The following is a 57,671-nucleotide window of genomic DNA, read 5'->3' as shown; positions in this document are numbered from 1 at the left end:
GCCTGTTTCAGGTTGGCCGGTGAGAGTACGGCTTCCATCAAGTCCTTCCCCATACAAACTTCCTTCGGGGCGTCGTGCAAGGCTGGCTGGGCAAGATCACGCCGATCCCCGGCTCCCCCGGTCGGGTTCGTTGTCGGGTTCGAGTAACTCACGGCTCCTCCTTTGCTGTTCATGTTCGGCCCTTCGCGTGACCTTTCGGTGCAGCTACTATGGCCTCTGCTGACTCCTGATCAGTCACGCCGGCGATTGCTCGCCGTCGCGCTATGGCCTTCGCTTCGCTCACTGCCTGTTCGCTCGTCTGCGGCCGGCAGCCTGCCGCAACGCCCGGATCATTCTGTTGAGCAGCGATCCCCACTGCTTTTGCGAAACGTCGGCAATCGCTTGCCGATCAGGTCTCCCCAGGTAAGAACGCGATGTTTCCGTGCACAAGCGCTGCATTTACCTTGTCCGCCGTATCCGATGGGCTTCGTCATGGGGTGCCAACTCGCCCGCAGACCAGGCCTTCTATGCAGTTTCTGTCCGTCGCCTCGCACTTTTGCGCTCCGGCTGGCAGCCGCTCACAGCGCTCGCGTCGTTCAAGCGGGCAGGCGCGTGCGCCTGCAAACCCCGCTTTCACCCTCCAGACAAGTCCTCACGACCTTGCCCTTGCCTTCGGCTAGTGGTTATCATGGCTTCATCATGAAGTCACGTCGGTACTCCCACAGGGGACTTCCACCCCATCACATCGCGCCCATGCTGGGCGCACACCCAAAATTCAACCCGGACTCCGCAAAAGCGCGGAGCCGGTTAGGGATCAAAGGGGCCACCCATTAGCCGGCCCGTGTCAAGTGTGCAAACAAAACTCTCGCGCCAATAGCGCGATTGGTATTGGAATGTCCGTCGCACGGTCGGCAGCCGATTGTCTCGGAGCGGGGTCAAGGGCGGGCTGCGTTTTTGCAGCCCGGCGAAGCGCACCCTTGACGCCGCGTAGAGACCGTACGCTGGATCATGGCTGCGGGCGAAGCAGTTCCGCCCGCAGCCATGATGACCCATGCGATGGTCGATTATCCCAATGTCTCAAGCTCTCCCATTGCAGCATCTGAACCGCGCCCGTTTCTTCAGATAATGGCTGCGACGAATCGCGCCAGTCACCCATCAGGATCAAGCGATCAGCGGTGCTCTGCCTTCGCCCTGGCGGCCACGCCGCCCCAGAAGAACCTTGGTGCCGTTTCGTGTCCACTGGATTGCACAGACTCGTGGCTGCCGGTTTCCCGGCGCCAACCCCTTGCTGGCTCACGTTACGGGCGATCCGCGTTGCTGCCCGGGTGACGGACAGCGGCATCCCATTCAGGCTCATGGCTCGTCGTCCAGGCCCCTTACCGGGCTTGCCGCCGCCGTCGTGACTCATGCGAAGCAGCGCCTCGTGTCGAAGGGTGCGCGCTCCTTCAGGATGTGGAAGCAGGCCCGTGCCAATTTGTGCGCCAGCGCCTTGGTCGCCACCACGTTATTGGTTCTGGCCTTCTTTCGTTCGTAGAAGCGTTTGGCTTCGGCATTGAAGCGCAAGGCGAAGTTGGCGGCTTCGACAAAAGCCCAGACCAGGTACTTGTTGCCATTCTTGGCGTTGCCCTCGCCTTTCTTCTTGCCGTTGGACAGGCGCTGACTATCGACACAGCGCGCGTAGGACGCGTAATTGCCCACCGCATCGAAGCGTTCGATCGGTCCGGTCTCCAGCAGGATGATCGCGGCCAGAATGCGGCCGATGCCGGGAACGCTGGTCAGCAAGGCGTATTCGGGTCGTTCCCCGAGCTTCTCTTGCAGACGCTTTTCCAGCAGTTCGATTTGCGCACCGAGCGTGGTCACCACCGCGAGATTGCTTTGAACGGCCAGTGCGACATCCGCCGACAGTCCCATCTGATCCACGTCGACCGCCGTCAGGCGCTTGATCTGGTTGCTGGTGATCTTGACCGCCCGTTCGCGCGCCAAGATGTTCTCGATGGCCAGGATGTGACTGGTGCGGCTGCGTACGAGTTGCATGCGCTTTCTGGCCAGATCACGTGTCGCTCTGTGTTCCGGCGGCAGAATCGTACCCGTGGGCAGGATCCCCAAGCGCAGCAGGTGCGCCAATTGTCGGGCGTCCGCCTCGTCGCCACTGTGTTTGAGACCGTCGTATTTCTTGATCGCGCCAGTGTTGGCCAGTTTCACCTCGAACCCCGCTTCCTGCAAACCATCGACCAGCCAGTACCAGTTGTAGGTGGATTCAACGACCACGCCCGCCAGTTCATCGCGCCAGGGCAGCAAGAATGCGACAATCTTCGATAGGTCATTCGGCAGCCGCTTCTCCGCCACCACCCGATCTCTTTCGTCCGTCACCGTCACCACGCTGTTGTTTGAATGCAGGTCAATTCCGCTATATTTCATGTCCGGCCTCCTGTGGTTAATGCAAGTTCGCAAACTCACTTTAACCCCACCGTCTCACCTGGTGGGAGGCCGGCTAGATGATTTTCAGGGTCAATTAAAGGCCCAAGTTTTCATTCAACTTTGGCTGGCGCGATAAAACCGCGCCAGCCGGTTAATTCAGGCGTTAGCCGCGGGGAGACACCATGGCCCCTACAGTTGTCCGCGACGGTTCGTATAGGCTCTTCTTCTTTTCGCGCGAAGAGCAGGAATCCACATCCATGTGGCCCACCCACATGGGGAGGCCAAGTTCTGGTTGCAACCGAGTCTGACGCTGGCCAACCACACCGGCCTGTCCAAGCACGAACCGGCCGACGCTGAGCGCGTCGTCGCTCGCCACCTTCAGGAGATCATCGATGCCTGGCACGAACATTTCGGCGGCTGAAGTCACCCACGTCTCAATACACGGTTTCTGGCTGCTTCTTGGCGATGAAGAGCTTCTCTTGCCGTTCTCTGAATTTCCTTGGTTCCGGCAGGCCACCATCGAGCAACTGACCACCATCGAATGGCCAAGCCCGGATCATCTGTATTGGCCGTTGCTGGATGTGGACTTGTCCGTTGCATCCGTCCGACGGCCGGAAGATTTCTCGCTCGTCTCGGCAGTATCGGCTAACCCTGCGCTCCAACCGGCCGCGCCGCAAGCGGCGCGCTGCTGAGCTTCGACGTTAGGCGGCTGAACACACTCATGAACTACCTCCTTCGAACCCCCAAGTTTCCCGTGATCGTGGATACAGGAGACCAGCTGATCGCGGCAAGGACCAAGGCTCAGTTTGAGAAGCGGATCAGGAAAATTTCCTTCAATGGGAAGGACACGGTACCGATCATTGATCGCACGGCCGAAGCCTTTGCTCTGTACCCAGAGAAGGAGTTCGTCGCACCCCAGGTGGCAATCCGTCGATGGACGAAGGCAAGCATCATAGACCTGTACAACGAACGCAGGCCAGCCAACGTTCCTGAGATGGAGAAGCGCTCCCTTGGAAATCGGAGCCTTGAACAGATTGTCAGTGAAACGGTAGACCTGCTCGCTTGATTTGAGACAATCGGATTGTTCCTCCCGATCACATGTACTCCCGAGGAGCTTCTTGGAGAAAGTGACGATGACTGACGAAATCATGATGGAAGTTCATGCGATCAAGGACGCGATTGGCGTCAAGTATGGCAACAATCTGGATGCACTGTTCAAAGAGATACAGCTTGGCGAAGCCAGACTTAAGGCGGCTGGCGTCCAGGTTTTGGCCCCCCCGGTCAATCCAGCAAATTTGCCTAATACTGCATTGCAACGGACTCGCTTCGCTCGACGCTGAATTTGCACGTTAGCCTTTCAATGCATGAGGTCTAGACATGAACGCCAGTATTACAAAGCGCGAGGCAATGTCGGCAATAAACCGAACGTTCCAACTTGCGTTAGCCAACAGCTCGACACATTTTGTGAATGTGAATGCAAGCAAATCGGTCTGGTGGTTAGACATACCGGTCCAGAAGTTCACCTCTGGCCGCAATGAAACGCTGGATCTCTTGCTGGTAAGTGACGACGCCAAAACCCTTCATCATCTCCAGGTTCCAACCGCGTACGTTCGGGAAAGCCTATCAATGTTTCATGTCCGAGAGGACAAGGGTTGTGTCAGCCTAGAGCTTTCATCGCTCCCCAACCAACTTTTTCAAGACGTGCGCCCAAGAAGCGAGAGACTCCCGTTTGCCAGCTTCCTATTGAACTCATTGCCACTATCACCAAAGCGCGTAGCAACCCATGGGTAATATCACGGTCAAAGCCGTTCCCTTCGGTCGCTCGACCCTGCGCGATATACCGCCGCGCAGCGCCCCTAACCTGCAACGTTATGTTCTATTCGGAGTTGAAGCGTGAGAGGTAATGTCATCTCCTACATTGACATGTGCCAGAAAGAAGGCACGAGCCTCCAGCGGGGCATGAATTTCCGACTGAAAGGGCACCACTCTGTAATCCTTATGTCTGTCCGCCCTAACTCGCCCTATCGCGATGAAGTGCTTGACGATGGAGCCGTGCTTATCTACGAGGGCCACGACGAACCGAGGCGCAAAGGAATATCTGATCCGAAAGCACTCGACCAACCGGAACGGCAACCTGGTGGCACACGCACCGAGAACGGAAAATTTCATCTGGCTGCGCAGCGGTTCAAGGCAGGTGAAAAAGGTCCTGACATTGTTCAGGTTTACGAAAAGATCAAAGCCGGTATTTGGACCGACAACGGATTCTTTCACTTGGTTGATTCTTGGGTCGAGAACGACGGCGTCAGGAATGTTTTCAAGTTCAAACTGGTGGCAGTTGAAAGCGTGTCAGATGAATCAGCAGCGGAAGAAATTCCCAGCCGATTTGTTGAGCGCAGTCGCATTATTCCAACCAGTGTCAAGCTCGAAGTGTGGGCGCGCGATGGTGGTAAGTGCGCAACGTGCGGCGCTTCAGACGAGCTTCACTTCGATCACATTCTTCCCTTCTCTAGAGGCGGCACATCGCTGAAAGCGGAGAACGTGCAATTGCTCTGCGCACGCCACAACCTTAGCAAGAGCGCAAAGATTCAATGAACGCAAAGAACATAACCCGGCAGTACCCACGGCCGCTGAGCGATAAAGCCGCGCAGCGCCAGTTATGTCGAACGTTAGACAGCAACGGAACCTTCCCATGAATCTGGGCTACCGATTTTTCGTAGTGGCTGACGACAACTCGATCATCCAAATCTCGCAACGATCATTCAACGACTTCTATCTGAAACATGAGCCGTCGTTGCAGCGGTTTTCAGGATCCACAATCAACGTCGCGACAGTCATCTACACTTTGGAAAACAGAAAGCCAGAACAGATCGTTCGAATCGACTATATGCGCGTAAAGGTCGATAGCGAAGGCGCACTCGATCAAGCGCAAATTGACGACACTTTTCGTCTGGTAGCGAATCGCGTCGGGAAATTTCTCGGAGAGGGTCCGCCTGGCAGCGATTCGGACAAAGTAGTCAACGCGATCGAGAAATTCGACGAACGGCGCTGGTCTCAACTTCATCCGCAATTGCCCGGCCCTGCGCTCAAGCGGATACTCCAAACGCTTTTTGGCGCCAGGCATGCCGTCTGACCCTGCGGTCAAACGGACGCCAGACTTGCCGGATGACCGCAGCCTCTGCTTTGCGTCGAAGCCATACCGCCAGCGCCACGATTTGCCGCGGACCGGGGTGACGGTCACGAGCAGCCCGCGCTCGTCAGGCATCTTGCCGAGCGTCGCGCCCAGCTTCCCGCCGGGCCCGGCTGTGCCTAGTTCGACGCGAGAGCGAGAGACACAGGGGCCGCCATGGTCTAAACTCGCTGCCTCGCGTCAGAGTCCGGTTCGGGCATCGGCTGGCATAAGCTTACCCGAAAGCAAGTGGACAGGCCCCGGACACTGGCCCTGCTTTACACCGGATGCCACTGCACCATGCCAAACCGCACAGGACAAGAAGCCAACAAAAAACCCGCACCTGGCGGGTTCTTCGGACGGCTATGGACTACTCTGGAGTGCCTGTTGGTGCCGAGAGGGGGAATCGAACCCCCACGATGTTTCCACCGGCGGATTTTGAGTCCGCTGCGTCTACCGATTCCGCCATCTCGGCTTTGGCTCGCTGCTGCCGAGCCGGAAGAGGCGCTGATTATCGCTGATTCTCCGGTAGCGAACAAGCAGACCGGAGCACATTCCGCCGCCAGATCGCCCTCGACACCGCTTCATCAACCCGCTCACGCATGCTCACGCTCGACGATTTTGACTTCGACCTGCCCGGCGAACTGATCGCCCAGCACCCGACCGCTGAGCGCACCGCCAGCCGGCTGCTGCAACTCGCCGACGGAATGCTTGCCGACCACTGCTTCGGCGAGCTTCCGCAATTGCTGCAACCTGGCGATCTGCTGGTATTCAACGATACGCGAGTGATCCGGGCGCGCCTCTTCGGCCACAAGGAGAGCGGTGGCCGGATCGAAGTTCTGATCGAGCGCATCGTTGATCCGCAGCACGCGGTAGCTCAGCTGCGGGCCAGCAAGTCGCCGCAGCCGGGCAGCCGGATCCTGCTTGAAGACAGCATCGAGCTGGTGGTCCGCGGCCGCAGTGGCGAGCAGGACGAGTTCTTCGCACTGGAACTGGTTGGCGAGGGAGACCTGTGGAGCCTGATCGAGCTACACGGCCGGTTGCCACTGCCACCTTACATCCAGCACGCTGCCAGCGCCGCCGATGAAGCGCGTTATCAGACCGTCTTTGCCCGGTGCCCTGGCGCCGTGGCGGCACCCACCGCCGGACTGCATTTCGATGCGGCACTGCTCGCCCGACTCGCTGAATGCGGTATCGAAGTCGCCTGGCTGACGCTGCACGTCGGTGCTGGCACCTTTCAGCCCGTGCGCGTGCACCGGCTCAGCGAGCACCGCATGCACGCCGAGCGCTTCGAGATTCCGCCTGCCACCGTCGCCGCCATTGCCCGCACGCGTGTGCGTGGCGGCAAGGTCATCGCGGTCGGTACGACCAGCCTGCGCGCCCTCGAAGCAGCGGCACAGGGTGGCGAGTTACGTTCCGGGGCTGCCGAAACCGACATCTTCATCACCCCGGGCTACGACTTCCGCGTCGTCGACCGGCTGATCACCAACTTCCACCTGCCGAAATCGACGCTGCTGATGCTTGTCTCGGCGTTCGCCGGCCTCGAGACCGTCCGTGGCGCGTATGATCACGCGATCCGCCAGCGCTACCGTTTTTTCAGCTATGGCGACGCCATGCTGCTGACTCGGCACTGAGCCGCACGCCCTCCCCGTCCGTTCACTCCTCACTCCGTATATGCTCAGGGACCCTCTCGACACCGCCGCGGTCGACTCACTCGACAAGCTCGGCCTGACCCCCGACACGCATAAGGTCGCGCTGGCCTGCGCGCTGCTATGGACCTATCGCTCGCCAACCGAAATCCATCGCCTGCTCGGCCTTTGCGGCCTGAAAACCAGCGCCGGCAAGGCCTTCACCGTCGGCGACGTCAAGCAAGCGGTGCAGGACCTCGCCCGGAGGCAACTGCTGCTCGACGACCCGGCCCGCCCCGCCGCCATCCAGTTGCCCGACGCCTTGCGCGCACCGCTCTACCGGCAGTTGCTGGAAACCAGCCGGGGCAACCAGCTCGTACAACTGATCTGCGAGCTCGACCATTTTGATCCGTCGCGATCAAGGTACTACTGGGGCACCAGCAGCATTCCGACGACAATTGCCTACGTGCGCGCCAAGTTCTTCCTGGGCGCGCCGGCCGCAGAGCTGGCGAACATCAGGAACCAGGTTTCGCAGTACATCGGCTGGGACAGCATTCTCATCAACGGCATCCTGCTCGGTTTCGATGGCCCGAGTTTCGAACGTATCGACGCCGTCGAACGCTGGCAGCTTGCCAGCCAGGCCACCGCCAGCATCTGCCTGCACTGGGCAAAGCACTACCTGCCGGTTGCCGACTGGGCCTTCGCGCAGCTCGCACAGCGCCCCGCCGAGTTATCCGAGAGCCTGCGCATGGCGCTCGCCGACCTCGCCATGGAGCGTGCTGACGCCGGCTTGCTGGCCGCGGCGCTGGCCGGCCTCGACGGTGGCGTGGCCGCCGGCATGCGGGCCGCGATGCTGGTGCTCGACGGCCAATGGGCGGCCGGACAGGCGGCTTTCGAAGCGGCGTTCAAGCAGCGCAAGAGCGAGATCGGCGGCACCAAGCGCTTCCTTGCCGACAGCGTCGCCTGGTTCTACCCGCTGTCACTGCTTGCCCAGGCAACGCCCGGCCACCTCCAGCTGGCGCGCAAGTTCTGCGCCGGCGAGGCCGGTCAGCGCGTGCCAAACCCTTACAGTGGCTGGGGGCGCTGGGTGCATGCGCTCGACGTGCGTCTCGGCAAGGCGCCGGTCGTACGCGGCGCCTTCAAGCCGTCATCTGACGTGCGGCAACGTCCGGGGCTCGACTCGCTGTGGGCGATCCTGCTCGCGGCCTGGCTGGGTAGCGAGATGATTGCCGAGCGGGACGCCCCGAGTCCGGCGAAGCAATGGAGCGACACCATCGCCTTCCTGCGCCAGAAGTTGCTCGCCTGTCAGATGCAGTCGCTGGTGCGTCTGCTCGATGGCGGCGCAGCGGTGCTCGACGGGCGCGATCCGCCAGCTGGCTTTTTCATCGCCGGCGCCGGCGAACAGTGGCGGGAAATCCTCGCCGCGCTGCAATCGCTGGGCGGCGGGCAAACTGGCGATACCGGCGGCGAAGCCACGCGCCTGCTATGGGAAATCGAACTCGGCAAGCAGGGCCGGCTGCTCGACATCAAGCCGCTCGAGCAGAAGCGCACGCAGCGCGGCTGGGGCCGCCCGCGCGCTATCAGCCTGACGAGGATCGCTGGCAGCGAGCAACTCCCCACGTGGGATACCAAGGTCGCCCGTGCCATACGCGCCGAGCGTGGCTACAGCAACCGCTATCGCCTCGATCTGTCAACGGCGATCGTGGCCCTCGTCGGGCACCCGTGCATCGTCCTGGCGAATGCGTCCGAGCAGTTCGTCGACCTCACCGAAAGCGCTCCCGAACTTGAACTGATCCGGCAGGGCGACCACTTCGTGATGCGCATCGAACCACCCCTGCGGCCGACCGTCGACCACGACATCTACTACGTCACCGACGCCGACGAACGCCGTGAAGCCGAAGCACTGCGCCTGATCACGCTCGTTCAGGACGGCCCGCAGCGCCTGCGGCTGGTGCGCTTCTCGGCCGAGCAACAGCAGGCGGCCCACCTCGTTGCCGGTCGCTTTGCCATTCCGGCGCACGCCCCCGGCGCCCAGGAGGAAGTCGAGAAGACCTTGCGCGCGCTCGCCGCCCGCTTCCAGGTGCACGCCGACTCGGCGCAGGCCACCCGGCAAGTGGCCAGCGACTCGCGCCTGCACGCCGAACTCTCGCCGGTGGGTGACCAGCTTTCGCTGCGCCTGGTGGTGACGCCGCTCGGCGCCGACGGACCGCGCCTGCCGGCGGGCAGCGGCCGGACCCGCCTGATGAGCGTGATCGGCAGCGAGACGGTCGGCACCGAGCGCGACCTCGCCGCCGAGCGCCGGCATCTCGAAGCTGTCCTCGACGCCCTGCCCTTCCTCGACAACAGCGAGGGCACCGCCGAATGGCTGGTCGAGGATCCGGAAGAAGCGCTCGGTGTCGTCGAGAAGCTTCCGACGCTGCCCGCGATTGCCGCGGTCGAATGGCCCAAGGGCAAGAGCGTGCGCGTCGTCACCGTCGACACGCGGCAGCTCGGCGTCCGGGTCAGTCGCGAGCGTGACTGGTTCCGCGTCTCCGGGCAGGCAACGCTCGATGAAGGGCTGGTGCTGCAGCTCGCCACCCTGCTCACCGCAGCGCGCGACAAGACGCGCTTCGTGCCGATGGGTGACGGTGTCTATGCCGCGCTGACCCGTTCGCTGAAGCAGAAGCTGAGCGATCTGGCGGCCGTTCTCGAAACCGACAAGGACGGCGGCAAGGCACCGACGATCGCCGCCGCCTGGCTCGACGAGGTGCTCGAAGGCACCGAGCTGAACGCCACGGCCGACTTCCGCCAGGCCATCGACCGCCTGCGCAAGGCGCAATCGATCGAGCCGAAACTGCCCAGCCTGCTCCAGGCCACGCTGCGGCCGTATCAGGAAGATGGTTACCAATGGGCGGTCCGCCTGGCAAGCGCCGGCATGGGCGGCTGCCTGGCCGACGACATGGGCCTCGGCAAGACGCTGCAGGCGCTCGGCGTGCTGCTCGAGCGGGCGGCCGGGGGCGCCGCGCTGGTGATCGCGCCAACCTCGGTCTGCGGCAACTGGCTGGCCGAAACACAGCGCTTCGCACCGACGCTCAACGCCCGCATCTACGGCGAGGCAAGCGACAGCGAGCGCGAGGAACTGGTCACCAGGGCCGGGCCGCAGGACCTGCTGATCGTCTCCTACACGCTGCTGCAACTGGCGCAGGAACGCTTCGCCGGCGTCACCTGGCACACGCTCATCGCCGACGAAGCGCAGGCGATCAAAAACGCCGCCGCCAAGCGCTCGCAGGCGGTCTTTGAACTCAACGCGGATTTCCGCCTGGCACTGACCGGTACGCCGGTGGAAAACCGGCTGGCCGACCTCTGGTCGATCATGCGCTTTGCCAACCCCGGTCTGCTCGGCACCACCCACCGCTTCAACGAACGCTTTGCCGGCCCGATCGAGCGCAACCGCGACCGTGAGGCGCAGCACGTGCTGAAGCGCCTGATCGGCCCCTTTGTCCTGCGCCGCACCAAGTCCGAAGTGCTGCAGGAACTGCCGCCGCGCACCGAGCTGATCCTCACCGTCGCTCCGGAAAGCGCCGAAGCCGCGCACTACGAAGCCCTGCGCCGGGAGGCTGCACGCGAAATCGACGCCACCCTGGAAAGCGCACCCGAGGCGCAGGCGCAGTTCAACATCCTGGCGCAACTGACGCGCCTGCGCCGCGCGGCCTGCGATCCGCGCCTGTGCAGCCCGGAGTTCGGCATCGCCGGTGCCAAGGTGCAGGCCTTCGCCGACCTCGCCGGCGAACTGATCGCCAACGGCCACAAGGCGCTGGTCTTCAGCCAGTTCGTTGACTTCCTGCAAATCCTGCGCGCGCCGCTCGATGAGGCGGGAGTCAGCTACCAGTACCTCGACGGCGCCACCCCGGCGGCCGAACGCAGCCGCCGCGTCGCCGCCTTCCAGGCCGGCGAAGGCGACCTCTTCCTGATCAGCCTGAAGGCCGGCGGCTTCGGTCTCAACCTGACCGCCGCCGATTACGTGGTGATCACCGACCCGTGGTGGAACCCGGCGGCCGAAGACCAGGCCATGGGGCGCGCGCACCGCATCGGCCAGCTACGGCCGGTGACCGTCTATCGGCTGGTCACCAAGGGCACGGTCGAGGAACGCATCGTGGATCTGCACCACGAAAAGCGTTCGCTCGCCGAGAGCATCCTCGCCGAAGGTGAAGCCAGTGCCCTGCCGTCGACCGAGGATCTGGTGGCGCTGATCCGGGGGGAGTGAGATTCAGAGCTCACCCGGCTGGCACGCCGCTGGCGATCGCTGCGCGGGCGCTCATCGCGGTCGTGCCGTCCGGTGCCTGCGCCTGCAGTGAAAACCCGCCCTCCTCCGGCGTACACACCAGCCGGAACGGTGCCAGATCGAAGAGCGGTGCCAGCCCGCGGAAGCTGAACTCGCTCACCGGCTGCGCCACCACCTGCTGCTGCCGCAGCACTTCCATCAGCAGCACGGCGGTCAACGGGCCGTGCACGACCAGACCCGGGTAACCTTCCTCGTCGATTGCGTAGGGACGGTCGTAATGAATCCGATGCGCGTTGAAGGTCAATGCCGAGAAGCGAAACAGCAACTTGGGATCCGGCGTGACGATGCGGGAGCAGGCGCCTGCCGGTAGCGGCGACCAGTCGAGCACGCGCGGGCTGGCCACCGCCGGTCCGGGTTCACGATAGACGATGTCCTGTTCCTCTTCGATGCACAGCCGGCCCTCCTGGTGAAAGCGGCAGAGGACGGAAACAAAGGCGAGTGCGCCGGAACGTCCGGACTTTAGCCTGACATCGCGAATGATCGCCTCACGGATCGCCGGCTGGCCGATCAGGAGCGGACGGTGGAAACGCATGCGTGCGCCGGCAAACATCCGTCGCGGATAGGGGATCGGCGGCATGAAGCCACCGCGCTGGGGGTGCCCGTCGATGCCGAGGAGAGCCTGCGGCGCCCGGGGCAGGAAGTAGAACCAGTGCCACACGGGCGGCAGCGGACTACCCGTCGCGAAATTCGTCGACGTGTCGTCGAACATCGCCGCCGCCGCCAGGGCCGGCGCCAGACACAGCTCATCGTCAGTGACCTCCTGGCGGCCAACCCATGCGGCGTAATCTTCGCTTGCATCAGTCATGAAAACGATCCTTTCGCGGATTTCCGGAAGCAATTCACCGTTACAGCATAGCACGCGGCCAGACCGGCTTCGGCGCACGAGCACGAGGCCGATACCCCGCAAGGCTCAGATCTTTGCGCCAACGGCACTCGATTGCTCGTATACTGTCGCCCTTGCGCCGGCGCCGTGCGTGATTCTGAATCAGAACGCTGGACGGTTTTCCGGCGCTGCCGTCGGGAGGGACGACCATGAAAGAGGGAGCAGGTTCGACCAGGCCCGCCTCGCTGCCGCCTGGACTTGCCACCGGTGCGGCGGAAGCGCCGGCAAGGGGTGCGTCCCCCATCCCGCAATCGCGACCGGACGACCACGACCTGGAGCGGTCGAGCGAAAACGACCAACTGCCGATGAGCGGCCTGCGCGTGATCGACGTTGGCACCTTTCTGGCCGGCCCCTATGCCGCGTCGATCCTCGGCGAGTTCGGTGCCGAAATCCTCAAGGTCGAGCACCCGATCGCCGGTGATCCGATGCGCCGTTTCGGCACCGCGTCGAAACGTCATGATGCGACGCTGGCCTGGCTCAGCGAGGGTCGCAACCGGAAATCGGTGACCCTCGACCTCCGCCAGCAGGAAGGGGTCGATCTGTTCCTCAAACTGGTCGCCAAGTCCGATGTGCTGATCGAGAACTTCCGTCCCGGTACGATGGAGGAATGGGGGCTCGGCTGGGACGCGCTGAGCAAGGCCAACCCCGGCCTGGTAATGCTGCGCGTCTCGGGCTACGGGCAGACCGGACCATATCGCCGGCGCTCGGGCTTCGCGCATATCGCGCATGGTTTCGCCGGGCTCTCCTATCTCGCCGGCTTCCCCGGCGAGACGCCGGTGGTCCCCGGCACCGCGCCGATGGGTGATTACCTGTCCAGTCTCTACGGCGCGATCGGCATCCTGCTGGCATTGCGCCACCGCGAGGCGAGCGGCGAAGGCCAGATCATCGACATCGGCATCTACGAGGCGGTGTTCCGCCAGATGGACGAAATCGCTGCCGCTTACGGGCTCTTCGGCAAAGTCCGTGAACGCGAGGGCGCCGGCAGCTTCGTCGCCGTTCCGCACGGGCATTTCCGCACCGTCGACGACAAGTGGGTGGCCATCGCGTGCACCACCGACAAGATGTTCGAACGCTTCGCCGCGGTGATGGGCAAACCGGAACTGGCTGCTGCCGATTGCTATGGCCACCAGCGGAAGCGCCTGGCGGCACGCGACGAGGTCAACCGCATGGTCATCGAATGGGTAGGCTCGTTGACCCGCAACGAGGTGATGAAGCGCTGCATCGACGGCGAAGTGCCGATTGGCAAGGTCAACAGCATCGCCGACATCTTCGAGGACGAACATTTCCAGGCCCGTGGCAATCTCGCCCGTCTGCAGGAAGAAGGCCTGGGTGAAGTGGTCATTCCGGGCGTTGTGCCGACGCTGTCCGAAACGCCGGGCAGGATTTCGAATCTCGGACCGCCGCTGGGCAATGCGACCTATGAAATCCTGCGCGAGTTGCTCGGCATCTCGGCGCAGGAAATCAAGCGGCTGCGGCAACACAAGATCATCTGAACGGACCATCGCGAGTGCTTCCATGACCACCACTGATCAGGCCGAGACCCGGCTGCCACTTGCCGGCATCCGCGTCATCGATGCCGCGACGGTCATCGCCGCGCCCTACAGCGCCACCATTCTGAGTGAATTTGGCGCCGAGGTATTGAAAGTCGAGAACCCGGTCGGCGGCGACCCGATGCGTTACTTCGGCACCCCGACCAAGCGTAAGGACACCCTGGCCTGGCTCAGCGAAGCACGCAACAAGAAATCGGTGACGATCGACCTGCACCTGCCCGAAGGCGTCGAGGTGTTCAAGCAACTGATCGAGAAGTCGGACGTGCTGTGCGAGAACTTCCGGCCGGGCACCCTTGAAAAGTGGGGACTCGGCTGGGAGGTGCTGCGCAAGATCAATCCCGGCCTGATCATGCTGCGCGTCACCGGCTACGGCCAGACCGGACCCTACCGCGACCGGCCCGGCTTTGCCCGCGTCGCGCACGCCGTCGGTGGTATCGCCTTCCTCGCCGGAATGCCAAGGGGAACGCCGGTGACGCCGGGTTCGACGACCCTCGGCGATTACCTCACCGGCCTTTACGGCTGCATCGGCATCCTGATGGCCCTGCGCCATCGCGAGCGCACCGGCCAGGGGCAGTACATCGACGCCGCGCTTTACGAGTCGGTGTTTCGCTGCACCGACGAACTGGCGCCGGCCTACGGGATGTTCGGACGGATACGCGAGCGGCACGGGCCGACGCACAACGACTTTGCCTGCCCGCATGGTCATTTCCCGACCAAGGACGACGGCAAGTGGGTGGCGATTTCGTGCGTCACCGACAAGCTCTTCGAACGTCTGGCGATTGCCATGGGCCGACCTGAACTGGCGGCGGCGCACGTCTACGGGGATCAGAAGACGCGGCTGGAAAACCGCCATGACGTGAACGAGATCGTCCGCGACTGGTGTGGTTCGCTGCATCGCGAGGAGCTTCTCAATCGCTGCTTTGCCGCAGGCGCGCCGGCCGGCCCCCTGAACAGCATAGCCGACATCTTCGGCGACCGGCAGTTTCACGCCCGGCGCAACCTGGTGGCGATCGACGAGGAGGACATTGGCGAGACGGTCATCGTGCCCGCGGTGCTGCCGCGGCTGTCGGCAACGCCGGGACGAATCAAGCACCTCGGACCGAAGCTCGGGCAGCACACCGACGAAGTGCTCGCGGACCTGCTGGGCATGGATGCCGCCGAAATCGAAGAGTTTCGCCGCAAGCGCGTGATCTGAACGCAGCCGGATTAAGGGGAAGAAAGTGGAAGGAATTCTCAAGGGTCTACGGGTGATCGAGGGCTCGGCCTTTGTCGCTGCGCCGCTGGGTGGGATGACGCTCGCCCAGCTTGGTGCCGAGGTCATCCGCTTCGACCCGATCGGCGGCGGTCTCGACTATGGCCGCTGGCCACTGACTCTCGACGGCAAGCACAGCCTGTTCTGGGCCGGCCTGAACAAGGGCAAACGCTCGATCGCCGTCGATTTCCGGCTGCCGCGCGGACAGGAACTGCTGACCCAGCTGATCTGTGCACCGGGCGAAGGCGCCGGCCTGTTCAGCACCAACTTTCCGGCCAAGGGCTGGCTCGCTTACGAAGCGCTGCAAGCGCAACGTCAGGATCTGATCATGGTCAACCTGACGGGTCGCCGCGACGGCAGCTCGGAGGTCGATTACACGCTGAACCCGCAGATGGGCCTGCCCATGATGACCGGGCCAAACACTTCACCGGAAATGGTGAACCACGTCTTTCCGGCCTGGGACTTCATCAGCGGCCAGATGATCGCGCTCGGTCTGCTCGCCGCCGAAAGGCACCGGCGGCTGACCGGCGAAGGGCAACTCGTTCGCCTGGCGCTGAAGGACGTGGCGCTGGCGATGCTCGGCAATTTCGGCATGATTGCCGAGGCGATGGTCAATGACAGCGACCGACCACGGCAGGGCAACTACCTCTACGGCGCTTTTGGCCGCGACTTCGCAACGCTTGACGGCAAGCGCCTGATGGTCGTCGGCCTGACCGGCATGCAGTGGCGCCGCCTGACCAAGGCCACCGGTCTCCGCGAGCCTGTCGCTGCGCTCGCTGCCCGGCTGGGCCTCGATTTCGAAGACGAGGGCGATCGCTATCGTGCCCGCCAGGAGATCGCCAGGCTGCTCGAACCGTGGTTCCACGCCCGTACGCTGGCCGAAGCCGGGCTGACCCTCGATGCGCACGGCGTCACCTGGGGCCCCTATCGCAGCGTGCGCGAAGAAATTGCCACTGACCCCGATTGCTCGACCGACAATCCGCTATTCACGCTCACTGAACAGCCCGGCATCGGCACCTACCTGATGCCGACGACGCCGCTCGACTTCGGCCGCCTGCCTCGCCTGCCGGCGACACCGGCGCCCAGACTGGGCGAGCACACGGATCAGATTCTCCTCGACATCCTCGGCTTGAGTGAAGCCGAAGTCGGCCGCCTGCACGACGCGCGCGTCGTCGCCGGACCCAAGTGAAACAGCCACGAGCAGAGACTCCGCTGCCGTCCAAGAATTCAACTGCTTTCTTTTGACCAGGGAAATTGCCATGAAGCTACCAGTACACTTCTACAAGCCGCTCGCCATTGGCGCCCCACAACCCCTGCGTGAACTCCCGGTCAGGCCGGAAAGAATGATCCATTTCTTTCCCCCGCACATCGACAAGATCCGCGCCAAGGCGCCCGAAACGGCGCGGCAATGCGACGTGATGTGCGGCAACCTCGAGGATGCCATCCCGATCGAGTCCAAGGACGCGGCGCGCGCCGGCTTCATCGACCTGCTGAGCAATCACGACTTTGGCGATACCGCGATGTGGGTGCGCATCAATGCCTTGAACAGTCCGTGGGTGCTCGACGACCTGGCGCAGATCATCCAGCACGTTGGCAACAAACTCGATGTAATCATGATTCCCAAGGTCGAAGGGCCGTGGGACATTCATTTCGTCGATCAATATGTCGCCCTGCTCGAAGCGAAATACGCCATCCGCAAACCGATTCTGTTGCACGCCCTGCTCGAGACGGCGCAGGGTGTGACCAACGTCGAGGCCATTTGCGGCGCCAGCCCGCGCATGCACGGCCTCAGTCTCGGCCCGGCCGACCTGGCTGCTTCGCGCGGCATGAAGACGACCCGGGTGGGGGGCGGACATCCCGGCTACGGTGTTCTTGCCGATCCGGAAGAAGGCCAGGAGCGGCGCGCGTTCTTTCAGCAGGACCTCTGGCACTACACCGTGGCGCGCATGGTCGATGCGGCCGTGGCGCATGGCCTGCGCTCCTTCTACGGTCCGTTCGGCGACCTCAAGGACGAAGCGGCCTGCGAAGCCCAGTTCCGCAACGCCTTCCTGATGGGTTGCTCGGGCGCCTGGTCGCTGGCACCAAACCAGATCGCCATCGCCAAGCGCGTTTTCAGCCCCGACGTCAAGGAAGTGCTGTTTGCCAAACGCATCCTTGAAGCCATGCCCGATGGCAGCGGCGTGGCGACGATAGACGGCAAGATGCAGGACGATGCGACCTGGAAACAGGCCAAGGTCATCGTCGACCTGGCGCGGCTGGTGGCCAGGCGAGATCCCGAACTGGCGGCAGCCTATGGCCTGTAGACTCTTTATTCAAGCGCGCGGGGAGAAAGTCAAGTGAGCGAAAAGACCAGACTGGGTAATTTCTTTGAGGACTTCCACGTTGGGCAGGCGATTGCCCACGCGACACCGCGAACCATCACCGAGGGCGACGTGGCGCTGTACACCGCGCTGACCGGCACGCGCTTTGCCACCAATTCAGCCGACACCTTCGCCCACAGCCTGGGCTTTCCGCGCGCACCGGTCGATGACCTGCTCGCCTTCAACATGGTCTTTGGCCGCACGGTCCCGGACATCTCGCTGAATGCCGTCGCCAACCTCGGCTACGCGGCCGGCCGCTTTGGCCACCCGGTCTATCCGGGTGATACGCTCAGCGCTGATTCGACGGTGATTGGCCTGAAAGAGAACAGCGATGGCAAGACTGGCATCGTTTTTGTGCGCTCCTGCGGTGTCAATCAGCGTGGGCAGATCGCCCTCGACTATTGCCGCTGGGTCATGGTTCGCAAGCGGGAGCCGGCGTCGCCGGCACCGGAAGCGGTCGTGCCAGACCTGCCCGCAGCGGTGGCGGCAAGCGATCTGATCGTTCCGACGGGAATCAGAATCGAGCAGTACGATCAGGCGCTCTCCGGGAGTCCCGACCTGTGGGACGACTATCAGGTCGGCGAACGCATCGACCACGTGGACGGCATGACCATCGAAGAAAGCGAGCACATGATGGCCACTCGCCTGTACCAGAACACCGCTCGCGTGCACTTCAACCAGCAGGCGGAAAAAGCCGGGCGCTTCGGCCGCCGGATCATCTATGGCGGTCACATCATCAGCCTGGCGCGCTCGCTTTCCTTCAACGGGCTGGCCAACGCTTTCAGCGTCGCGGCGATCAACGGCGGCCGGCACGTCGCCCCGGCCTTTGCCGGCGATACGATCTACGCCTGGTCGGAAGTCATCGACCGGGTCGACCTGCCGGGACGCAATGATCTCGGGGCGCTCCGCCTGCGCACCGTGGCGACCAAGGACCAGCCCTGCGCCGAGTTTCCCTACAAGACCATCGATGGCCGCTATGACCCGAGCGTGCTGCTCGACTTCGACTATACGGTGCTGATACCGAGAAGAGCGTAGGCTTCGACTATCCGAAGGCCACCACTTGCGGTGCGCGCACAGTCGCCGCGCCGCTGCGGGCCTTTCTGCTCCAGCGACTGGCTTTCGGCAGTCGGCATGAGGCCCTCTTCGCTACCACAAAACGTGCTCTGGAGCCACCGCCACCGCAAGAAGTTCCGCCATACGCCGCGGTATCGTTGTTTTCATCGGACTCGAACTCAGCTATGCTGCGCGAACGTCAATAGAACGATGTAAAACAATGGAGGAATTATGTTCCAGGTCCGAATACACGGTCGCGGCGGCCAAGGCGTGGTTACGGCTGCCGAGATGTTGTCGATTGCTGCGTTTGAGGAGGGCCGCCACGCTCAGGCCTTCCCGAGTTTCGGTTCGGAAAGAACCGGTGCCCCTGTCGTCGCCTTCTGCCGCATCGCCGACAAGGAGATCCGGTTGCGCGAACCGATCATGGAACCCGATGCCCTGATCATTCAGGATCCGACCCTGCTCTACCAGGTCGATGTCTTCTCTGGCCTGAAAAAGGACGGCTACATTCTGATCAACACCAGCCGCACCTTCGACGAACTGGGCCTCGGTGATTACGTCCGTGACTGGCCGAAGGAGAGGCTGTGCACGGTTCCCGCCACCGACCTCAGCCGCAAACACGTCGGTCGTCCGATGCCGAACGTGCCCTTGCTGGCGGGCTTTGCCGCCGCGTCCGGCATCATCCGACTGGAGTCGGTCATTCAGGCGATCAACGCCAAGTTCTCCGACAAGGTGGCCAGCAACAATATCGCTGCGGCCAGCGAGGCTTATCAGTTCGTCATCGACGAGATTGCCAGGGCGCGTCAGGAGGAGGTCGCACATGCTTAAACAGACTGAAGGTTCACACGCCGTTGCCGAGGCAGTCGCCCTTTGCCGGCCCGAGGTCATCTGCGCCTACCCGATTTCGCCGCAGACGCACATCGTTGAAGGCCTGGGCGAGATGGTCAAGGCCGGCGAAGTCGCCAACTGCGAGTTCATCAACGTCGAATCCGAATTCGCTGCGATGAGCGTCGCCATCGGTTCTTCGGCCACCGGTGCCCGGACCTACACGGCGACTGCCTCGCAAGGCCTGCTGTTCATGGTTGAAGCGGTGTTCAACGCTTCCGGACTCGGTCTGCCGATCGTCATGACCGTGGCCAACCGAGCCATCGGCGCTCCGATCAATATCTGGAACGACCACTCCGATTCACTCTCGCAACGCGACTGCGGCTGGATACAACTGTTCGCTGAAACCAATCAGGAGGCACTCGATCTGCACATCCAGGCCTTCAAGCTCGCCGAGGAGGTCAGCCTGCCGGTGATGGTCTGCATGGACGGCTTCATCCTGACGCACGCTTATGAGCGGGTGGACGTCCCCACACAGGAACAGGTCGACGCTTTCCTGCCGCCGTACGAACCCCGGCAGATGCTGGACCCGAAGGAGCCGGTTTCGATTGGCGCCATGGTCGGCCCCGAGGCTTTCTCGGAGGTACGTTACCTGGCGCACGCCAAGCAGATGCAGGCGCTCGAACGTATCCCGCAGCTGGCCGAGCAGTTCAAGGCGGTGTTCGGTCGCGAGTCGGGCGGCCTGACCCATTCGTACCTGACCGAGGATGCCGACACGATTGTCGTCGCGATGGGCTCGGTACTGGGAACCATCAAGGACACCGTCGACGAGATGCGCGCGACGGGCGAAAAGATCGGCGTCCTGGGAATCACCTCCTATCGTCCTTTCCCGATCGAGAATGTCCGTGCCGCGTTGCAGAACGCGCAGCGCGTGGTGGTGCTCGAGAAGAGCCTGGCCGTCGGCATCGGCGGCATCCTGTCCACCGACGTGCGGATGGCGATGTCGGGTCTGCAATTGCACGGGCACACCGTCGTTGCCGGACTCGGCGGACGGGCGATCACCCGGAAATCGCTGCGCGCACTGTTTGCCAAGGCCGCTCGCGGCGAGCTCGAGCACCTCACTTTTCTCGATCTCGACTGGAACGTGGTCAACAAGCAGCTCGAACGCGAGCGCACAACGCGCCGTTCGGGTCCGGCAGCCGAGAGCATGCTGCGCGACGTGGGCGTCATTGCCGCCCGTATTGGCTGAGGAAATCATCCATGAGCTTCCAACCCGTCCATTTTTACCAGACCGGCACCTTCACCGTCGGCAACCGCCTGCTTGCCGAAGAAGAACGCAGTGTGCAGTCCGACATGCAACGTACCAATTCGCTCAACTCGGGACACCGCGCCTGTCAGGGCTGTGGTGAGGCACTCGGCGCGCGTTACGCGATCGATGCGGCGATGAATGCCGCCCGTGGCCGCCTGATTGCGGCCAATGCCACCGGTTGCCTTGAGGTCTTTTCCACCCCCTACCCCGAAACTTCCTGGCAGATCCCGTGGATTCACTCGCTCTTCGGCAATACTGCCGCAGTTGCCACCGGCATTGCCGCGGCAATCAAAGTGAAAAGGCAGAAGGGCGAAATGGGTGATGTCCGCGTTGTCGCCCAGGGTGGCGACGGCGGCACCACCGACATCGGCTTCGGCTGCCTGTCCGGAATGTTCGAGCGCAATGACGACGTGCTCTACATTTGCTATGACAACGGCGGCTACATGAACACCGGCGTACAGCGCAGTTCGGCAACGCCGCCAGCAGCCCGCACCGCGACCACCATGCCGGTCGGTCCAGAACCCGGGAACGCGTTTGGACAGGGCAAATTCGTCCCGGCGATCGCCATGGCGCACGAGATTCCCTACGTCGCCACAGCGACCGTTGCCGACTTGCGCGATCTGGAACATAAGGTCACCAAGGCGATGGGCATACGCGGCGCACGCTATATCCACATCCTGGTGCCCTGCCCGCTCGGCTGGGGCGCAGCTTCGCAGGACACCATCCTGCTCGCGCGGCTGGCCAAGGAAACGGGCATCTTCCCGGTTTTTGAAGCGGAAAACGGCGAGGTCACCGACGTCCTGAAAATCCGCCGGCAACAGCCGGTCGAGGCGTACCTCAAATTGCAGAAACGCTACGCCCACCTGTTCGGCAAGAAGCCGGCAGTGGAAACGATCGCCCGCCTGCAGGCGGCGGCCGACAAAAACATTCGCAAGTACGGACTGCTCGACCAGGAGGCGAACTGATGGACAAGCCCTTTGCCATAACCCTAGACCCCGGCTCTTCGCTGGCCAACCACACCGGCTCGTGGCGCACGTCACGGCCGGTGTATCTTGACCGCCTGCCGCCCTGCAACAAGCAATGCCCCGCCGGCGAGGACATTCAGGGCTGGCTGTTCCACGCCGAATCCGGCGATTATGAAAGCGCCTGGCGGCATCTGACGAAAGACAACCCCTTCCCGGCGATCATGGGACGGGTCTGCTACCACACCTGCGAGGGCGCCTGCAATCGAGGCAAGCTTGATGAACCCGTCGGCATCAATTCGGTCGAGCACTTTCTCGGCGACGAAGCGCTCAAACGCGGCTGGAAACTGACACCACCGACCACCGAATCCGGCAAGCATGTCCTGGTCGTCGGTGCCGGCCCGTCGGGCATGTCGGCGGCTTACCACCTGCGCCGGCTTGGCCATCGGGTAACGGTCCATGAGGCTGGCCCGCTGCTGGGCGGCATGATGCGTTTTGGCATTCCCAAGTACCGCTTGCCGCGTGAAGTGCTCGAGGCGGAAATGCAGCGCGTCGTCGACCTCGGCGTCCATGTGGAATTGAACAGCAAGGTCGAGAACATCCTCGACACCATGCAGGCCGGCAAGTTCGACGCCGCCTTCCTGGCCGTCGGTGCGCACATCGGCAAGCGGGCGATGATCCCGGCCGGCGACGCGGCAAAAATCATCGATGCCATTTCACTGCTGCGCAGCATGGAGGGTGAAGACAAACCCCTGCTCGGCCGTCGCGTCGTCGTTTATGGCGGCGGCAATACCGCCATCGATGTGGCACGTACTGCCAAGCGGATGGGCGCCGAGCCGCTGATCGTCTATCGCCGCACACGCGAGAAGATGCCGGCGCATGACTTCGAAGTCGAGGAGGCCCTGCAGGAAGGCATCATGGTCAAGTGGCTGTCGACCATCAAGCAGGCCCACGAGTCGTCTCTGACGATTGAAAAGATGGCTCTCGACAGCAAGGGCTTTCCGCAGCCGACGGGTGAATTCGAGACCATCGAGGCCGACTCGCTGGTGCTGGCACTCGGCCAGGATGTCGACCTCGGGCTGCTCGAAGGCGTCCCCGGGCTGCAGGTCAGCGATGGCGTGGTACAGGTCGGGGCCAACATGATGACCGGCCATCCGGGAATTTTTGCCGGTGGCGACATGGTCCCGGCCGAACGCAACGTGACCGTCGGCATTGGTCACGGCAAACAGGCCGCGCGACATATCGATGCGTGGTTGCGTGGCGAGGAGCACGTACCACCGCCACAACGCGAGGTCGCCGTTTTTGAAAACCTCAACACCTGGTACTACGCCGATGCACCGAAGACCGTGCGCCCGATGCTCGACATCATTCGTCGTCAGTCAACTTTCGATGAAGTCCAGGGCGGACTCGATGAGAGTAACGCCCTGTTCGAAGCCCGGCGCTGCCTCTCGTGCGGCAACTGCTTCGAGTGCGACAACTGCTATGGTGTCTGCCCGGACAATGCGGTGATCAAGCTCGGCCCAGGCAAACGCTTCGAGTTCAACTACGACTATTGCAAGGGTTGCGGCATGTGTGTCGCCGAATGTCCTTGCGGCGCGATCAAGATGGAGGCCGAAGAGATCTGAGCGCTCGGCAAGACCAAGTCTGCCGCTCCTGACCTGTTGTACCGGCAGGAGCAAGAAACACCGTGGCCCGGTGTGGATGTCCGGACCACCAACTCTGGGGGCACTTCGAACGTGTCGTTTGAAGTGTCCTTTCCTTGTTCCCTCACCTGCGAGGTATGTGTGTATGTCAACTGAAACCAAGAACGTCTACGTATTCGGTGCTGCTCGAACTGACGGCGATGCCAAAATGAAGAATCTGTTGGGCGGCAAGGGTGCCAACCTGGCCGAAATGTGCCGCCTGGGAATCGCGGTGCCATCCGGCTTCACGATCAGCACCGAGGCCTGTACCGTCTACAGCGAGCAGGGCAAGGAAGCGGTGTTCAAGCTGATCGAAGCCAACGTCCGCGAGGGAGTGGCATTCGTCGAGCAGGAAATGGGCAAGAAGTTCGGCGACTCCTCGGATCCGCTGCTGCTATCCGTCCGCTCGGGCTCGCGCGCATCGATGCCGGGCATGATGGACACCATCCTCAACCTCGGGCTCAATGACGAGGCGGTTGCCGGGCTGGCTCGCAAGGCCAACAACGAGCGTTTCGCCTGGGACTCGTACCGCCGCTTCGTCCAGATGTACGGTGACGTCGTCATGGGCCTCAAGCCAGTATCGAAGGAAGATCATGACCCCTTCGAAGTGGTCATCGACATGGTGAAGGAGAAGAAGGGGGTCCAACTCGATACCGATCTCGAAACCGAGGACCTGAAAGAGCTTGTCCTGCGTTTCAAGGGCCTGATTCGCGCCCGGGTTGGCCGCGAGTTCCCGACCGATCCATGGGAGCAGCTCTGGGGTGCCGTGATGGCGGTCTTCCAAAGCTGGAACAACGACCGCGCCAAGGTTTATCGCGAGTTGAACGACATCCCGGATTCCTGGGGAACGGCGGTCAACGTGCAGGCCATGGTCTTCGGTAATCTTGGCGAGAACAGCGGCACCGGCGTCGCCTTCACCCGTGATGCAAGTACCGGCGAGGACTTGTTCAACGGCGAATTCCTGATCAACGCCCAGGGTGAAGACGTCGTCGCCGGCATTCGCACACCGCAACAGGTCACCCTCGAGGGTTCGCGCCGCTGGGCACAGCTGGCCCTGGTGAGCGAAGCCGATCGCCGCAGCAAGTTCCCGTCGCTGGAAGAGCTGATGCCCGAGATCTACCAGCAACTTCTGCAGGCTGAAACCAAGCTGGAAAAGCATTACGCCGACATGCAGGACGTCGAGTTCACGATCCAGGAAGGCCGCCTGTGGATGCTTCAGACGCGCAACGGCAAACGCACCGGTTCGGCGATGGTGCGTATCGCAATGGAAATGCTGCGCCAGGGCATCATCGACGAGAAGGAAGCCTTGCGCCGGGTCAACCCGGAGCGCCTCAACGAGCTCCTGCACCCGGTTTTCGACCCGGCCGCGATCAAGAAGGCACGTTCGATCGCGCATGGCCTGCCGGCTTCACCGGGTGCTGCGACCGGGCAGATCGTCTTCTTTGCCGACGAAGCCGAAGAATGGGTCAGAAAAGGCAAGACGGTGATCCTGGTGCGCCAGGAAACCTCGCCAGAGGACCTGCGCGGCATGAGCGTCGCCAACGGAATTCTCACTGCCCGCGGCGGCATGACCTCGCACGCAGCCGTAGTCGCGCGCGGCATGGGCAAGTGCTGCGTCTCCGGTGCCGGCGCGGTGCATGTCGATTACCACGCGCGCACGATGTCAGTCGGTAGCGAAACCTACAAGGAAGGAGAATGGCTTTCGCTCGACGGATCGACCGGCGAAGTCTACCTGGGCCAGGTACCGACCAAGGAAGCCGAGCTCACTGGCGACTTCGGGTCGCTGATGGACCTCGCCGACCGCTACAAGCGACTGGGCGTGCGCGCCAATGCCGACACTCCCGACGATGCCAAGGCGGCGCGTAACTTCGGCGCCAAGGGTATCGGCCTCTGCCGTACCGAACACATGTTCTTCGAGGGCGACCGCATCAAGGCGGTGCGTGAAATGATCCTCGCCGAGGATGAAACCGGTCGTCGTCGGGCACTGGCCAAGCTGCTGCCGATGCAGCGCGGTGACTTCGAGGGCTTGTTCCGCGAGATGAGCGGCCTGGCAGTCACCATCCGCCTGCTTGACCCGCCGCTGCACGAGTTCGTTCCCCATGACGAAGACAACCAGCGAATCATGGCGCATGAGATGAATGTACCGCTGGGGGTGATCAAGATGCGGGTCGACGATCTGCACGAGTTCAACCCGATGATGGGCCATCGCGGCTGCCGCCTCGGCATCACCTACCCCGAAATCACCGAGATGCAGACCCGCGCCATCCTCGAGGCGGGCCTGAACATGAAGGCCAAGGGTTATGACGTCAAGGCTGAAATCATGATCCCGCTGGTCGGAACCGTCCGTGAATTCAACGCCCAGGCGAAAATCATCCGCCAGACGGCAGCGGCAGTTTTTGCGGAACGTGGTGAGAAGCTCGACTTCCTGCTTGGCACCATGATCGAAACGCCGCGCGCGGCTCTGATCGCCGACAGTATCGGCCAGCAAGCCGAGTTCTTCTCGTTTGGCACCAACGACCTGACGCAGATGACCATGGGTTTCTCCCGCGACGACTCCGGCAAGTTCCTGCCGAGCTATCTGAAGGACGGCATGTACGAGCGTGACCCCTTCCAGTCGATCGACCAGAAGGGCGTCGGACTGCTGGTCAAGATGGCCGTCGAGAAAGGCCGGGCAGCGCGCCCGGGCATCAAGTTGGGCGTCTGTGGTGAGCACGGTGGCGACCCGGCTTCGGTCGAGTTCTTCCATCGTGTTGGCCTTGACTATGTGAGTTGCTCGCCGTTCCGGGTGCCCATTGCCCGACTGGCGGCAGCGCAAGCGGCGATCGACAACGCTTAGTAAGACACTGTAGGAACCGGCACCCCTGGTTCGCCAGGGGTGCTCGTCGCTCATCCGGCAAACGCCTGCCGACGAGGCGACGCGCTCTTGTCGCCAGTCAAGTGGTCTGACCAGCGGCCGCTTTGAACCTGTCGCTGTGGCCGGTCCGGCATGCTCGGCATGCCTCGCGCCGACGCGCCCACGGTCTTGCCCTGCCCGCCCTCCTACGACCCATGAACTTTGAACTTCTCGCCAGCGATGGCGCGGCCCGTCGAGGCCGAATCACCCTTGCCCACGGCTCTATAGAGACCCCCGCTTTCATGCCGGTCGGCACCTATGGAACGGTCAAGGCGATGACACCGCGTGACCTGATCGAAACCGGCGCGCAGATCTGCCTGGGTAACACCTTCCACCTGTGGCTGCGACCAGGTTTGGAGGTCATCGCTGCGCACGACGGGCTGCACCGCTTCATGTGCTGGAATGGGCCGATACTGACCGATTCGGGTGGATTTCAGGTGTTTTCTCTCGGTGCCCTGCGCAAGATCAGCGAGGAGGGAGTCAGGTTCCAGTCGCCGATCAACGGCGACCGCCTTTTCCTGACGCCTGAGGAGTCGATGCGCATCCAGCGCGTGCTCAACTCCGACATCGCCATGATCCTTGACGAGTGTACGCCCTACCCGGCCACCCAGGTTGAAGCGGCCGCGTCGATGCGCCTGTCGCTGCGCTGGGCTGAGCGCTCGCGCCGGCAGCACGACCAGCTGGACAATCACAACGCCTTGTTCGGGATCGTCCAGGGCGGCATGTACGAAGACCTGCGTGACGAGTCGCTGGCCGGGCTCGAAGAGATCGGCTTTGACGGCTTCGCGATCGGCGGCTTGTCGGTCGGCGAGCCAAAGATCGACATGGCGCGCATCCTCGCGCATACCGCACCGCGCCTGCCACAGCCGAAGCCACGTTATCTGATGGGCGTTGGCACACCAGAGGATCTGGTAGCTGCCGTCGAGCTCGGTATGGACATGTTCGACTGCGTGCTGCCGACGCGAAATGCGCGCAACGGTCATCTGTTTACTCGCCACGGCGACGTGCGCATCAGGAACGCGAAGCACAAGCAGGACCCGCGACCGCTTGACGAGACCTGCTCGTGCTACACCTGCCGGAACTTTTCGCGCGCCTATCTGCACCACCTCAACCGCGTCGGCGAGATTCTCGGCGCTCATCTCGGTACCCTTCACAACCTCCATTACTATCAGGCGCTGATGCAGGAGCTCCGGGAGGCCATTGCTCGCGGCTCCCTGCCGGAAATGGTGGCGAGTTTCCACCGGGAGAGGAGCAGTCGAGAGCAGTAGTGGAAGGCCCGCTTCGGCCACGAAGGGCGGCCAATGACTGGCCCGCAGGGCCATGGCGATAGAGCCAACCCGCGAACTTCTCAGCAATCGTCAGGATAGACCGAGCGGTTCTGACGCCGAGATTGACAGCGCTAGATAGGGACTCCTATACTCTACTCGGTGCCGTTGGATTTCGTATGCTTCGGCATCAAGCCGGGGCCAATAAGCCGCTGTCCGCACCCGACGCACGGGATGCGGATCAAGAGCCAAAACATTAATCGCGACGACCCTGGCCGACTGACAGAGACGGCTAATACACTCTTCGTCTAGATTTCTCGTTTTGGGTATGAACACCCCCTTTTGCCGTCCTTCTCCACGCAGCAGGCGCAAGCTGCCCTCTCCGGGCGGATTGCGGCTGGCACCGGGACGGAATGGTGTCGATGAAGAAGGCTTCGGGCAAGTACGTCTTGCTCACTTGCCACCGGCAGGTTCCGGGGGAATCGTCTTTCGCCCGCCCCTTCGCTTCAAGCGCACCTCGCCTTTTGCCCGCCTTTACTCTCGTTTGCCACGACCGGTCTTCTCTTTCAGCCAAGCCCCGTCGAATCCCAGGCAACACCGTTCGTATTACCTCAATACCAGTTGCGATTGTCGACGGTCTCCCTCCCCCCCGTTCCTGGGAAGGATCGTCAAACCAGTGGATGTCTGTGAAGTGTTAGCCAACATTACGGAGGCAATATATGAAGCTCACGCTGACCCATGATGAAGTGAATGCCTATTGCAGTGAATTGCACGATTCGAATGCGGATTTCAAGTCTCACTATCCGGCTGATTCCTTTGAAAGGCAGCCGGTACACACGGTCTATGGCGGCGCTAATCTCTTCAAGGCGGGGTTTGCCGCCAAGTTGGGTGAGGTTGCGCTCAAGACGCTCGATACCTATGCACCCAATTACCACGTATTTGCCCGTGTGCTGGGTCTGCCGGGCGCCGATGCGCTGCCGACGAACCCCATCTATATCGAGAGTCTGACGCGTGCCCTGGAAGCGAATCCCGACTACGTGCGCGAGATCAAGCCGGCCGCCTGGCTGGCGTTCACGGTCTACAACCGGGTACTGAAGAAGCTGCAAACCGAGCCCATCGAAGACAATCGCATCGACTTCGAGGATGGCTACGGCAATCGCCCGGACGACGAGGAAGACGGACATGCCGTCGCCGCTGCCGATGAGGTGGCCAAAGGGATGAGCGAAAATGTGCTCTCACCGTTTATCGGTATCCGGGTTAAGACGTTTTCGGACGAGTGCAAGGTTCGCTCGATTCGTACCCTGGATATTTTCCTGACCCGGTTGGCCGAGAAAACCGGCGGCAAACTGCCACAAAACTTCATCGTCACGCTCCCCAAGGTCACGACGCCGACACAGGTTTCCACCTGTGCGAAGGTATTGGAGAATCTGGAAGCCAGGCTTGGCTTTCCAAAGGATTCACTCAGAATGGAAATCATGATCGAAACCACCCAGTCGATCATCAACCACAAGGGCGAAAACACGGTCCCCCTGCTGGTGGCGGCGGGCGGTCACCGCTGCCGTTCAGCGATTTTCGGCACTTACGATTACACGGCGTCGTGCAACATCACGGCCGCACACCAGAGTCACACCCATCCGGCCTGCGATTTTGCCCGCCATGTGCTGCAGGTCAGCCTGGCAGGAACCGGTATCACGATCAGCGACGGGGCCACCACCAGCATGCCGATCGGACCGCACAAGGCGGCCAGGGACGCGGTGCTCTCTCCCCAGCAGATGGATGAGAATCGCGCGGTGGTGCATGGCGCCTGGAAGCTGCACTACGACAACATCATGCACTCGATGCGGCACGCCTACTATCAGGGGTGGGATCTGAATCCGGGGCAGTTACCGGTGCGCTATGCGGCGGTCGACACCTTCTTCCTCAGCGGCCTGCAGGATGCCTCGGCACGGCTGAACGCATTCCTCAACAAGGCCGCCCAGGCAACGCTGGTGGGCAATACCTTCGACGACGCGGCAACGGGTCAGGGACTGCTGAACTTCTTCCTGCGGGGAATGGCCTGCGGCGCAATCACCGAACAGGAGGTTCTGGCGACAGGGATCACCCTGGACGAATTGCGTTCCCGTTCGTTTGTTCGCATCGTCAATAATCGGACCAAGAAGTAATCGGACCAGGAAACGATACCGGCCGACCGGCTGGAAAGAAAGGGATGAGCCATGACTGAGGTCAACAGCGGGATGCAGGGAGCGTTGCAGCATCTCGAATCAGCCGATGCACTGATCAGGAAGTCACTGAACTGGATCAAGCAGCAAAGCATCGGCGGCAAGGGAGTCTCGAACGAGAAACTGGACGCACATCAGATGGCCAGTTTTGATCTGGCCTGGTGTGCCGCCGAATCGACCGGCGCACGCTTCGCGGCGGAATATGCCGGCAAGGCGGCCGCAGTTCAGACAGGCGGTGGTAGCTGCCTGGAAGAGCGGATGGCCCTGGTGTTCTGTGCCGAGGCCTTGCAGAACATTCACAATCGTCTGCGGGCGCGACCGCAGAGCTTTGGCCTGAACGATACGGACATCGCTGCCTTGTCGACTGCGGCCCTCAACCAGTTCTGCCAGACGCAGCTGGACGCGGGCAATCTCGAGGCGCTGGGCAGGCAAGTCATCGCGCTGAATGGCGCGAGCGGCGCCTACATGCTGAGTGACGATGCGACCATGATGCAGGATTCGTTCCGCAAGCTGGCTACCAACGTCGTAATGCCACTGGCGGAGGAGATTCATCGTCACGACCGGATCATTCCGAAGGAGATTCTCGATCCGTTGACGGAAATGGGATGCTTTGGTCTGTCAATTCCCGAGCGCTACGGTGGCCTGCAGAGCGATGATCATGAAGACAACATGGGGATGATCGTGGTCACCGAGGAGCTCTCGCGCGGCTCGCTCGGCGGGGCGGGTAGTCTGATCACTCGACCGGAAATCCTCAGCCGTTCCCTGCTGAAGGGTGGAACCGAAGAGCAGCGGCAGAAGTGGCTGCCGCTGGTGGCGATGGGGGACCCCTTGTGTGCGATTGCCGTGACCGAACCCGACACTGGCTCCGACGTCGCAGCGATGCGACTGAAAGCAACGAAGTGTGAGGGCGGCTGGATTCTCGACGGCGTCAAGACCTGGTGCACGATGGCCGGCAAGGCTGGCGTCCTCCTGGTTCTGGCGCGATCGAATCCCGACCGCTCGCTCGGCCACCGCGGCCTGAGCATGTTCCTGGTCGAGAAGGACTCGTACGACGGCCACGACTTCGAATACCGTCAGCCGCAGGGCGGCGTGCTGACTGGCCGCGCGATCGCGACCATCGGTTATCGCGGGATGCATTCGTACGAGGTGTTCTTCGACAACGTTTTTGTTCCGGACGAAAATCTGGTGGGTGGACCGGACGGCGAAGGCAAGGGGTTCTACTTCACCATGGCCGGATTTGCCGGCGGCCGCATTCAGACCGCTGCGCGAGCGATTGGCGTCATGCAGGCGGCTTTCGAAAAGGCGGTTTCCTATTCCCAGGAGCGCAAGGCCTTTGGCAAACCTATCGGAGATTATCAACTCACGCTCGTCAAGCTGGCGCGCATGGCAACACTGTTGACCATCTCCCGCCAATTCACCTACGCCGTGGGTCGCTTGATGGATCAGGGACAGGGGCAAATGGAAGCCAGCATGGTCAAACTGTTCACCTGCCGGACGGCCGAATGGCTCACCCGCGAAGCGATGCAGATTCATGGCGGGATGGGTTATGCCGAGGAGACAGCCGTCAGCCGCTACTTCCTCGATGCGCGGGTGCTGTCGATCTTCGAGGGGGCAGAGGAAACGCTGGCTCTGAAGGTCATCGCACGCTCGCTGATTGACGCGGTGTAGGTCCACCTTCAGTCCGATGCGCGCCGACACAGCGCGCGGGATAGCCATGCCAAAAGGAAGATGCCATGTCGCAAGCAATTCGTTTTCGAGCACAGCTTGAATTGGCCGGGAAAGTGGAGGTGGACCTAAGAAGCGTCCGCTATCCGCACTATGGCCGCTATCTGGAAGAGTTCGTGCCGGGTCAGGTTTTTGTCCACCCCCGCGGTTTCACCTTCCTTGCTGCCCAAATGGAGGCTTTCGCCCGAACCTACATGCAATGCAATCCGCTTTACCTGAATGAGCAGTATGCGAGTGCCAATGGCTTCTCTGGTCTGCTGGCGTCGCCGCAGATGGTCTTCAACGTCGTTCTGTCACTGGGTGTGCAGAACGATTCCGAGAAGGCGATGGCCAATCTCGGCTATTACGATGCACAGTACCTGCGGCCGGTTCATGCGCTGGATACGATTCGCTCGCTGACCAAGGTCATCGACCGCAAGGAACGCGGTGCCGGCAAGCCGGGTATCGTGACCATCCGGACACTGGGCATCAACCAGAACGACGAGGTCGTCCTCCAGTACGAGAGAAAGATCATGGTCGCCGGGCAGGGAGACCGCCCCTCAACCACACCCTTGCCACCATCGGCAGAGATGCCGGCCTTCCCGTGGGTCGAGGATGCCAAGGTCCTGCTGCCGGACTTCCCTGCGCAGCTCCCTTCGCGTCTCACCGGCCCCAATTCCTGGTTCGAGGATTTCAGGGTCGGCGAGGTCATCGTCCATGCCAACGGGCGGACGATCACCGAGGAACATCTGCCACTGACCTATGCGGTTGGCAACACGCATCCGCTCCATTTCGACCGTATCTTCAGTGCCGGCCTGTCGGGCAAAATGAGCGGCGACCCGATTGTTTATGGCGGTCTGGTGTTCGCCTGGCTGGAAGGCCTGGCCAGCCGCGACGTGAGCGAGAACAGCGTCTGGGAACTCGGTTTTACCGAGGGCTACCACACGCAACCATCGGTCAGCGGCGATACGGTTGCCGCCCTGTCGCGCGTGCTGGCGGCCGAGGATGCCCCGGGCGACCTCGGCGCGAAGTTCGGGCTCGTCAGTTTCCAGCTCATTGGCGTCAAGAACATCAGCGCGGCGAACGCATTGGCCAAGTATGGCGAGGACCTGTTCATCAAGGAAAACGACAAGAAGGAGATGGGCAAGGAGAAGATTGATCAGAAGATCTTTGAGATCGAGAGACGTCTCTTGATCCGGAAAAGGGGATAGTCATGGTTGCCGTCCAGAAAAAACGGGATCAGCCCTGGTTGATGCGGACCTATAGCGGTCACAGCTCGGCCAAGGCCTCCAACGCGCTTTATCGCACCAATCTCGCCAAAGGCCAGACGGGACTGTCGGTGGCCTTCGATCTGCCGACGCAGACCGGCTACGATGCCGACAGTCCGCTGGCAAGGGGGGAAGTCGGCAAGGTCGGCGTGCCGATATCATCCATCGAGGACATGGATCAGTTGTTCGATCAGATCCCGCTCGATCAGATGAACACGTCGATGACCATCAATGCGACTGCGGCATGGTTATTGTCGCTGTACATTGGCCTGGCGCAACGCCGGGGGATCGACGCGAAGAAACTGAGCGGTACCACCCAGAACGATATCATCAAGGAGTATCTCTCGCGCGGCACCTACATCTATCCGCCAGGTCCCTCGATGCGCCTGATCGCGGATACGATCAACTACACGGTCAAGCATGTGCCGAAGTGGAATCCAACCAATATCTGCAGTTACCACCTGCAGGAGGCGGGGGCCACACCGGTGCAGGAACTGGCTTATGCCCTGTGCACGGCAATGGCCGTGCTGGATCGGGTGAAGGCTTCCGGCGAGATCGAGCCGGCGGCGTTTCCCCAGGTCGTCGAACGTATCTCCTTCTTTGTCAATGCGGGCATACGTTTCGTCGAAGAGTGCTGCAAGCTCAGGGCGTTCGGAGAAATGTGGGACGAACTGGCGCTGACGCGCTACAAGGTTGAAGATCCCAGGCTGCGGCGGTTCCGCTATGGCGTGCAGGTAAACTCCCTGGGGTTGACCGAGCCGCAGCCGGAAAACAACGTGCAACGCATCGTGCTGGAGATGTTGGCGGTCGTGCTCTCGAAAGGCGCGCGAGCCCGCGCCATTCAGCTCCCCGCCTGGAACGAGGCGATGGGCTTGCCGCGCCCCTGGGATCAGCAATGGGCACTACGGATGCAGCAGGTGGTGGCCTTCGAAACCGATCTGCTTGAGTACGACGACATTCTCGATGGATCGCCGGTCATCGCCGCCAAGGTCCGGGAACTGATCGCCGGTGCGCAAAGGGAAATCGATAACGTCGAAGCGCAGGGCGGGATCATTGCCGCGATCGAATCGGGCTATATCAAGCGGGAACTCGTTGGTAGCCACATGAACCGCTTGCGCGCCATCGAGTCAGGCGATCTGAAGATCATCGGGGTCAACTGCTTCCAGGAAACGGCTGAATCGCCGCTGACCACGGGCAGCGAGGGGTCGATCATGAAAACCAACCCGGCGGCCGAGCGCGAGCAGATCGAACGGCTGCAGGCGCAGCGAAAGAACCGCAATGCCGACGACGTCCGTGCCGCCCTGCAGGGGCTTGCCGACGCCGCCAGGAGTGGCGAGAACATCATGCCCAGTTCGATTCGCTGCGCCCTGGCGGGCGTCAGCACGGGCGAATGGGGCGATTCGCTGCGCGCGGTGTTCGGCGAGTTCAGACCACCGACCGGGATCGACATTGCCATCGACAGCCGCGAAGTGCTGGGTAAGCGGGATCAGGTCACCGATCTCCGGGCAAGGGTGGCGAGCACCGGCGCTGCCCTCGGGCGGCCCCTGAAACTGCTGGTCGGCAAACCGGGGCTCGACGGACATTCCAATGGTGCGGAACAGGTCGCCGTCAAGGCCAGGGATGTCGGCTTCGAGGTCGTCTACGACGGCATTCGGCTGACGCCGCAGCAGATTGCCCAGGCGGCGCAGGAGGAAGGCGTGCATATGGTCGGTCTGTCGATCCTTTCGGGAAGCCATATGGAACTGGTGGAATCGGTTCTGCAGGAACTGCGGTTGCGGGATCTGGCAAATGTGCCGGTGATTGCCGGTGGCATCATCCCGCCGGAGGATGCGGAAAAGCTGACGTCGCTGGGCGTGCGAGCCGTCTACACACCGAAAGATTTCAATCTCAATACCATCATGGAGGATATGGTCAACGTGATCCGGGAGTGCAATGGCCTCGAACGGCTTCCGGCGATGAATTGACGGATCGACCATGACCGAGGTCAAGCTTCCGGACCCCGAGCAGTTGGCGTCAGGAATACTGCGCGGGGAGCGGGCGGCGGTTGCCAGCGGGCTGAACCTGCTCGACAACAAGCTGGCGGCGGCACGTGACCGTTCAGCGCGGCTGCTCGCGTCGCTCTCGGGCGAGCGCTGGCTGAACGACGGCCACCTCATCGGCGTCACCGGCCCGCCCGGTGCCGGCAAGTCCTCGCTCGTCGCCGCGATGATCCGGGAGTGGCGGCTCGCCGGCCGGACGGTAGGCGTACTGGCCGTTGATCCGTCGAGTCGCCCCGAACTGGGCGGTGGCGCCCTGCTCGGAGACCGCATCCGCATCAAGAACTCGTCTTACGACGAAGGCCTGTTCATTCGTTCGCTGGCCAATCGCAGTCAGCTGGGTGGGGTGGCGACCGAGGTCTGGCCGATGAGTTGGCTGATGCTGGGCTGTTTCGATATTGTGGTGATCGAAACAGTCGGCGTTGGCCAGACCGAAATCGATATTGCGGAGATCGGCGACACGGTCTGTTATGTGGCGCAGCCGGCCTCGGGCGATACGATCCAGTATCTCAAGTCGGGCATCATCGAGATTCCGGACATTTTTGCGGTCAATAAGGCCGATCTTGGCGCCGCGGCGCACAAGACTGCCAGCGAGCTTGGCCGCAGCGCTTCCCGGCCGGATCGCCGGGAGGGTTGGGACTACCCGGTATGTCTGGTGAGTGCCACCACGCATACCGGCATCAAACCATTCCTCGACCATTTCGACAGGCACCGCAGCTTTCTCACCGATGCGGGCTTGCTGGGAAAACTGCGCTCCCGCCATCAGAGTGCCTGGGTCATGCGCCTGCTGAAAGAGGAATTCGGCACCTTTGGCCTGGAGTTGGCTGGTGGTCACAGCATCATCGACCAGCGGCTGAGCGAAAATCGTTGTAATCAGTTTGCCGAGTACGAACGTATGCGAATGCACATCCTTTCCCGATTCACCTCGGGAAAATCATCGAGCAACTCAACCAGATAGGAGCATGTTTATGAGTACGCAACTCTATGCAATAGGCAACAGACCTCCGTTGGGCGAAGTTCCGGAGAAAATGAATGCCTGGCTGATCCGTCCGGAGCGCTTTGGCAAGCCAACCGAGGCGTTTCAGAAGGAAGTCGTCAATACCCCGTCTATCGCCGATGACGAAGTGTTGGTGTATGTCATGGCAGCGGGAATCAACTACAACAACGTCTGGGCGGCACTGGGTATCCCGGTGAACGTCATCGCCGCTCGCAACAAGGGTGGCGAACCCGAGGACTTCCACATCGGTGGCAGCGATGCTTCCGGCATCGTTTACGCCGTCGGCAAGGACGTTACCAACGTCAAGGTCGGTGACGAAGTGGTAATGCATTGCGGCCAATGGAACCGCAACTGCGCGTGGGTCAAGGGTGGCGGCGATCCGATGTACTCGCCGTCTTTCAAAATCTGGGGTTACGAAACCAATTTCGGCAGTTTTGCCCAATTCACAAGAGTCCAAGGCCATCAGTGCATGCCGAAGCCAAAGCACATGAACTGGGAAGAAGCGGCAGCCTACACGCTGGTCGCGGCGACTGCCTGGCGAATGCTGCATGGCTGGGGGGCCAGCTCGATCAAGAAGGGAGATGTGGCCTTGATCTGGGGCGGTGCGGGCGGTCTCGGCTCGATGGCAATTCAGATCGCCAAGGCGGTCGGCGCGACGTCGGTCGCCATGGTGTCAGGCGAAGACAAGTTTGACTACTGCATGAAACTGGGGGCCAAGGGCTGCATCAACCGTAACGACTTCGATCACTGGGGAATGTTGCCGCACTGGAAGGATAATGCCGGCTACGCCAAGTGGTTGAAGGGGGTGCGGTCGTTCGGGGCAAAGATCTGGGAAGTTCTGGGTGAGAAGCGCGCGCCGAACATCGTTTTCGAACATCCCGGTGAAAGCACCATCCCGACCTCGATCTTCGTTTGCGAAACTGGCGGTATGGTCGTCGTCTGCGCCGGCACCTCCGGCTACAATGCGACGGTCGATCTACGCTACCTATGGATGCGCCAGAAGCGCCTGCAAGGTTCGCATTTCGCCAATGCCGATCAGTGCAACGAGATGAACCAGCTGGCGCTGCGCGGCCAGCTTGACCCATGCCTGTCGCGGGCGTTCACCTACGAAGAATTGCCGCTTGCCCATCTCTTGATGCACGACAACAAACACCCACACGGCAACATGTCGGTGCTGATTGGCGCCACCGAGTTCGGCCTGGGCGCCAGCGGCAAGCCGGCCGTGGCGATGGTGCATCCAACACTGCCCAAGGGCGACGTGCATACCACACCAGCGCCTTACCCGATGTCCACGCCGCTGCCGGGCATCGCGGAGGGCGAGCCGATCACGGTCGCCGACGATGGCAGCAGGGTTCGCGATCTGATGCATCTTGGCATCATCTCGTGCACGCCGGACGATACCATCGGCAGTGTGGCCAAGATCATGGTGGAGAAGGAGATTCATGCCGTGGTGGTGATGGATGCGCAAGGAAAAGCCATCGGCGTCGTCTCGCAAACCGATATGGTTCTGGCACGGCAGGGCCGGACACCCGATCAGGCACGCGCAATGCTGGCCAGCCAGGTCATGACCCCCGGTTGCGCAACCTGCGATGCGGACATGCTGTTGAGCGATGCGGTCAGCCTCATGACGGGCCGCCGGATGCACCGCCTGGTGGTCACCGAGAAGGAGAAGCCGGTCGGCGTGATCTCGATGACCGACGTCGTGCGCAAGATCATCGGCGAGTAATCGGCGTTCGATCTGGCCAGCAGGCGCTTCGCGCCACCCCGCCCTACCCCGGGCGGGGGAACAGGCATCAAGCCCTTCTTATCCTTCGCGGCCGAGAAGGGCTTTTTTTCTTCAACGATGGAGGACTCGCTGACATGCAAGCCATCGTCTGCCAAGAACTCGTTGGTCCAGCTGGGTTGCGCCTGGCCGAGGTTGCAGAGCCGCGCCCCGGTCCCGGCCAGGTGCGCATCGGCGTCCGGGCCTGCGGAGTCAATTTCGCCGACAGCCTGATCACCCGTGGCCAATACCAGAAGCAACCGCAGCCGCCCTTCAGTCCCGGCTTTGAAGTCTCCGGTGAGGTGCTCGAACTGGGCGCCGGCGTGACCGGGATCGCGCCTGGCGATCGGGTGATCGCCATCACGCCGCACGGCGGCTATGCCGAGCAGGTTGTCGCCGACAGCAAGCGCTGCGTGCCGATGCCGGCGGCGATGTCGTGGGAACACGGCGCTGCCTTTCCCGTGGTGTTCGGCACCTCGCATGTCGCCCTGTCGCATCGAGCACGGCTGCGCGCGGGGGAAACACTGGTGGTGCACGGTGCATCTGGCGGCGTCGGATTGACCGCTGTCGCTATCGGCAAGCAACTGGGGGCGACGGTGATCGCGACGGCCAGCAGCGCTGGCAAGCTGCAGGTAGCTGGTAAACACGGAGCGGACCATCTGATTGATTCAAGCCAGGAGGACGTGCGGGCAAGGATAAAGGAGTTAACGGATGGTAGAGGGGCCGACGTGGTCTACGATCCGGTTGGCGGAGAGCTGTTCACCGCTTCGCTGCGCAGCATCGCCTTCGAAGGGCGCATCCTGGTCATCGGCTTTGCCGGTGGCAGCGTACCGCAGATCCCTGCCAATCATCTGCTGGTCAAGAATGTGGACGTGATTGGAGTGAACTGGCCGGCCTATGCCGAGTTGAATCCGGAGGTGATGACCGAGAGTTTCCAGACGCTGATTCAGTGGTATCTGGCAGGTTCGATCAAGCCGCACGTCTCTGCGACCTATCCGTTGAAGCAGGCGGTTGAGGCGCTCGATCAGGTGGTGAGCCGCAAGTCTACCGGCAAGGTCGTCATTGCTGCCAGCTGAGCTGCTACCAATGCCCCGCTACTCGATCAGTTCTCTATCGACAGCGCCTTGTCGGATAACCATGGGCGCTTGACGGAGATGTACGTGTCAAGGATACTGCAGATGGTTCGGTTCAGATGACGATCCCCGCAGCGCACCCATCTCACAGGTTCCCGAAACCTCCAACAGAATCTAGTGGCGCAGGCATTGGCAAGCGCCACTTTCCCTGGGCGCGGCCATTTCCGCGCTGATGATTACGAGAAAGGACTTTCATGAATCCCCAGAACGGTTACGACATAGAAGACTTGTCTGTCGGCATGAGCGCAGAAATCGCCAAGACCATTACTGACGCAGACCTTGTCCTGTTCGCCGGTGTGTCCACCGACGTCAATGCGGTTCATATGGATGAAGACTTTGCCAAGACCACGATGTTCGGCGGCCGTATCGCGCACGGCATGTTGTCCGCAAGCCTGATTTCAGCGGTGCTGGGCAATCGTTTGCCCGGTCCGGGCGTGATTTACATGAACCAGTCGTTGCGCTTCCGCGCCCCGGTACGTCCGGGCGACACTGTCCATGCCAGGGTGACGGTCAAGGAAGTGATCGCTGAAAAGTGCCGGGTGGTGCTCGATACCGTGTGCACCGTCGGTGACAAGGTGGTCATTGATGGCGAGGCGACATTGATGCCCACCTCGCGGCAGAAGCGCGAAGCGGCAGGCAAGTAAACCCAGGCGGGGCGCCAGCCGATCGTGCTCCGGAGTGTGACGCTCGACACTCTGCGAACGGCCGTCGATGTTGTCCCGGCCGAAGGTCATTCCGGCCGGTCTGCTGGCGTAAACAGGATTATCGGGAACTGATCCGGCTGAGTCATAAGGGAGAGAAAATTGAAGATCCTCGTTGCAGTGAAACGAGTGGTGGATTACAACGTCAAGGTTCGCGTCAAGCCTGACGCGAGCGACGTTGATCTGGCGAACGTGAAGATGTCGATGAACCCCTTTGACGAGATCGCGATTGAAGAGGCGGTGCGTCTGAAGGAAGCCGGTATTGCCACGGAAGTGATCGCCGTTTCGGCGGGCATCGCCAACTGCCAGGAGACCCTGCGCACGGCGATGGCGATTGGTGCCGACCGTGGCATCCTGATCCAGACCGATGTCGAGCTGCAACCACTGGCGGTCGCCAAGCTGCTCAAGGCGGTGTGTGAGAAGGAGCAGCCCCAGATCGTCCTGTGCGGCAAGCAGGCGATCGACGACGATGCCAACCAGACCGGACAGATGCTGGCCGGCCTGATGAACTGGCCGCAAGCGACCTTCGCCTCGAAGATCGTCACCGCCGGGCAGCTGGCGACCGTCACGCGCGAGATCGACGGCGGTCTGGAGACCGTCGAGGTGCCCTTGCCAGCCGTGCTGACGGTCGACCTGCGCCTCAACGAACCGCGCTACGCGACGCTGCCGAACATCATGAAAGCCAAGAGGAAGCCGCTCGAGACGACCCACCCGGCGACGCTGGGGGTCGATGTCTCGCCGCGCCTGAAGACACTCAAGGTCGCCGAACCGCCGAAGCGAACGGCAGGCATCAAGGTGGCCGATGCGGCCGATCTGGTGATGAAACTCAAGACTGAAGCAAAGGTAATCTGACCATGGCCATTCTCGTCATTGCTGAACACGACCATACCTCGATCAAGGCGGCGACACGCAACGCCGTCACCGCGGCGACGAAAATCGGGGGCGAGATTCACCTGCTGGTTGCCGGCAGCGCCTGTGCCGCGGCCGCCGATGCCGCGGCAGGGCTGGCCGGCGTGAGCAAGGTGCTGGTCGCTGACGCGCCGCACTACGCCGATCAGTCACCCGAGAACCTGGCGGCGCTGGTGGTAGCCAATGCGGCAAGCCATACTCACCTGCTGGCGGCGGCGACGACCTGCGGCAAGAACTTCATGCCGCGCGTGGCCGCGCTGCTCGATGTGGCGCAGATCTCCGAGATCATCGGCGTCGAATCCGCCGACACCTTCGTCCGCCCGATCTACGCCGGCAACGTCGTCGCCACCGTGCAGTCGGCCGACCCGGTCAAGGTCATCACGGTACGGGCGACGGCCTTCGAAGCCGCCGGCGACGGGGGTAGCGCGCGCATCGAGAGCCTGAGCGCCGGCCCCGATCTCGCCCAGAACAAGCTCGTTGGTCGCGAACTGAGCAAGTCGGAACGACCGGAGCTGACCGCTGCCAAGGTGATCGTGTCGGGCGGTCGCGGCATGGGCAACGGCGAGAACTTTCACCGCTTGCTCGAACCGCTGGCCGACAGACTCGGGGCCGCCCTGGGCGCCTCGCGTGCGGCGGTGGATGCCGGTTACGTATCGAATGACTACCAGGTCGGCCAGACGGGCAAGATCGTTGCGCCGCAGCTCTACATCGCGGTCGGCATTTCGGGTGCCATACAGCACCTGGCCGGGATGAAGGACAGCAAGGTGATCGTCGCGATCAACAAGGACGCCGAAGCACCGATCTTCCAGGTCGCCGATTATGGCCTGGTCGGCGACCTCTTCGAAGTCCTGCCGGCGCTGCAGGCGGAACTCGGCTGAGCAGCGCCAGGGAGGCCAGGCCGCATGAACCTGCCCAACGGCCTGATCGATGGCTACTGGACTGCTCGCGGCTGGTGCTGGTTCGCGATTGCTGCCGGCACCCTTCGGCAACAGGTCGCTTCCCTCGACAGCGTCCGTACTCAGGAGTCCAGGCGCTAGTGGTACAATCGCCGGCTTATTTCCAACCTTCTGCCTTAGGAGACCGATGTGCTGATCAGCACCGCCCACGCCCAACAAGCCGCCGCCGCTGCCGACCCGATGGGTGGCTTCATGCAGTTGCTGCCGATCATTCTGATGTTCGTTGTCCTCTACTTCCTGATGATTCGGCCGCAAATGAAGCGCGCGAAGGAACACAAAGCACTGATTGAAGCCCTCGCCAAGGGAGACGAAGTGGTCACCGGGGGCGGTGTTGCCGGTCGCATTACCCGGGTCAGCGACAACTTCATCAGCCTCGAAGTCGCCGATACCGTCGAAATCCAGGTGCAGAAGCAGGCAGTCACCGTGCTTCTTCCCAAAGGCACACTGAAAGCACTCTAACCACCTGCCGGGTGGCCTGCCTGCCAGCAGCACCCGCGCCATCTGCCCGCAAGCATCCATGAATCGTTACCCGCTCTGGAAGTACGTTATCGTCGCCCTTGCCCTGCTGTTCGGCCTGGTCTATACACTGCCGAACTTCTTTGGCGAATCGCCAGCGGTGCAGGTTTCCAGTGCCAAGGCGACGCTGAAGATCGATGAGAAGACGCGAGAACGCGTGGCCAGGGTCCTGCAGACGGCAGGGATCGAGAGCAACGGCATCTTCCTTGACAGCAACGGTGTCAAGGTTCGCCTGCAAACCACGGACAGCCAGTTGCAGGCAAAGGATCTGCTGGAAAAGCAATTCAACCCCGACGCAGGCGACCCGCAGTACGTCGTTGCACTCAACCTGCTGTCGAGCTCACCGCGATGGCTGACCAGTCTGCATGCCCTGCCGATGTATCTCGGCCTCGATCTGCGCGGCGGGGTACATTTCCTGCTCCAGGTGGACATGAAGGGGGCACTGACCAAGCGCCTGGACTCGATAAGCGGCGACCTGCGTAGTCTGTTGCGCGACAAGACGGTCCGGCACGCCGGCATTACCCGTGAAGGCGACCGGGTGGTCATTCGCTTCCGCGACAACGAGACACGTAATAAGGCCCGAGTGGTATTGGAAGACAGCCAGTCCGACCTGCTCCTGGTCGACCAGGGAGAAGGCGACGACCTCCGACTGGTCGCCACGCTCAAGCCCGAGGCGATCAAGCGCATCCAGGAGTTCGCAATCAAGCAGAACATGACGACCTTGAACAATCGGATCAACGAACTCGGCGTTGCCGAACCGGTGATTGCCCAGCAGGGCGCCGACCGCATCGTCGTCCAGTTGCCCGGTGTGCAGGACACGGCCAAGGCCAAGGACATACTCGGCCGTACCGCAACGCTGGAAATCCGCATGGTCGAGGAAACCGCCGGCGCCCTCGAAGCGGCCCAGGCCGGTCAGGTGCCTTTCGGTACCGAACTGTATGTCGAACGCGGTGGGATGCCACTGCTGGTCAAGAAGCAGGTGGTGCTGACCGGCGACCGACTGACTGACGCGCAACCGGGCTTCGACAACCAGACCAATGAACCCGCTGTGCATCTCACCCTCGATTCGGCCGGTGCGCGCATTTTCAAGGACGTCACGCGCGACAACGTCGGCAAACGCATGGCCATTGTGCTGATCGAGAAGGGCAAGGGCGAGGTGGTTACCGCGCCCGTCATACGCGCGGAGATCGGCGGCGGTCGCGTCCAGATCTCCGGCCGCATGAGCACGATGGAGGCCAACGACACGGCACTACTGCTGCGCGCTGGTTCGCTGGCCGCGCCGATGGAGATCATCGAGGAACGCACGATTGGCCCCAGTCTCGGCGCGGACAACATCCAGAAGGGATTCCAGTCGACGATGTGGGGCTTTGCCGCGATTGCCGTCTTCATGATCGCCTACTACCAGCTCTTCGGTCTGGTCTCGGTCATTGCCCTGGCGTCCAATCTGCTCTTCCTGGTTGCCCTGCTCTCCTTGCTACAGGCGACATTGACCCTGCCAGGAATCGCCGCCATCGCACTGACGCTGGGTATGGCGATCGACGCCAACGTCCTGATCAACGAGCGCATCCGCGAGGAACTGCGCAATGGCTCTTCGCCGCAGGCGGCCATCCACACCGGTTACGAGCGCGCGTTTGGCACGATTCTCGATTCCAACATCACGACGTTGATTGCCGGCATTGCCCTGCTGATTTTTGGCTCAGGCCCCGTACGTGGCTTCGCGGTCGTGCACTGTCTGGGGATTCTGACCTCCCTGTTCTCGGCCGTGGTTGTTTCGCGCGCCATGATCAACCTGATCTACGGCCGTCGCCGCAAAGTCGAGTCGCTGGCCATCGGTCAGGTCTGGAAGCCGGCTAACGTCGGCGCTGCGGAAATCAAATAGGGAAGCACGAAGATGGAATTCTTCCGCATCAGAAAAGACATCCCCTTCATGCGCCATGCCGTGGTGTTCAACGTCATCTCGCTGCTCACTTTCCTGCTGGCGGTGTTTTTCCTCTTCAGCCGCGGTTTGCACCTCTCGGTCGAGTTCACCGGCGGCACGCTGATCGAGATCAACTACGCGCAGGCAGCCAATCTGGAAAAAGTCCGCGAGAGCCTCGGCAAGGCCGGCTACAGCGACTTCTCGGTACAGAATTTCGGCTCCAGCCAGGACGTCCTGATCCGTTTGCCCCTCAAAGCCGAGCAGAACACCGCCAGGATCGGTGAGTCGGTGATGCAGGCCCTCGATGCCGAAGCTCCGGGCGCCACGCTGCGCCGGGTGGAATTCGTTGGCCCCCAGGTGGGCAGGGAACTGGCGGAGAACGGGGCCCTGGCCCTACTGCTGGTTGTCGTCGGCATCGTCGTTTACCTGGCCTTTCGCTTCGAGTGGCGCTTTTCCGTTTCGGCGATCATCGCCAACCTGCACGACGTGATCATCATCCTCGGCTTCTTCGCCTTCTTCCAGTGGGAGTTCTCGCTCTCCGTGCTGGCTGCGGTGTTGGCCGTTCTTGGTTACTCGGTCAACGAGTCGGTTGTGGTCTTCGACCGCGTGCGCGAGACGTTCCGGAAGGTCCGCGGCCTGACGACGCCACAGGTACTCGACCACGCGATCACCAGCACCATTTCGCGCACCATCATCACGCACGGATCAACGCAGATGATGGTTCTGTCGATGCTGGTCTTCGGTGGTGAAACGCTGTACTACTTTTCGCTGGCACTGACCATCGGTATCTGCTTCGGCATCTACTCCTCGGTACTGGTGGCCAGTCCGCTGGTCATGTGGCTCGGCGTTTCGCGCGAGCAGTTCATCCGCCCGAAGAAGCAGATCGAAGGTGCCAACGAGGATGGCGCGGTCGTCTAGATGAACCCGGCGAACGTCAGCCGTCAGGCTGGAATTGATCCTGCCGAAGGAAAGCCCATGAACAGGCAGCGCATTCGGCTTTGGGACCTGCCGACACGCCTTTTTCACTGGTTGTTGGTCATCCTGGTGCTTACCTCCTTCATCAGCGGCAAGATCGGGGGTAATGCGATGGACTGGCACGGGAAATTCGGCCTGGCCATTCTCGGGCTGTTGACTTTTCGCCTGGTCTGGGGGATTGTCGGCTCGACCTATGCCCGCTTTGCCAGCTTCTTCCCGACGCCGGCGTCAGTTCTTGCCTATCTGCGCGGCCAGTGGCGAGGTGTCGGGCACAATCCGCTCGGCGCCCTCTCGGTCTTTAGCCTGCTGGGCCTGCTTGCCTTCCAGGTCGCCAGTGGCCTGTTCGGCAACGACGATATCGCTTTCCGCGGTCCGCTTCACGATCTGATCGGAAAGGACTTGAGCGACCGACTGACCGGCCTGCACAAGCTGTCGGTCAATGCGCTGATCGCCCTCGTCGTTCTGCACCTGGCGGCGATCTTCTTTTACATCCGCATCAGGAAGAACAATCTTCTCAAGCCGATGCTCACCGGCTGGCAGGATGTCGAGCCGGGCCAAGGCACCTCGGCGACCGGCGGCGGCCCGATCGCCTTCGTCATCGCCTTGCTGGTTGCTCTGGCTGCGGTCTATGCCGCTTCCGGCGCCTGGCTGCCGACAGCTCCCCCGGCACCCGTCTCGGCGCCAGGGTGGTAAGCATCAACGCCTGGAGGCTGCCTGCGGGCAGCCTCGGTTCTGCGCAGGCCTACCCCGCGCAGATCGCGATCAATCCTTGCGGTACTTGTCGTGGCAGGCCTTGCAGCTCTCGCCAGTCTTGCCAAACTGCACCTTGACAGCCGCAGCGTCGCCAGTGGCGGCCACCTTCTGCAACTCGTTGGCTTCCTTGATATAAGCCATCGCCAGTTCCCTGACCTTATCCTGCTCCTTGAAGAACTCGGGCTTGACACGCGTGGCCTGACCACCGACGTCCTTTTCGGTGCCCACCGCGAAAAGCGCGCCCATGCCCGAGTTGGCCGTCGCCGCAACCACGTTTGCCGCCGCAATGACCTGCTCCTTGTTATAGGTCCCTTCAAGGTTGGCCTTGATCTTGCCCATGTTCCACGCCATGAAGCTGTAGCCGGCCTTGCGGAACTTGATCATTTCTTCGGGCTTCAAGCTCTGCTGGGCGAAAAGCCCTCCGGCAACACCGGTGAGTACCAGGGCGGCAACGACCTTCTTCATTTTTTTCTCCATTCAGGTTGACGACAAAATCGGAAAACCACTTCTCCACTTTTGGCTGCTTTCAGCCAACGGCTACCGACTGCACACAGATCGCATTTGTGCCAGATGATTGTACACCGCCAGAGGGCCCTGACTGCCGGCCTTGTTTTCGATCGTGGCCAGCACTTCGCCGTCGACGTCTAGCAGCCTGAGTGCAGCGAGGTGCGCGATTCCCGGCAGCTTCTTCAGGTTTTCGGCAAATTTCGCCCCGCCTCACCCCTTTCGACTGACGACCATCCCGACGACCATACCGACGACTGCGCAAGTGAACGTGGTGGTCATCACCGCTGTCCAGCCCGCCTGTTCGGGGCCAACGAAAGAAGACCAGGCAGCGCTCGCCAGGCCTCCCGCCAGGAACCCGAAAACCCAGCCGAACATGGCGCCGCGGCCGATGGCTCCCCGTCGCCCGTCGTCCCCACAGCAATGCGGGCAGTAAGGTGAGCCAACCGGCAACAGGCGCTCACAACTCGGACAGACCATCGTCTTCGATGACGCCGTACCAGTTGCCAGCGGCTCGTCTGCTTCGCGAACAGTTTCTGGACCACTCATCAGATTCTCCTCGCCAGCTGGCTGGCCATGCCGGTGTAGCCCGATGGCGTCAGTTCAAGCAGCTCGCTCCTCGCATTTGGGGGGATTTCAAGTGACTCGATGAAACACCGCATGTCCTCCCGCGAGACGCGCTTTCCGCGCGTCAGTTCCTTCAACTTCTCGTACGGATTCGCCACGCCATAGCGGCGCATGACTGTCTGTACCGGTTCGGCAAGCAGTTCCCAGTTGGCGTCGAGATCGGCGTGCAGGCGCTCTGCATCGGCTTCCAGCTTGTTCAGCCCGCGCAACAGTGAGTCGTAGGCAAGCAGCGTGTAGCCGAGCGCGACGCCCATATTGCGCAGCACGGTCGAATCGGTGAGGTCGCGTTGCCAGCGCGAAACCGGCAGCTTGTCGGCGAGATGGCGCAGCAAGGCATTGGCCAGCCCGAGGTTACCCTCGGAGTTCTCGAAGTCGATCGGATTGACCTTGTGCGGCATGGTCGATGAACCGATCTCGCCCGCCTTGAGCTTCTGCCTGAAAAAGCCGAGCGAGATGTAGCCCCAGAGATCGCGGTTCAGGTCGAGGAGGACCAGGTTCGCGCGCGCAAAGGCGTCGAACAACTCGCCGATCGCGTCGTGCGGCTCGATCTGAATCGTGTACGGATTGAACTCGAGCCCCAGCGATTCGACGAAGCGTCGGGCAAAGCTCTCCCAATCGTAGCCTGGATAGGCCACCAGATGGGCATTGTAGTTGCCGACCGCGCCGTTGATCTTGCCTAGCAGCCTCACCCCGGCAATCGCCGACCGGGCGCGGCGAAGACGATAAGCCACGTTGGCCATTTCCTTGCCAAGCGTCGTCGGCGTTGCCGGCTGGCCATGCGTGCGCGACATCATCGGCAGATCGGCCAATTCGTGCGCAAGCCCCCGCAACCGGGCGAGAACCTGGTCAAACTTCGGCAGCATCGTTTCATCTCGCGCCGCCTGCAGCATCAGCGCGTGCGCAAGGTTGTTGATATCCTCGGAGGTACACGCGAAATGGATGAACTCGGCGACGCGCATGACTTCGGCGTTGTTTGCCAGACGCTGCCTGATCCAGTACTCCAGAGCCTTCACATCGTGATTGGTTACCGCCTCGATCGCTTTCACCTCGGCGGCCTGAAGTGGGCCGAAGTCGGCCAGCAGGCCATCGAGCTCGCCCAGCGTGGCGGCCGAAAAAGCCGGGATCTCGACGAAATGCGGCTCCGCAGCCAGCGCCTTGAGCCATTCGATCTCGACCTGCAAGCGGCGCCTGATCAGCCCGTATTCGGAAAACTGCGGCCGCAGTGCGTCAAGCCTGGCGGCGTAGCGACCGTCCAGAGGCGAAAGGGCGGTAAGGTCAGAATCGGGCATACTCGACATCCTCAAGGCGTGTTCAGGGTAATCGCTATTCTACCTGTCTGTGAGAGATGCCCGTAAGCGGGTTTCAACCGCGATGCTATAATCTGGCGCACATGGCTAAAGACAGGAAGCGAATGAAGCTTATCGGATCATTGACCAGCCCCTACGTACGCAAGGCTCGGGTCGTTCTGGCCGAGAAGAAGATCGATTACGATTTCGAGCTCGACTCTCCATGGACACCGGAGAACCAGGTTGCCAACGTCAATCCACTGGGCAAAATCCCGGTATTGATCCTCGACGACGACACCGTTCTGTTCGATTCACGGGTAATCGTCGAGTACCTGGACAATGTTGCCCCGAATAACAAGCTGATGCCCGGCGCAAATCGTGAACGCTGCGAAGTCAAGCGTTGGGAAGCACTGGCAGACGGCGTCTGCGACGCTGCCGCACTGGTCTTCCTGGAGAGAAAGCGGCCTGCCGCCCAACAGAGTCTCGACTGGGTCGCCCGCCAGGAAGACAAGATCATCCGCAGTCTGGGGTTCATGTCGGGCGAACTTGGCGACCATAGCTGGTGCATGGGCACCCATTTCTCGCTCGCCGATGTGACCGTCGGTTGCGCCCTCGGCTATCTTGTTTTCCGTTTTCCCGAGATCGACTGGCAGGTCAAGCACCCCAACCTCGCTCGCCTTTACAACAAGGTGATGCAGCGACCGGCCTTCGTGGACACCGTGCCGCAGGGGTGATTGGCTGATTTTCGACCTGGCTGCCCGACATGGCAGCCAGGTTCCGGTCATTGGTCGTCCGGCGCCTGCCGGCATCAGGGGCCAGAGAGGTACTTCCGGTAGCCCGATCAGTTATTGTCGCTGATCAGGATCGCCAACGAACGACCAGCGACTGTAATGAGGTCGCCCGCTTCCGGGCAAGACTTCTGCCAATTCTCCGGGCGACACAGATCCTGTCCGGCCCCGAGCCAGGAACGCGCAAGGATTCTCCAGTTGCCCTGCGACCAGTCAGCCAGGTTATTCACCGTGAAGGGCTCCCAGCGCTCGTTATAGACGACCATCAGGTCAGGCTCGCCTGCCTTGCCCCACCAGACCACGGCCAGTTGCGACGGTTCGCCACTGGCGGGCCCCTCCCACGTATAGGTATAGCGGCCATCATTGATCGGACCCGAACGATCGTCAGGGGCTGCTGAAACGTAGTGCGCGAACTCACTGCGGCGGAAATGGCTCCATTGTTTGCGCAGCGTGATCAATCCGCGTGTCCATTCGAAGAGTTCGGTACCGTAGCGCGGACCCATAGGCGACGCGCTGTTGTCGCCGTCCTTGAGACGCCAGTCGACCCAGTTCACCCGGTTGACTGCCAGGTCCCCCGTGCTGGACTCATAGTTGTAACTGTTGCGCGCCCCCTCCTGTGACGATGCGCCGGCCTTGGTCTGGCCGAACTCGTCTCCCTGCAGAATGACCGGCACCCCCTGTGAGGTCAGCAGCACGCCGAGCAGCAGCTTTTGCCGCTTGCGCCGCTCTTCCTCGTCCTGGTTGCTGTCCCAGCAATTCTGCGAACCATCGGAGTCGTTGAACCAGGTACAGTCGCGCAGGGTATAGCCGTCATGAACGGCAACCAGATTGATCGAGCGCCATGGCCGGCTCGAAGCGGCAGGCCCCTCGCCATCGCTCACCGACCCGTAGCCTTCGATGAGTTGCTTGAAGGCGCCCGGGTTCTTCAGTGCGGACTGCGAGAAGCGGCGGACCTTGTCGCGGTAGCGACCCAACCATTTGGCCCAGCGATTGTTGTCGGCACCCCAGCCGCTGCTGTCCATGAAGTCCCACCACTGGCCCCCCATGTCCCAGGGCTCTGCATGAAGGTGCGCAGCCGCATAGCGCGGATCGTTGTCGACCCAGTCGGCAGCGTCGTCCGAACCCTCGGCAAGGATTCGCGCCAGGTCAAAGCGGAAACCATCGATCCCGTATACCTCATGCCACAGAGCCAGCGAATCCCTGACCAGTTGCTTGCTGAAGCGTTCGCGACCGGAGAAATCGAGGTCGTTGCCGGTACCCGTGTTGTTCAGATAATGGCGTTTATCCGGCGTCCCCCGGTACACCCGATCGGCGGCCAAGCACATCAGGTTGAAGCACTTGGCCGCCAGGCGGCCGTCGGCCACCCAGGGGCCCTGTTCACCCGTGTGGTTATAGACCACGTCCATGAAAACGGCGATACCTCTGTCATGCAAAGCGCGGACCAGCTGTTTGAACTCCACCACCTGGCGACCAGGGCGAGCGGCATAGCGTGCTTCCGGCGCAAAAAAATTTGTCGTCATGTAGCCCCAGTGGTTGAGGCGCCCGTTCTCGTTGCCGGTCTGCTCGTCGTATTCCATCACCGGCATCAGTTCCACCGCGTTCACCCCCAGTTCAACCAAGTGGTCGATTCCGGCGGCAAGGCCTCCGGGAGTCCTGAGGCCACTGCGGGTAAGGCCGAGATAGGTACCGCGCTGATTGGTAGGCAGTTTTGCGAGCGTCGCCGTGTAGTCCTGGACGTGAAGCTCGTAAACGATGAGATCCTCGGGCGCAATCTTCACGTGCCCCGGAAAGCGGTCCCGGGAATGGTCGTAAACGGCACTCTTGCCTCCGCCGGCATAGACTGAAGCCTGCCTGTCGGCAAAGGGAACGCTATTGAAAAACGCATCGTACCTGACGTTGTCGGTGCGATAAGCATAGGGGTCATTGAGCACATAGGCGGGGTTGAACAAGGGGCCGTACGGCCGTTCAGGTGAGACCACGCGCATGCCGCTGGCCTGATACATGTAGAACAGATCGTGACCGACGTTTGCCCCGCGTACCCGGACTTTCCAGTCGTCGCCCGAACGGGTCATGCGCACCCGATGCTTCGGCGCCCGTGCTCGCGGATCACTGTACAGCAGGAGGTCTACCGCCGTTGCCTCTGGTGCGTAAACGATAAAATCGACCCATTTGTCGGCACCGAAATGGGCGCCGTAGCGGGTTTCTTCGCTACTTCCAAACTCTAGCCCGGAGGCCGGGCCGGCACTCGCCACCATCACCAAAGCAGCCAACAGGCAGCTGCAAAGACCATTCTTTCTCATCTGGTTCCACCTCCCACGAGATGGGCAGGCCTCAGAAAATCCCTGCCCGGTTGCTATCCGGCCACTGCCGGGCTGCCGATGGCCACAACAAACTCTTCGCCAGACGGATGCCGGTGACTTTCTCTTCAACCGTTGCTGCCGGAACCCACCTGAGGAGCAATACTCTTGGCGTCGAGTCCCTGGCCCCCCACCTCGACCGCGTCGACCTTGCCGTCTTCCTGCAACAGGGACTCTTCCGCCCGTCTGTTCAGGACGACTATACTGATCCGGCGATTGATCGAGCTCAACGGATCGTTCTTGTCAAACAGAACCGTGGAAGCGAGTCCTACGACGCGCAGTACCTTGTGCTCATCCATCCCGCCCAAAATCAACTCGCGCCGGGAAGCGTTCGCGCGATTGGCCGATAGCTCCCAGTTCGAAAAGCCCTTGTCGCCACCGCCGAACTGGGCTGCATCGGTGTGACCCGACAGACTCAACTTGTTCGGTACGGCATTAAGCGCCTTGCCTATCTCGCGCAGAATGACGCGGGTGTACGCCTTCAGCTCGGCGCTACTGGTATCGAACATGGGGCGGTTCTGCTCATCGACGATCTGAATCCGCAAACCCTCGCTGGTGATGTCTATCAGGAGCTGGTTCTTGAACTGCTTGAGTGCGGGATTGCTTTCGATCAGCCTCTCGATACTCTGCTTGAGTTCGCCGAGCACTACCTTCTCGCGCTCCTCGAACTCCTTGCGCGCCTGTTCGGCGTTGGTCTCCTTGAGGTTCACGGTCTTGCTCTTGGCATCGATGTCGCCACCCTTGACCTGACCGGCACTGCGCGTCAGGTCCTTGCCGCCACCCTTCAGAACACTCGAGCTGTCACCGGTTCCCGAACCCCCTTGCGAGGCGATCTTGAGCGGATTCTGAAAGTAATCGGCGATCCCTTTCAGGTCACCGCTGGCGGTGGAACCCAGCAACCACATGAGCAGGAAAAAAGCCATCATCGCGGTGACGAAATCGGCATAGGCAATCTTCCAGGCGCCACCATGGTGACCGCCTGTCACCTTTTTCACGCGCTTGATGACTATTGGCCGTATATCGTCGCTCATTCAGTCCCCCATCGGTCGCAGAAGCGCTACTCACTTGCCCTTGCGGGCCTTGAGTTCTTCCTCCAGCTCACGGAAAGTCGGACGTACCCCGGCAGCCAGCGCCTTGCGCCCGAACTCGACCGCCACTTGTGGCGCATAACCAGACATCGACGCCAACAGCACAACCTTGATGACCTGGTAGATCTTGGAACCCTCCTGCGCCTTTTGCTCAAGCAGGTTGGCCACCGGCGAGACGAAACCATAGGCAATGAGAATACCCAGAAAGGTGCCCACCAGAGCCCCGCCGATCATCTTGCCCAGCACCGCCGGCGGCTCGCCGACCGAGCCCATGACGTTCACCACCCCCATGACCGCGACAATGATACCGAAAGCCGGCACCGCGTCAGCCACCTTGGAGACCACGTGGCCCGGCGTCTCAACCTCGTGGTGGTGCGTCTCGATCTCGATATCCATCAGGCTCTCGATTTCGATGGCATTGAGGTTGCCGCCAACCATCATCCGCAGATAATCAGTGATGAATTCCATCACATGATGGTCGCTGGAAAGCACCGGATACTTGGTGAATATCGGGCTCTCTTGCGGGTTCTCGACGTCGTTCTCGATCGACATCAGGCCTTCCTTGCGGACCTTGACCAGGACCTCGAAAAGCATCGCCAGCAGATCGACGTAAAGGATCCTGGTGAACTTCGATCCCTTGAATATTCCGGGTAAGGCGCCGACCGTCGACTTGATGATCTTGATGTCGTTGGAGGCCACGAAACCACCGACGGTCAGGCCGACGATGGCAATATACTCGAGTGGTACCCAGAGCGCCGCGAGGCTGCCGTGCACGGCATAGGTTCCCAATGCCGAGGCCAGAATGATCACGTAACCAACAATCAGAAACATCCACCCCCCCTTGTCATGGCGCCCTCGATGAACGCCGCCGACCGAACCTAACCATTGTCCCGCATTGTAGCCAGATTGCGAACCACTGGCTGAGGACAATCCCCGAGCCACGGCATCAGGATGCCGGTCGCGGATTCCCTGGCACCCGCGGGAGATTGCTTCCGCAAGCCGACTGACGGCCACCGATAGAGCAGCGAGAACCTTCCCCCGTCGCCAGCCGCATCTCCGACAGGCGGCAAGGCCACGATCGGGACAAAAGGCCGCTCTCGGGCGTTCCCTCTCCGGATGAATCATATAGACTTGCCGGATGATCAGGCAACGGTTGAAGGAACTCCACGGATGAATTTCTGCAGTCAATGCGGCGACACGGTGAAGCTGCTGATTCCCGACGGCGACAACCTGCCACGTCACGTGTGCCAGCGCTGCGGGACGATTCATTACGTCAACCCGAAGCTTGTGGTCGGCTGCATTGCCGAGTGGCAGGACCAGATTCTCCTCTGTCGACGTTCGATTGCACCACGTTACGGCTTATGGACCCTGCCGGCCGGCTTCATGGAAAACGGTGAATCGACGACCCAGGCCGCCATCCGGGAAACACTGGAGGAAGCCTGTGCCCGGGTCGACATCCAGCAGCTCTTTTCGCTGGTCAATGTGCCGCACATCAACCAGGTGCATCTGTTCTATCGGGCTCGGCTGCTCGATACTAGCTTCGCCGCCGGCCTCGAAACCCTGGAAACCGGGTTGTTCTCCGAACAGACCCTGCCGTGGCAGTCTCTGGCCTTCCAGAGCGTCACGCTGTGCCTGCAAGCCTATTTCGCTGACCGCAAGGCGGGGCGCTTTGTTTTTCATGAAGACGACCTACCGCGTCCGGCGGTACCGGTCAGCGATCATCGTCAAGGGTGAATTCGATTGGCAGCAGGACGCGGAAGTCCCTACCCTTCAGACTTTCAGGCAGCATCGTGGTCGCCGAAGCCTGCGCGATCATCGACAGAGCCTGCTCATCCAGTGCGGCATGCCCGCTTGAGTGGACAAGCGAAGACTGCGGGCCAGGCTGCCATGGGCTCACGCTCACCGCCACCTCGACCCTTCCCTCCCAGCCGCGCTCGCGGGCCAGTGGTGGATAGCGTTTGAAGCGACGGGCTGCCATTGCCAGCGCCAGCCGATACTGGCGCAGATCATCCGGGCTGACGCCTTCACGCACCGCCGCAGGGCCACCCCCGGGAGCAGGCGTGGCATCCGGAAGCAACGAGCGATCGGGCACGGGCTTTGCCACGGCCATCGGCGCCGGCTCGGGGACAGCTGCACGCACCACGGCCCGTCGTGCCCGCTCAACCGGCTGTCGCGACGCCTCTGGCGCGGCTGACAACCGATCATCGGCAGCGCCCGTGGTCGGCCTTTGTGCCACTGCAGCTCCGACCGGCACGCCCCTGTGCGAGACCTGAAGCACGACCTGAACTGGCGCCGCCGCCAATTCAACACGCACCGGAGAAAACCTGAAGGCGGTCGACAACAGACCCGCGTGCGCCAGCACCGATGCCGTCAGCGCGAGCAGCAGGCGGCGGGAACCCAGCCTATCTTCTGGCTTGCCTCTCGTCTTCGCGCATTTTCTTGCTGAAGAAATACGAAAACCACCCTGCCATGCCAATGACGAAGACGATCACGAACAAGCTGAACAAACCGTAATCACTCGTAAACAAAAGATCCCAAGCCATCTCCTACCTCCCGTCTGAATCTGTCTGCAAAACAGCCTCTGCCCTGGCCAATGCCGTCAAGCGCAACGTCGCCTGCGACTCCGTTAGCCAATCACCCGCCAAGCGCCACTCCTGCCTGTCGTCCTCGAGCGTCACATGCCAGCGGCCTTGCAGGGGCGCCAGAGCACCTGTATAGACCCCGCCCCCCTCGGAACGCAGAACCACCTTCTGGTCGAAACCCGGGCGCGTCGGATGCACAATGCGCAGGTTCAACACTTCCGGCAGGTGGAAGCCCTCCTTGCCGCGCAGCAGGGCGCGAACTCGGTCACCAGCGCCGCCCAGCAGCAGTTGAGCCTCGATTCCCAACTCGGCAGCCCGCTGAGCGCGCGCCGTACGCTGGTTCACCGCCAAGCCCTGCTTGTAGTAGTCGTCCTCGACCAGACCGTCATTGCTGACGACTGCCAGATAAGCGGTCACAAAACCCGCCACGATAACCACCAGCGGCCCCAGCATCAGCAGCCACGGCCAGGGCTCACGGTACCACGGCTGGGCGCCGGCATTCAGCTTGCTATTCATGGCAGGAAGAAGCTCGCCTTCTCGCGCACCGCAATCTCATCGTCACCCTCGGCCCTGATGTCGAAAAAGATCTGGTTCGAACCCTTCTTGCCCGCCCCCGGCTCGACCCGCGCCGATAGTGCGACAGTCGTCGATGAAGCCGACGGCACCTCCACCAGACGCTCGCCGACGATATCAATACCGTCGATACCGCTGACACTGATCACATAGCTATGTTTCGCTTCGTCGGTGTTCGAGATGTGCAGCCTGAAGACGTTCTCGATGCGCCCGTCGTCTGCCTCGCGCGACAAGGTCGAGCGGTCACGCAAAACGTCAACCTTCAGGGGCACGCGGTGGGTAAGACTCCACACGGCCGCAAAAATGATCGCCAGCAGAATGCTGGTGTACAACAGCGTTCTCGCCCGCAACAGGTGGGCAAACATGTCCTTTGCCGTATAGTGTTTCGCTAGGGCATTCTCGGTCGAGTAGCGAATCAGGCCACGCGGCGAGCCAACCTTGTCCATCACCTGATCGCAGGCATCGACGCATGCCGCGCAGGCAATGCATTCGAGCTGCAGGCCATTGCGGATGTCGATGCCTGTCGGGCAGACCTGAACACATATGCTGCAGTCCACACAGTCGCCGAGTGGCTGCGCCGTCGCGGCGGATCCCTTCTTGCGCAATCCCCGCGGCTCCCCCCGCTCGGGGTCGTAGCTGATGATCAGGGTATCCGGGTCGAACATCACGCCCTGGAAGCGGGCATACGGACACATGTACTTGCAGACCTGCTCGCGCAGGAAGCCCGCCATGAGGTAAAGGAACGCGGCGTAGAAAAGGATCCAGAAAGCTTCCCAGGGGCCGAGATCGAAAGCAGCGATCGCCGCCAGCAGATCCTTGATCGGCGTGAAATAGCCGACAAAGGTGATCCCTGTCCACAGAGCAATCACCAGCCACAGCGAATGCTTGATGAGCTTCAGCCGAAGCTTGCGCGGATTCATCGGCTGCGCGTCGAGTTTCATGCGGGCGGGGCGTTCACCCTCGATCTTGCGCTCGATCCACAGCAGAATCTCGGTATAGACCGTCTGCGGACAAGCATAGCCGCAGAAGAGTCGCCCGCCCACGGCGGTGACCAGGAACAGGCCATAGGCGGAAATCACCAGCAGAATCGCCAGGTAGATGACGTCCTGCGGCCAGAAGACCAGGCCAAAAATGTAGAACTTGCGTTCGACGATATGAAAGAGCACCGCCTGCCGTCCACCCCACTCCAGCCAGCACAGGCCATAGAACAGAGCCTGGGTAAAGAAGACCATCGCCCAGCGCCAGTTATTGAAGAACCCTGTGACGCTGCGGACGTAGACGGTCTTGTGCTTCTCGTACAAGGTATCGACGTTGATGGGAATTGCCTTGGCCTTGCTTCCGGCCGCCTGGTCCATGATCTCGGCTCCAATCGATTTCAGAATTACAGCAAACTATAATATTACGTTCTGGTGCGAGAGTGAACTTGATCTGAATCAGCCAAAGCCGAATTGAATTGCAACGCCGCGCGACAAATCCGGGCCGGACGTTGCGCTTACGCCGGCCAGTCGTGCCTGCTGGATGGCGTCAGGGCAGCGCCATCCTGGGCCCGTACAAGGACGGAGCGGCCACGCCGCCCCGTTGTCAAAGACAACTTACTTGCTGGCAGCGGCGTCAGGGCTCAGGCTCAGGACATAGGCAGAAAGAACATGCACCTTTTCGTCACCAAGGAACTCTTTCCAGGCCGGCATCTGGTTAGTGCGGCCCTTGGTGATGGTCTCGATGATCGTTGCCTCGGAACTACCATAGAGCCAGACCTTGTCGGTCAGGTTTGGAGCCCCCAGCGCATGCATGCCCTTGCCATCCGGCCCGTGACAGCCCGAGCAGCCGGCACTGTTGAAGGCTTCCTGCCCCTTGGCGACGCGCACCGGATCAGCCGGCAAAGCGGACAGCGAACGTACATAGGCAGCCAGATCCTTGATCGTTTCGGCACCGAGCTGAGCGTGCGGCGGCATCACCCCCATGCGGCCGGCGCTGATCGTCTCGACAATCTGGGCCGGTTCGCCACCCCACTGCCAGTCGTTATCGGCAAGATTCGGGAAGCCCTTCGAGCCGCGTGCATCAGCACCATGGCACTGCATGCAGTAGGTCAGGTACAGGCGCTTGCCGGTCTCGTTGGCCTCCTTGTCGGCAGCCAGCGCCTTGAGATCCGTCTTCATGTACTTGGCATAGAGCGGTCTGGTCTGCTCGTCGAACTTTGCCATTTCCTTTGCCCACTGGCCACTGGACGACCAGCCGAGGAGCCCCGGGAAACTGCCGAGTGTCGGATAGAGCACGGCGTAGACCAGCGAGAAAATCACCGTGATATAGAACAGCCACATCCACCATTTGGGCAGGGGATTGTTGTATTCCTCAAGCGTCTCGTCCCATACATGCCCGGTGGTGTCGACCTTGCTGCCGGCAGGCGGACTGCTTTGCGTCCACAACAGCACGCCGCAGGCAATGATGCTGACCAACACGAGAAGAATGACGTACC

Annotated in this window: 50 protein-coding genes, 1 tRNA gene and 2 pseudogenes (2 of these 53 cut by a window edge); 37 read left to right on the top strand and 16 right to left on the bottom strand. The window is 61.8% G+C overall.

Going from position 1 to position 57,671, the window contains the following annotated elements:
• Both ltrA and V5B44_RS19370 read right to left on the bottom strand, forming a co-directional pair.
• Positions 1 to 173 carry the beginning of a group II intron reverse transcriptase/maturase gene (gene ltrA, locus V5B44_RS19375; RefSeq protein ID WP_434735486.1) on the bottom strand. It extends 1,210 nt beyond the left edge of the window, so 173 of the gene's 1,383 nt are visible here — the first part of the coding sequence; the start codon lies at positions 171 to 173; its stop codon lies off the left edge, out of view.
• Between the two features lie 1,210 nt (positions 174 to 1,383).
• Positions 1,384 to 2,397, bottom strand: coding sequence for an IS110 family transposase (locus V5B44_RS19370; protein ID WP_332359200.1), 1,014 nt, complete (start codon positions 2,395 to 2,397; stop codon positions 1,384 to 1,386).
• 259 nt (positions 2,398 to 2,656) lie between these two features.
• Here V5B44_RS19370 and V5B44_RS19365 point away from each other — a divergent pair, with 259 nt between their 5' ends.
• From V5B44_RS19365 to V5B44_RS19340, 6 genes are all read left to right on the top strand, one after another.
• Positions 2,657 to 2,818: a DUF4160 domain-containing protein gene (locus V5B44_RS19365; RefSeq protein WP_332360725.1), complete on the top strand. Its 162-nt coding sequence runs from the start codon at positions 2,657 to 2,659 to the stop codon at positions 2,816 to 2,818.
• Positions 2,790 to 3,089 carry a DUF2442 domain-containing protein gene (locus V5B44_RS19360; RefSeq protein ID WP_332360724.1) on the top strand — a complete coding sequence of 100 codons (300 nt, stop codon included), beginning with the start codon at positions 2,790 to 2,792 and terminating at the stop codon, positions 3,087 to 3,089. Before V5B44_RS19365 ends, V5B44_RS19360 begins: the two co-directional genes overlap by 29 nt.
• A 29-nt stretch (positions 3,090 to 3,118) precedes the next feature.
• Positions 3,119 to 3,463: a hypothetical protein gene (locus V5B44_RS19355; protein WP_332360723.1), complete on the top strand. Its 345-nt coding sequence runs from the start codon at positions 3,119 to 3,121 to the stop codon at positions 3,461 to 3,463.
• Positions 3,464 to 3,530: 67 nt separating this feature from the next.
• Complete coding sequence (locus V5B44_RS19350) at positions 3,531 to 3,737, top strand: hypothetical protein (RefSeq protein WP_332360722.1); 207 nt, start codon at positions 3,531 to 3,533, stop codon at positions 3,735 to 3,737.
• Between the two features lie 619 nt (positions 3,738 to 4,356).
• The gene (locus V5B44_RS19345) at positions 4,357 to 4,989 is read left to right on the top strand and encodes an HNH endonuclease (protein WP_332360721.1); all 633 of its coding nucleotides are present in this window, start codon (positions 4,357 to 4,359) and stop codon (positions 4,987 to 4,989) included.
• 97 nt (positions 4,990 to 5,086) lie between these two features.
• A complete protein-coding gene (locus V5B44_RS19340) occupies positions 5,087 to 5,527 on the top strand; it encodes a hypothetical protein (RefSeq protein WP_332360720.1) in 441 nt (146 codons plus the stop codon).
• 424 nt (positions 5,528 to 5,951) lie between these two features.
• Here the strand turns inward: V5B44_RS19340 and V5B44_RS19335 are convergent.
• A tRNA-Leu gene (locus tag V5B44_RS19335) sits at positions 5,952 to 6,038 on the bottom strand.
• Between the two features lie 127 nt (positions 6,039 to 6,165).
• On the opposite strand from V5B44_RS19335, the gene queA reads away from it, so the two are divergent.
• A complete protein-coding gene (gene queA / locus V5B44_RS19330) occupies positions 6,166 to 7,197 on the top strand; it encodes a tRNA preQ1(34) S-adenosylmethionine ribosyltransferase-isomerase QueA (protein WP_332360719.1) in 1,032 nt (343 codons plus the stop codon).
• A 40-nt stretch (positions 7,198 to 7,237) separates the two neighbouring features.
• Positions 7,238 to 11,434 (top strand): SNF2-related protein, encoded by a 4,197-nt coding sequence (locus V5B44_RS19325; protein ID WP_332360718.1) that lies wholly within the window; start codon positions 7,238 to 7,240, stop codon positions 11,432 to 11,434.
• 10 nt (positions 11,435 to 11,444) lie between these two features.
• Here V5B44_RS19325 and V5B44_RS19320 read toward each other — a convergent pair whose 3' ends face one another.
• Entirely contained in the window at positions 11,445 to 12,317 is an 873-nt protein-coding gene (locus V5B44_RS19320) for an FAS1-like dehydratase domain-containing protein (RefSeq protein WP_332360717.1), read from the bottom strand.
• Positions 12,318 to 12,700: 383 nt separating this feature from the next.
• On the opposite strand from V5B44_RS19320, the gene V5B44_RS19315 reads away from it, so the two are divergent.
• The 27 genes and pseudogenes from V5B44_RS19315 to V5B44_RS19185 all read left to right on the top strand — a co-directional run bounded on the left by V5B44_RS19315 (position 12,701) and on the right by V5B44_RS19185 (position 45,333).
• The gene (locus V5B44_RS19315) at positions 12,701 to 13,888 is read left to right on the top strand and encodes a CaiB/BaiF CoA transferase family protein (RefSeq protein ID WP_332360784.1); all 1,188 of its coding nucleotides are present in this window, start codon (positions 12,701 to 12,703) and stop codon (positions 13,886 to 13,888) included.
• Positions 13,889 to 13,910: 22 nt separating this feature from the next.
• A complete protein-coding gene (locus V5B44_RS19310) occupies positions 13,911 to 15,140 on the top strand; it encodes a CaiB/BaiF CoA transferase family protein (protein WP_332360716.1) in 1,230 nt (409 codons plus the stop codon).
• 25 nt (positions 15,141 to 15,165) lie between these two features.
• Positions 15,166 to 16,386: a 2-methylfumaryl-CoA isomerase gene (locus V5B44_RS19305; protein ID WP_332360715.1), complete on the top strand. Its 1,221-nt coding sequence runs from the start codon at positions 15,166 to 15,168 to the stop codon at positions 16,384 to 16,386.
• Positions 16,387 to 16,456: 70 nt separating this feature from the next.
• The gene (locus tag V5B44_RS19300) at positions 16,457 to 17,500 is read left to right on the top strand and encodes an HpcH/HpaI aldolase/citrate lyase family protein (RefSeq protein WP_332360714.1); all 1,044 of its coding nucleotides are present in this window, start codon (positions 16,457 to 16,459) and stop codon (positions 17,498 to 17,500) included.
• Between the two features lie 33 nt (positions 17,501 to 17,533).
• Positions 17,534 to 18,592: a MaoC family dehydratase gene (locus V5B44_RS19295; protein WP_332360713.1), complete on the top strand. Its 1,059-nt coding sequence runs from the start codon at positions 17,534 to 17,536 to the stop codon at positions 18,590 to 18,592.
• 249 nt (positions 18,593 to 18,841) lie between these two features.
• Positions 18,842 to 19,438 carry a 2-oxoacid:acceptor oxidoreductase family protein gene (locus tag V5B44_RS19290; RefSeq protein ID WP_332360712.1) on the top strand — a complete coding sequence of 199 codons (597 nt, stop codon included), beginning with the start codon at positions 18,842 to 18,844 and terminating at the stop codon, positions 19,436 to 19,438.
• Positions 19,431 to 20,684 (top strand): pyruvate ferredoxin oxidoreductase, encoded by a 1,254-nt coding sequence (gene porA / locus V5B44_RS19285; protein WP_332360711.1) that lies wholly within the window; start codon positions 19,431 to 19,433, stop codon positions 20,682 to 20,684. The genes V5B44_RS19290 and porA overlap by 8 nt, the downstream gene beginning before the upstream one ends.
• Positions 20,685 to 20,695: 11 nt before the next feature.
• Complete coding sequence (locus tag V5B44_RS19280) at positions 20,696 to 21,709, top strand: thiamine pyrophosphate-dependent enzyme (RefSeq protein ID WP_332360710.1); 1,014 nt, start codon at positions 20,696 to 20,698, stop codon at positions 21,707 to 21,709.
• Complete coding sequence (locus V5B44_RS19275; protein WP_332360709.1) at positions 21,709 to 23,331, top strand: NAD(P)-binding protein; 1,623 nt, start codon at positions 21,709 to 21,711, stop codon at positions 23,329 to 23,331. The genes V5B44_RS19280 and V5B44_RS19275 overlap by 1 nt, the downstream gene beginning before the upstream one ends.
• Positions 23,332 to 23,494: 163 nt before the next feature.
• On the top strand, positions 23,495 to 26,224 hold the full coding sequence (gene ppdK, locus V5B44_RS19270; RefSeq protein WP_332360708.1) for a pyruvate, phosphate dikinase: 2,730 nt from the start codon (positions 23,495 to 23,497) through the stop codon (positions 26,222 to 26,224).
• 212 nt (positions 26,225 to 26,436) lie between these two features.
• On the top strand, positions 26,437 to 27,549 hold the full coding sequence (gene tgt / locus V5B44_RS19265) for a tRNA guanosine(34) transglycosylase Tgt (protein WP_332360707.1): 1,113 nt from the start codon (positions 26,437 to 26,439) through the stop codon (positions 27,547 to 27,549).
• A gap of 716 nt (positions 27,550 to 28,265) precedes the next feature.
• A complete protein-coding gene (locus V5B44_RS19260; protein ID WP_332360706.1) occupies positions 28,266 to 29,708 on the top strand; it encodes a DUF6986 family protein in 1,443 nt (480 codons plus the stop codon).
• Positions 29,709 to 29,759: 51 nt separating this feature from the next.
• Complete coding sequence (locus V5B44_RS19255; RefSeq protein WP_332360705.1) at positions 29,760 to 31,433, top strand: acyl-CoA dehydrogenase family protein; 1,674 nt, start codon at positions 29,760 to 29,762, stop codon at positions 31,431 to 31,433.
• A gap of 65 nt (positions 31,434 to 31,498) precedes the next feature.
• Positions 31,499 to 32,680, top strand: a complete 1,182-nt coding sequence (locus V5B44_RS19250; RefSeq protein ID WP_332360704.1) for a MaoC family dehydratase — start codon at positions 31,499 to 31,501, stop codon at positions 32,678 to 32,680.
• 2 nt (positions 32,681 to 32,682) lie between these two features.
• Positions 32,683 to 34,701, top strand: coding sequence for a protein meaA (locus tag V5B44_RS19245; protein ID WP_332360703.1), 2,019 nt, complete (start codon positions 32,683 to 32,685; stop codon positions 34,699 to 34,701).
• 10 nt (positions 34,702 to 34,711) lie between these two features.
• Positions 34,712 to 35,731 (top strand): ArgK/MeaB family GTPase, encoded by a 1,020-nt coding sequence (locus V5B44_RS19240; protein ID WP_332360702.1) that lies wholly within the window; start codon positions 34,712 to 34,714, stop codon positions 35,729 to 35,731.
• Between the two features lie 10 nt (positions 35,732 to 35,741).
• Positions 35,742 to 36,974 (top strand): annotated as a pseudogene (gene ccrA / locus V5B44_RS19235) (crotonyl-CoA carboxylase/reductase); the annotation flags it as partial.
• Between the two features lie 24 nt (positions 36,975 to 36,998).
• Positions 36,999 to 37,496 (top strand): CBS domain-containing protein, encoded by a 498-nt coding sequence (locus tag V5B44_RS19230; RefSeq protein ID WP_332360783.1) that lies wholly within the window; start codon positions 36,999 to 37,001, stop codon positions 37,494 to 37,496.
• Between the two features lie 134 nt (positions 37,497 to 37,630).
• Positions 37,631 to 38,608 carry an NADPH:quinone oxidoreductase family protein gene (locus tag V5B44_RS19225; protein WP_332360700.1) on the top strand — a complete coding sequence of 326 codons (978 nt, stop codon included), beginning with the start codon at positions 37,631 to 37,633 and terminating at the stop codon, positions 38,606 to 38,608.
• Positions 38,609 to 38,859: 251 nt separating this feature from the next.
• A complete protein-coding gene (locus tag V5B44_RS19220) occupies positions 38,860 to 39,309 on the top strand; it encodes a MaoC family dehydratase (RefSeq protein WP_332360698.1) in 450 nt (149 codons plus the stop codon).
• Positions 39,310 to 39,468: 159 nt separating this feature from the next.
• The gene (locus V5B44_RS19215) at positions 39,469 to 40,218 is read left to right on the top strand and encodes an electron transfer flavoprotein subunit beta/FixA family protein (protein ID WP_332360696.1); all 750 of its coding nucleotides are present in this window, start codon (positions 39,469 to 39,471) and stop codon (positions 40,216 to 40,218) included.
• Positions 40,219 to 40,220: 2 nt separating this feature from the next.
• Positions 40,221 to 41,153, top strand: coding sequence for an electron transfer flavoprotein subunit alpha/FixB family protein (locus V5B44_RS19210; RefSeq protein ID WP_332360694.1), 933 nt, complete (start codon positions 40,221 to 40,223; stop codon positions 41,151 to 41,153).
• A gap of 24 nt (positions 41,154 to 41,177) precedes the next feature.
• Entirely contained in the window at positions 41,178 to 41,312 is a 135-nt protein-coding gene (locus V5B44_RS19205) for a hypothetical protein (RefSeq protein ID WP_332360692.1), read from the top strand.
• Positions 41,313 to 41,360: 48 nt separating this feature from the next.
• Positions 41,361 to 41,690 (top strand): preprotein translocase subunit YajC, encoded by a 330-nt coding sequence (gene yajC, locus V5B44_RS19200; RefSeq protein ID WP_287635292.1) that lies wholly within the window; start codon positions 41,361 to 41,363, stop codon positions 41,688 to 41,690.
• A 58-nt stretch (positions 41,691 to 41,748) separates the two neighbouring features.
• Positions 41,749 to 43,626 (top strand): protein translocase subunit SecD, encoded by a 1,878-nt coding sequence (secD, locus tag V5B44_RS19195; RefSeq protein ID WP_332360689.1) that lies wholly within the window; start codon positions 41,749 to 41,751, stop codon positions 43,624 to 43,626.
• A 12-nt stretch (positions 43,627 to 43,638) separates the two neighbouring features.
• Positions 43,639 to 44,583: a protein translocase subunit SecF gene (gene secF, locus V5B44_RS19190; protein ID WP_332360687.1), complete on the top strand. Its 945-nt coding sequence runs from the start codon at positions 43,639 to 43,641 to the stop codon at positions 44,581 to 44,583.
• Positions 44,584 to 44,640: 57 nt separating this feature from the next.
• Positions 44,641 to 45,333 carry a cytochrome b/b6 domain-containing protein gene (locus V5B44_RS19185; protein WP_332360685.1) on the top strand — a complete coding sequence of 231 codons (693 nt, stop codon included), beginning with the start codon at positions 44,641 to 44,643 and terminating at the stop codon, positions 45,331 to 45,333.
• A gap of 69 nt (positions 45,334 to 45,402) precedes the next feature.
• Here the strand turns inward: V5B44_RS19185 and V5B44_RS19180 are convergent, their stop codons facing one another.
• From V5B44_RS19180 to purB, 4 genes and pseudogenes are all read right to left on the bottom strand, one after another.
• A complete protein-coding gene (locus V5B44_RS19180; RefSeq protein WP_332360683.1) occupies positions 45,403 to 45,858 on the bottom strand; it encodes a c-type cytochrome in 456 nt (151 codons plus the stop codon).
• Positions 45,859 to 45,951: 93 nt separating this feature from the next.
• A pseudogene (locus tag V5B44_RS19175) lies at positions 45,952 to 46,086 on the bottom strand (DUF2322 family protein); the annotation flags it as partial.
• 24 nt (positions 46,087 to 46,110) lie between these two features.
• On the bottom strand, positions 46,111 to 46,446 hold the full coding sequence (locus tag V5B44_RS19170; RefSeq protein WP_332360681.1) for a hypothetical protein: 336 nt from the start codon (positions 46,444 to 46,446) through the stop codon (positions 46,111 to 46,113).
• Entirely contained in the window at positions 46,446 to 47,822 is a 1,377-nt protein-coding gene (purB, locus tag V5B44_RS19165; RefSeq protein ID WP_434735485.1) for an adenylosuccinate lyase, read from the bottom strand. Before purB ends, V5B44_RS19170 begins: the two co-directional genes overlap by 1 nt.
• A gap of 113 nt (positions 47,823 to 47,935) precedes the next feature.
• Here purB and V5B44_RS19160 point away from each other — a divergent pair, with 113 nt between their 5' ends.
• Positions 47,936 to 48,544: a glutathione S-transferase gene (locus tag V5B44_RS19160; RefSeq protein ID WP_332360676.1), complete on the top strand. Its 609-nt coding sequence runs from the start codon at positions 47,936 to 47,938 to the stop codon at positions 48,542 to 48,544.
• A gap of 107 nt (positions 48,545 to 48,651) precedes the next feature.
• On the opposite strand, the gene V5B44_RS19155 is transcribed toward V5B44_RS19160, so the two are convergent.
• The 3 genes from V5B44_RS19155 to motA form a co-directional block, all read right to left on the bottom strand.
• On the bottom strand, positions 48,652 to 50,868 hold the full coding sequence (locus tag V5B44_RS19155; protein ID WP_332360674.1) for an alpha-amylase family glycosyl hydrolase: 2,217 nt from the start codon (positions 50,866 to 50,868) through the stop codon (positions 48,652 to 48,654).
• Between the two features lie 155 nt (positions 50,869 to 51,023).
• The gene (motB, locus tag V5B44_RS19150) at positions 51,024 to 51,986 is read right to left on the bottom strand and encodes a flagellar motor protein MotB (protein ID WP_332360672.1); all 963 of its coding nucleotides are present in this window, start codon (positions 51,984 to 51,986) and stop codon (positions 51,024 to 51,026) included.
• Between the two features lie 30 nt (positions 51,987 to 52,016).
• Positions 52,017 to 52,874, bottom strand: a complete 858-nt coding sequence (motA, locus tag V5B44_RS19145; RefSeq protein ID WP_332360670.1) for a flagellar motor stator protein MotA — start codon at positions 52,872 to 52,874, stop codon at positions 52,017 to 52,019.
• 339 nt (positions 52,875 to 53,213) lie between these two features.
• Between motA and V5B44_RS19140 the strand changes: the two genes are divergently transcribed.
• Entirely contained in the window at positions 53,214 to 53,777 is a 564-nt protein-coding gene (locus tag V5B44_RS19140; protein WP_332360669.1) for an NUDIX hydrolase, read from the top strand.
• On the opposite strand, the gene V5B44_RS19135 is transcribed toward V5B44_RS19140, so the two are convergent.
• From V5B44_RS19135 to ccoP, 5 genes are all read right to left on the bottom strand, one after another.
• On the bottom strand, positions 53,755 to 54,279 hold the full coding sequence (locus V5B44_RS19135) for a TonB family protein (protein WP_332360668.1): 525 nt from the start codon (positions 54,277 to 54,279) through the stop codon (positions 53,755 to 53,757). The two genes, V5B44_RS19140 and V5B44_RS19135, sit on opposite strands and share 23 nt — an antisense overlap.
• 166 nt (positions 54,280 to 54,445) lie before the next feature.
• Positions 54,446 to 54,586 (bottom strand): DUF3149 domain-containing protein, encoded by a 141-nt coding sequence (locus V5B44_RS19130; RefSeq protein WP_332360666.1) that lies wholly within the window; start codon positions 54,584 to 54,586, stop codon positions 54,446 to 54,448.
• Positions 54,587 to 54,589: 3 nt separating this feature from the next.
• Entirely contained in the window at positions 54,590 to 55,141 is a 552-nt protein-coding gene (locus tag V5B44_RS19125) for a FixH family protein (protein ID WP_332360664.1), read from the bottom strand.
• Positions 55,138 to 56,553 (bottom strand): cytochrome c oxidase accessory protein CcoG, encoded by a 1,416-nt coding sequence (gene ccoG / locus V5B44_RS19120; protein ID WP_332360662.1) that lies wholly within the window; start codon positions 56,551 to 56,553, stop codon positions 55,138 to 55,140. The genes V5B44_RS19125 and ccoG overlap by 4 nt, the downstream gene beginning before the upstream one ends.
• 237 nt (positions 56,554 to 56,790) lie before the next feature.
• On the bottom strand, positions 56,791 to 57,671 hold the 3' portion of the coding sequence (gene ccoP / locus V5B44_RS19115; RefSeq protein ID WP_332360660.1) for a cytochrome-c oxidase, cbb3-type subunit III. Its footprint extends 31 nt past the window's final position; 881 of the gene's 912 nt are visible here — the last part of the coding sequence; its start codon lies off the right edge, out of view; its stop codon occupies positions 56,791 to 56,793.

It is taken from the genome of Candidatus Accumulibacter necessarius (assembly GCF_036625085.1).
This window is presented reverse-complemented; position numbering and strand designations above follow the sequence as displayed.

Coding starts and splice junctions, on each gene's coding strand:
- V5B44_RS19370 (WP_332359200.1), bottom strand. CDS start 2,397: ATGAAATATAGCGGAATTGACCTGCATTCAAACAACAGCGTGGTGACG.
- V5B44_RS19360 (WP_332360724.1), top strand. CDS start 2,790: ATGCCTGGCACGAACATTTCGGCGGCTGAAGTCACCCACGTCTCAATA.
- V5B44_RS19355 (WP_332360723.1), top strand. CDS start 3,119: ATGAACTACCTCCTTCGAACCCCCAAGTTTCCCGTGATCGTGGATACA.
- V5B44_RS19350 (WP_332360722.1), top strand. CDS start 3,531: ATGACTGACGAAATCATGATGGAAGTTCATGCGATCAAGGACGCGATT.
- V5B44_RS19345 (WP_332360721.1), top strand. CDS start 4,357: ATGAATTTCCGACTGAAAGGGCACCACTCTGTAATCCTTATGTCTGTC.
- V5B44_RS19340 (WP_332360720.1), top strand. CDS start 5,087: ATGAATCTGGGCTACCGATTTTTCGTAGTGGCTGACGACAACTCGATC.
- queA (WP_332360719.1), top strand. CDS start 6,166: ATGCTCACGCTCGACGATTTTGACTTCGACCTGCCCGGCGAACTGATC.
- V5B44_RS19325 (WP_332360718.1), top strand. CDS start 7,238: ATGCTCAGGGACCCTCTCGACACCGCCGCGGTCGACTCACTCGACAAG.
- V5B44_RS19320 (WP_332360717.1), bottom strand. CDS start 12,317: ATGACTGATGCAAGCGAAGATTACGCCGCATGGGTTGGCCGCCAGGAG.
- V5B44_RS19315 (WP_332360784.1), top strand. CDS start 12,701: ATGAGCGGCCTGCGCGTGATCGACGTTGGCACCTTTCTGGCCGGCCCC.
- V5B44_RS19310 (WP_332360716.1), top strand. CDS start 13,911: ATGACCACCACTGATCAGGCCGAGACCCGGCTGCCACTTGCCGGCATC.
- V5B44_RS19300 (WP_332360714.1), top strand. CDS start 16,457: ATGAAGCTACCAGTACACTTCTACAAGCCGCTCGCCATTGGCGCCCCA.
- V5B44_RS19290 (WP_332360712.1), top strand. CDS start 18,842: ATGTTCCAGGTCCGAATACACGGTCGCGGCGGCCAAGGCGTGGTTACG.
- porA (WP_332360711.1), top strand. CDS start 19,431: ATGCTTAAACAGACTGAAGGTTCACACGCCGTTGCCGAGGCAGTCGCC.
- V5B44_RS19280 (WP_332360710.1), top strand. CDS start 20,696: ATGAGCTTCCAACCCGTCCATTTTTACCAGACCGGCACCTTCACCGTC.
- V5B44_RS19275 (WP_332360709.1), top strand. CDS start 21,709: ATGGACAAGCCCTTTGCCATAACCCTAGACCCCGGCTCTTCGCTGGCC.
- ppdK (WP_332360708.1), top strand. CDS start 23,495: ATGTCAACTGAAACCAAGAACGTCTACGTATTCGGTGCTGCTCGAACT.
- tgt (WP_332360707.1), top strand. CDS start 26,437: ATGAACTTTGAACTTCTCGCCAGCGATGGCGCGGCCCGTCGAGGCCGA.
- V5B44_RS19260 (WP_332360706.1), top strand. CDS start 28,266: ATGAAGCTCACGCTGACCCATGATGAAGTGAATGCCTATTGCAGTGAA.
- V5B44_RS19255 (WP_332360705.1), top strand. CDS start 29,760: ATGACTGAGGTCAACAGCGGGATGCAGGGAGCGTTGCAGCATCTCGAA.
- V5B44_RS19250 (WP_332360704.1), top strand. CDS start 31,499: ATGTCGCAAGCAATTCGTTTTCGAGCACAGCTTGAATTGGCCGGGAAA.
- V5B44_RS19245 (WP_332360703.1), top strand. CDS start 32,683: ATGGTTGCCGTCCAGAAAAAACGGGATCAGCCCTGGTTGATGCGGACC.
- V5B44_RS19240 (WP_332360702.1), top strand. CDS start 34,712: ATGACCGAGGTCAAGCTTCCGGACCCCGAGCAGTTGGCGTCAGGAATA.
- V5B44_RS19230 (WP_332360783.1), top strand. CDS start 36,999: ATGGTGCATCCAACACTGCCCAAGGGCGACGTGCATACCACACCAGCG.
- V5B44_RS19225 (WP_332360700.1), top strand. CDS start 37,631: ATGCAAGCCATCGTCTGCCAAGAACTCGTTGGTCCAGCTGGGTTGCGC.
- V5B44_RS19220 (WP_332360698.1), top strand. CDS start 38,860: ATGAATCCCCAGAACGGTTACGACATAGAAGACTTGTCTGTCGGCATG.
- V5B44_RS19210 (WP_332360694.1), top strand. CDS start 40,221: ATGGCCATTCTCGTCATTGCTGAACACGACCATACCTCGATCAAGGCG.
- V5B44_RS19205 (WP_332360692.1), top strand. CDS start 41,178: ATGAACCTGCCCAACGGCCTGATCGATGGCTACTGGACTGCTCGCGGC.
- secD (WP_332360689.1), top strand. CDS start 41,749: ATGAATCGTTACCCGCTCTGGAAGTACGTTATCGTCGCCCTTGCCCTG.
- secF (WP_332360687.1), top strand. CDS start 43,639: ATGGAATTCTTCCGCATCAGAAAAGACATCCCCTTCATGCGCCATGCC.
- V5B44_RS19185 (WP_332360685.1), top strand. CDS start 44,641: ATGAACAGGCAGCGCATTCGGCTTTGGGACCTGCCGACACGCCTTTTT.
- V5B44_RS19180 (WP_332360683.1), bottom strand. CDS start 45,858: ATGAAGAAGGTCGTTGCCGCCCTGGTACTCACCGGTGTTGCCGGAGGG.
- V5B44_RS19170 (WP_332360681.1), bottom strand. CDS start 46,446: ATGAGTGGTCCAGAAACTGTTCGCGAAGCAGACGAGCCGCTGGCAACT.
- purB (WP_434735485.1), bottom strand. CDS start 47,822: ATGTCGAGTATGCCCGATTCTGACCTTACCGCCCTTTCGCCTCTGGAC.
- V5B44_RS19160 (WP_332360676.1), top strand. CDS start 47,936: ATGAAGCTTATCGGATCATTGACCAGCCCCTACGTACGCAAGGCTCGG.
- motB (WP_332360672.1), bottom strand. CDS start 51,986: ATGAGCGACGATATACGGCCAATAGTCATCAAGCGCGTGAAAAAGGTG.
- motA (WP_332360670.1), bottom strand. CDS start 52,874: ATGTTTCTGATTGTTGGTTACGTGATCATTCTGGCCTCGGCATTGGGA.
- V5B44_RS19140 (WP_332360669.1), top strand. CDS start 53,214: ATGAATTTCTGCAGTCAATGCGGCGACACGGTGAAGCTGCTGATTCCC.
- V5B44_RS19130 (WP_332360666.1), bottom strand. CDS start 54,586: ATGGCTTGGGATCTTTTGTTTACGAGTGATTACGGTTTGTTCAGCTTG.
- V5B44_RS19125 (WP_332360664.1), bottom strand. CDS start 55,141: ATGAATAGCAAGCTGAATGCCGGCGCCCAGCCGTGGTACCGTGAGCCC.
- ccoG (WP_332360662.1), bottom strand. CDS start 56,553: ATGGACCAGGCGGCCGGAAGCAAGGCCAAGGCAATTCCCATCAACGTC.